Source organism: Novosphingobium sediminis (assembly GCF_007991615.1).
In the GTDB taxonomy this organism is placed as follows: Bacteria; Pseudomonadota; Alphaproteobacteria; order Sphingomonadales; family Sphingomonadaceae; genus Novosphingobium; species Novosphingobium sediminis.
This window is the reverse complement of the sequence record NZ_BJYR01000025.1, coordinates 1-57,671: the sequence shown is the minus strand read 5'-3', so window position 1 is coordinate 57,671 and position 57,671 is coordinate 1. Positions and strand designations below refer to the sequence as shown.

At 63.8% G+C, this 57,671-nt stretch carries 53 protein-coding genes and 1 pseudogene (1 of these 54 running past the window's edge); 30 read left to right on the top strand and 24 right to left on the bottom strand.

The features are described from left to right. Positions 1–650, top strand: partial view of an FkbM family methyltransferase gene (locus NSE01_RS17860; protein WP_170233899.1) — the 3' portion only. 475 nt of this gene lie to the left of the window's left edge; 650 of the gene's 1,125 nt are visible here — the last part of the coding sequence; its start codon lies beyond the left edge, outside the window; its stop codon occupies positions 648–650. 12 nt (positions 651–662) lie between these two features. Here NSE01_RS17860 and NSE01_RS17855 read toward each other — a convergent pair whose 3' ends face one another. The 15 genes from NSE01_RS17855 to NSE01_RS17785 form a co-directional block, all read right to left on the bottom strand. Then, positions 663–2,027, bottom strand: a complete 1,365-nt coding sequence (locus NSE01_RS17855) for a glycosyltransferase 87 family protein (protein ID WP_147161008.1) — start codon at positions 2,025–2,027, stop codon at positions 663–665. Continuing rightward, complete coding sequence (locus NSE01_RS17850; RefSeq protein ID WP_147161007.1) at positions 2,024–2,458, bottom strand: GtrA family protein; 435 nt, start codon at positions 2,456–2,458, stop codon at positions 2,024–2,026. Before NSE01_RS17850 ends, NSE01_RS17855 begins: the two co-directional genes overlap by 4 nt. Next, on the bottom strand, positions 2,458–3,420 hold the full coding sequence (locus NSE01_RS17845; RefSeq protein ID WP_147161005.1) for a glycosyltransferase family 2 protein: 963 nt from the start codon (positions 3,418–3,420) through the stop codon (positions 2,458–2,460). The genes NSE01_RS17850 and NSE01_RS17845 overlap by 1 nt, the downstream gene beginning before the upstream one ends. Positions 3,421–3,428: 8 nt before the next feature. After that, on the bottom strand, positions 3,429–4,520 hold the full coding sequence (locus NSE01_RS17840) for a GumC domain-containing protein (protein WP_147161004.1): 1,092 nt from the start codon (positions 4,518–4,520) through the stop codon (positions 3,429–3,431). After that, positions 4,517–6,484 (bottom strand): SLBB domain-containing protein, encoded by a 1,968-nt coding sequence (locus tag NSE01_RS17835; RefSeq protein ID WP_147161003.1) that lies wholly within the window; start codon positions 6,482–6,484, stop codon positions 4,517–4,519. Before NSE01_RS17835 ends, NSE01_RS17840 begins: the two co-directional genes overlap by 4 nt. 95 nt (positions 6,485–6,579) lie before the next feature. Beyond that, a complete protein-coding gene (locus NSE01_RS17830; RefSeq protein ID WP_147161002.1) occupies positions 6,580–7,263 on the bottom strand; it encodes an HAD family hydrolase in 684 nt (227 codons plus the stop codon). Then, positions 7,263–9,116, bottom strand: coding sequence for a thiamine pyrophosphate-binding protein (locus tag NSE01_RS17825; RefSeq protein WP_147161001.1), 1,854 nt, complete (start codon positions 9,114–9,116; stop codon positions 7,263–7,265). The genes NSE01_RS17830 and NSE01_RS17825 overlap by 1 nt, the downstream gene beginning before the upstream one ends. Positions 9,117–9,195: 79 nt before the next feature. Beyond that, positions 9,196–10,314, bottom strand: coding sequence for an N-acetylneuraminate synthase family protein (locus NSE01_RS17820; protein WP_147161000.1), 1,119 nt, complete (start codon positions 10,312–10,314; stop codon positions 9,196–9,198). Next, positions 10,311–11,354, bottom strand: coding sequence for an NAD-dependent epimerase/dehydratase family protein (locus tag NSE01_RS17815; RefSeq protein ID WP_147160999.1), 1,044 nt, complete (start codon positions 11,352–11,354; stop codon positions 10,311–10,313). Before NSE01_RS17815 ends, NSE01_RS17820 begins: the two co-directional genes overlap by 4 nt. Further along, positions 11,351–12,715 carry a lipopolysaccharide biosynthesis protein RfbH gene (rfbH, locus tag NSE01_RS17810; protein WP_147160998.1) on the bottom strand — a complete coding sequence of 455 codons (1,365 nt, stop codon included), beginning with the start codon at positions 12,713–12,715 and terminating at the stop codon, positions 11,351–11,353. Before rfbH ends, NSE01_RS17815 begins: the two co-directional genes overlap by 4 nt. 18 nt (positions 12,716–12,733) lie before the next feature. Next, positions 12,734–13,834: a CDP-glucose 4,6-dehydratase gene (gene rfbG / locus NSE01_RS17805; RefSeq protein WP_246135276.1), complete on the bottom strand. Its 1,101-nt coding sequence runs from the start codon at positions 13,832–13,834 to the stop codon at positions 12,734–12,736. Further along, positions 13,819–14,592 (bottom strand): glucose-1-phosphate cytidylyltransferase, encoded by a 774-nt coding sequence (gene rfbF, locus NSE01_RS17800; protein WP_147160997.1) that lies wholly within the window; start codon positions 14,590–14,592, stop codon positions 13,819–13,821. Before rfbF ends, rfbG begins: the two co-directional genes overlap by 16 nt. 148 nt (positions 14,593–14,740) lie before the next feature. Next, on the bottom strand, positions 14,741–16,396 hold the full coding sequence (locus NSE01_RS17795) for an ArnT family glycosyltransferase (RefSeq protein WP_170233898.1): 1,656 nt from the start codon (positions 16,394–16,396) through the stop codon (positions 14,741–14,743). Between the two features lie 222 nt (positions 16,397–16,618). Then, positions 16,619–17,929, bottom strand: a complete 1,311-nt coding sequence (locus NSE01_RS17790; protein WP_147160995.1) for an acetyl-CoA hydrolase/transferase family protein — start codon at positions 17,927–17,929, stop codon at positions 16,619–16,621. A 1-nt stretch (position 17,930) separates the two neighbouring features. Next, positions 17,931–19,313, bottom strand: a complete 1,383-nt coding sequence (locus NSE01_RS17785; RefSeq protein WP_246135275.1) for an amino acid permease — start codon at positions 19,311–19,313, stop codon at positions 17,931–17,933. A 130-nt stretch (positions 19,314–19,443) separates the two neighbouring features. Between NSE01_RS17785 and NSE01_RS17780 the strand changes: the two genes are divergently transcribed. Continuing rightward, entirely contained in the window at positions 19,444–20,982 is a 1,539-nt protein-coding gene (locus NSE01_RS17780) for a carboxylesterase/lipase family protein (RefSeq protein WP_147160994.1), read from the top strand. 91 nt (positions 20,983–21,073) lie between these two features. Here the strand turns inward: NSE01_RS17780 and NSE01_RS17775 are convergent, their stop codons facing one another. Continuing rightward, the gene (locus NSE01_RS17775; RefSeq protein WP_147160993.1) at positions 21,074–21,547 is read right to left on the bottom strand and encodes an Lrp/AsnC family transcriptional regulator; all 474 of its coding nucleotides are present in this window, start codon (positions 21,545–21,547) and stop codon (positions 21,074–21,076) included. 143 nt (positions 21,548–21,690) lie between these two features. Here NSE01_RS17775 and NSE01_RS17770 point away from each other — a divergent pair, with 143 nt between their 5' ends. After that, positions 21,691–22,710, top strand: coding sequence for a 1-aminocyclopropane-1-carboxylate deaminase (locus tag NSE01_RS17770; protein WP_147160992.1), 1,020 nt, complete (start codon positions 21,691–21,693; stop codon positions 22,708–22,710). Positions 22,711–22,794: 84 nt separating this feature from the next. Then, on the top strand, positions 22,795–23,496 hold the full coding sequence (locus NSE01_RS17765; RefSeq protein ID WP_147160991.1) for a GGDEF domain-containing protein: 702 nt from the start codon (positions 22,795–22,797) through the stop codon (positions 23,494–23,496). Here the strand turns inward: NSE01_RS17765 and NSE01_RS17760 are convergent. The 4 genes from NSE01_RS17760 to NSE01_RS17745 all read right to left on the bottom strand — a co-directional run bounded on the left by NSE01_RS17760 (position 23,493) and on the right by NSE01_RS17745 (position 29,573). Beyond that, positions 23,493–25,277, bottom strand: coding sequence for a tetratricopeptide repeat protein (locus tag NSE01_RS17760; RefSeq protein ID WP_147160990.1), 1,785 nt, complete (start codon positions 25,275–25,277; stop codon positions 23,493–23,495). The two genes, NSE01_RS17765 and NSE01_RS17760, sit on opposite strands and share 4 nt — an antisense overlap. 83 nt (positions 25,278–25,360) lie before the next feature. After that, positions 25,361–26,593, bottom strand: coding sequence for an aromatic ring-hydroxylating oxygenase subunit alpha (locus NSE01_RS17755; protein ID WP_147160989.1), 1,233 nt, complete (start codon positions 26,591–26,593; stop codon positions 25,361–25,363). A 166-nt stretch (positions 26,594–26,759) separates the two neighbouring features. Next, positions 26,760–28,298, bottom strand: a complete 1,539-nt coding sequence (locus NSE01_RS17750) for an aromatic ring-hydroxylating oxygenase subunit alpha (protein WP_147160988.1) — start codon at positions 28,296–28,298, stop codon at positions 26,760–26,762. Positions 28,299–28,319: 21 nt separating this feature from the next. Further along, positions 28,320–29,573 carry a cytochrome P450 gene (locus NSE01_RS17745; protein WP_170233897.1) on the bottom strand — a complete coding sequence of 418 codons (1,254 nt, stop codon included), beginning with the start codon at positions 29,571–29,573 and terminating at the stop codon, positions 28,320–28,322. 187 nt (positions 29,574–29,760) lie between these two features. Between NSE01_RS17745 and NSE01_RS17740 the strand changes: the two genes are divergently transcribed. Continuing rightward, positions 29,761–31,383 carry a carboxylesterase/lipase family protein gene (locus NSE01_RS17740; RefSeq protein ID WP_147160986.1) on the top strand — a complete coding sequence of 541 codons (1,623 nt, stop codon included), beginning with the start codon at positions 29,761–29,763 and terminating at the stop codon, positions 31,381–31,383. Further along, a complete protein-coding gene (locus tag NSE01_RS17735) occupies positions 31,380–32,141 on the top strand; it encodes an SDR family NAD(P)-dependent oxidoreductase (protein WP_147160985.1) in 762 nt (253 codons plus the stop codon). The genes NSE01_RS17740 and NSE01_RS17735 overlap by 4 nt, the downstream gene beginning before the upstream one ends. Before the next feature lie 101 nt (positions 32,142–32,242). Here the strand turns inward: NSE01_RS17735 and NSE01_RS17730 are convergent, their stop codons facing one another. Next, entirely contained in the window at positions 32,243–32,557 is a 315-nt protein-coding gene (locus NSE01_RS17730; protein ID WP_147160984.1) for a hypothetical protein, read from the bottom strand. Positions 32,558–32,650: 93 nt separating this feature from the next. After that, positions 32,651–33,472 carry an XRE family transcriptional regulator gene (locus NSE01_RS17725; protein WP_147160983.1) on the bottom strand — a complete coding sequence of 274 codons (822 nt, stop codon included), beginning with the start codon at positions 33,470–33,472 and terminating at the stop codon, positions 32,651–32,653. 468 nt (positions 33,473–33,940) lie between these two features. Between NSE01_RS17725 and NSE01_RS17720 the strand changes: the two genes are divergently transcribed. The 20 genes and pseudogenes from NSE01_RS17720 (at position 33,941) to NSE01_RS17635 (ending at position 49,177) form a co-directional block, all read left to right on the top strand. Further along, positions 33,941–34,468: a carboxymuconolactone decarboxylase family protein gene (locus NSE01_RS17720; RefSeq protein WP_147160982.1), complete on the top strand. Its 528-nt coding sequence runs from the start codon at positions 33,941–33,943 to the stop codon at positions 34,466–34,468. Beyond that, positions 34,468–34,989, top strand: a complete 522-nt coding sequence (locus tag NSE01_RS17715; protein ID WP_147160981.1) for a DUF3237 family protein — start codon at positions 34,468–34,470, stop codon at positions 34,987–34,989. Before NSE01_RS17720 ends, NSE01_RS17715 begins: the two co-directional genes overlap by 1 nt. Before the next feature lie 72 nt (positions 34,990–35,061). Next, positions 35,062–36,369, top strand: a complete 1,308-nt coding sequence (gene aptA / locus NSE01_RS17710; protein WP_147160980.1) for an omega-aminotransferase AptA — start codon at positions 35,062–35,064, stop codon at positions 36,367–36,369. Then, positions 36,366–37,703 carry a M24 family metallopeptidase gene (locus NSE01_RS17705; RefSeq protein WP_246135274.1) on the top strand — a complete coding sequence of 446 codons (1,338 nt, stop codon included), beginning with the start codon at positions 36,366–36,368 and terminating at the stop codon, positions 37,701–37,703. Before aptA ends, NSE01_RS17705 begins: the two co-directional genes overlap by 4 nt. Before the next feature lie 86 nt (positions 37,704–37,789). Then, a complete protein-coding gene (locus tag NSE01_RS17700) occupies positions 37,790–38,794 on the top strand; it encodes an SPFH domain-containing protein (protein ID WP_147160979.1) in 1,005 nt (334 codons plus the stop codon). A gap of 18 nt (positions 38,795–38,812) precedes the next feature. Next, a complete protein-coding gene (locus tag NSE01_RS17695) occupies positions 38,813–39,481 on the top strand; it encodes a DUF4178 domain-containing protein (RefSeq protein WP_147160978.1) in 669 nt (222 codons plus the stop codon). A 19-nt stretch (positions 39,482–39,500) separates the two neighbouring features. After that, positions 39,501–40,760 carry a DUF4178 domain-containing protein gene (locus NSE01_RS17690; protein ID WP_147160977.1) on the top strand — a complete coding sequence of 420 codons (1,260 nt, stop codon included), beginning with the start codon at positions 39,501–39,503 and terminating at the stop codon, positions 40,758–40,760. Between the two features lie 13 nt (positions 40,761–40,773). Continuing rightward, positions 40,774–40,914 carry a hypothetical protein gene (locus NSE01_RS21365; protein WP_170233896.1) on the top strand — a complete coding sequence of 47 codons (141 nt, stop codon included), beginning with the start codon at positions 40,774–40,776 and terminating at the stop codon, positions 40,912–40,914. Between the two features lie 31 nt (positions 40,915–40,945). Next, positions 40,946–41,155, top strand: a complete 210-nt coding sequence (locus tag NSE01_RS17685; protein ID WP_147160976.1) for a DUF350 domain-containing protein — start codon at positions 40,946–40,948, stop codon at positions 41,153–41,155. Next, positions 41,148–42,695, top strand: coding sequence for a polyamine aminopropyltransferase (locus NSE01_RS17680; protein ID WP_147160975.1), 1,548 nt, complete (start codon positions 41,148–41,150; stop codon positions 42,693–42,695). Before NSE01_RS17685 ends, NSE01_RS17680 begins: the two co-directional genes overlap by 8 nt. Next, on the top strand, positions 42,688–44,301 hold the full coding sequence (locus NSE01_RS17675) for an NAD(P)-binding protein (protein WP_147160974.1): 1,614 nt from the start codon (positions 42,688–42,690) through the stop codon (positions 44,299–44,301). Before NSE01_RS17680 ends, NSE01_RS17675 begins: the two co-directional genes overlap by 8 nt. Continuing rightward, complete coding sequence (gene speD / locus NSE01_RS17670; RefSeq protein ID WP_147160973.1) at positions 44,302–44,664, top strand: adenosylmethionine decarboxylase; 363 nt, start codon at positions 44,302–44,304, stop codon at positions 44,662–44,664. 243 nt (positions 44,665–44,907) lie between these two features. After that, positions 44,908–45,324, top strand: a pseudogene (locus NSE01_RS21915) (GAF domain-containing protein); the annotation flags it as partial. Positions 45,325–45,381: 57 nt separating this feature from the next. Continuing rightward, a complete protein-coding gene (locus tag NSE01_RS21910; protein ID WP_281289532.1) occupies positions 45,382–45,963 on the top strand; it encodes a PAS domain S-box protein in 582 nt (193 codons plus the stop codon). Positions 45,964–46,029: 66 nt separating this feature from the next. Then, entirely contained in the window at positions 46,030–46,440 is a 411-nt protein-coding gene (locus tag NSE01_RS17660; protein ID WP_170233895.1) for a sensor histidine kinase, read from the top strand. Positions 46,441–46,449: 9 nt separating this feature from the next. Further along, positions 46,450–47,115, top strand: a complete 666-nt coding sequence (locus NSE01_RS17655; protein ID WP_147160970.1) for a response regulator — start codon at positions 46,450–46,452, stop codon at positions 47,113–47,115. 153 nt (positions 47,116–47,268) lie between these two features. Further along, positions 47,269–47,559, top strand: a complete 291-nt coding sequence (locus NSE01_RS17650) for a PilZ domain-containing protein (RefSeq protein WP_147160969.1) — start codon at positions 47,269–47,271, stop codon at positions 47,557–47,559. A 45-nt stretch (positions 47,560–47,604) separates the two neighbouring features. After that, on the top strand, positions 47,605–47,844 hold the full coding sequence (locus tag NSE01_RS17645) for a hypothetical protein (protein WP_147160968.1): 240 nt from the start codon (positions 47,605–47,607) through the stop codon (positions 47,842–47,844). A 56-nt stretch (positions 47,845–47,900) separates the two neighbouring features. Then, entirely contained in the window at positions 47,901–48,206 is a 306-nt protein-coding gene (gene sciP, locus NSE01_RS17640) for a CtrA inhibitor SciP (protein ID WP_147161027.1), read from the top strand. Positions 48,207–48,385: 179 nt separating this feature from the next. After that, the gene (locus NSE01_RS17635) at positions 48,386–49,177 is read left to right on the top strand and encodes a winged helix-turn-helix domain-containing protein (RefSeq protein WP_170233894.1); all 792 of its coding nucleotides are present in this window, start codon (positions 48,386–48,388) and stop codon (positions 49,175–49,177) included. Between the two features lie 346 nt (positions 49,178–49,523). Here the strand turns inward: NSE01_RS17635 and NSE01_RS21905 are convergent, their stop codons facing one another. After that, the gene (locus NSE01_RS21905; RefSeq protein WP_147160966.1) at positions 49,524–49,805 is read right to left on the bottom strand and encodes a helix-turn-helix domain-containing protein; all 282 of its coding nucleotides are present in this window, start codon (positions 49,803–49,805) and stop codon (positions 49,524–49,526) included. After that, positions 49,802–50,110: a hypothetical protein gene (locus NSE01_RS17625; RefSeq protein ID WP_147160965.1), complete on the bottom strand. Its 309-nt coding sequence runs from the start codon at positions 50,108–50,110 to the stop codon at positions 49,802–49,804. Before NSE01_RS17625 ends, NSE01_RS21905 begins: the two co-directional genes overlap by 4 nt. A 773-nt stretch (positions 50,111–50,883) precedes the next feature. Between NSE01_RS17625 and NSE01_RS17620 the strand changes: the two genes are divergently transcribed. From NSE01_RS17620 to NSE01_RS17605, 4 genes are all read left to right on the top strand, one after another. After that, positions 50,884–52,215, top strand: a complete 1,332-nt coding sequence (locus NSE01_RS17620; protein ID WP_147160964.1) for a DNA cytosine methyltransferase — start codon at positions 50,884–50,886, stop codon at positions 52,213–52,215. A 28-nt stretch (positions 52,216–52,243) separates the two neighbouring features. Then, positions 52,244–54,049: a DUF262 domain-containing protein gene (locus NSE01_RS17615; protein ID WP_147160963.1), complete on the top strand. Its 1,806-nt coding sequence runs from the start codon at positions 52,244–52,246 to the stop codon at positions 54,047–54,049. Between the two features lie 265 nt (positions 54,050–54,314). Continuing rightward, on the top strand, positions 54,315–56,900 hold the full coding sequence (locus tag NSE01_RS17610; protein ID WP_170233893.1) for a Z1 domain-containing protein: 2,586 nt from the start codon (positions 54,315–54,317) through the stop codon (positions 56,898–56,900). Beyond that, the coding region (locus NSE01_RS17605) for a PD-(D/E)XK motif protein (protein WP_147160961.1) at positions 56,897–57,671 on the top strand (775 nt) is incomplete at its 3' end. The genes NSE01_RS17610 and NSE01_RS17605, both read left to right, overlap by 4 nt.

Genomic DNA, 57,671 nt, shown 5'->3' with positions numbered 1-57,671 from the left:
ATGGGCTGGTGGCCTATCGCATCAGCGGGCAGCCGGAAGATCACCCGGTGGTCGATCGCGATCGGCAGTATTTCCCCGCAGACCTGCCCATCGGCAAGGATGCGATTGCCGTCATCGATGGCGGTGCCTTCCCCGGCGATCTGCTGGAAACCGCCACCAAGGCCGCCGTGCGCCTCGAAAAGTGGTACGCGTTCGAGCCTGACCGCGCGAATTTCCGCCACCTCGGCGCCTTCGTGAAATCACGCGCCGGCGATCTGGGGGAGGCGGTGCTGTTTCCTTGCGGTGTCGGCGCGGAAACCGGCGTGATTACCTTCGCGGCCGGCAATGCCGATGCCTCGCGCGCGGTGGATCCTGCGGCGCACACCGATGTCGAGATCGTGCCGGTAGTGCGTGTGGACGATGTGCTGACGCTCGAACGGCTGGACATGGTCAAGCTCGATATCGAAGGCTTCGAGGCTGGTGCGCTCGATGGCATGGCGGGTCTGCTCTGCCAGCATCGTCCGCGCATCGCCATCGCGGTCTATCACAAGCCTAGCGACCTGTGGGAACTGCCGCTCAAGATCGACGGCATGATCCCCGGTGGCCGTTATGCCCTGCGCCAGCACGGCTACAATGGCTATGACACGGTGCTCTACGTCGATTGGAACTGAAGCGAGGCCGCTTCAGCCGCGCTTGTAGAATGAGGCTGGCAGCAGCCGCGCATCGCGCCGGAAACGCCGCCGCTCGCCAAGGCCGTCCTGCCGCATGTCTCGCCAGACTTCGCTGATGGTGCAGCACGACATCGCGATGGCGATGCCGATGAGGATGCCCGGCCGCAGGAACATGCCGAGGCCCACGCCCATATTGATCTCCACCGCGCGCCCGGCGAGGTAACTGTCGCGCACGAATGGAGGCACGGAGCCGATGATGATGTCTCCCGGCAGGCACAGGACGTAGCACAGGACAATCGCGATCGGCCGGGCAACCCCACGCCACGGCTCCATGAACACCAGCAGGATCACCAGGATCTGGGTATAGCCGCCCGCTTCTGAACTGATCAGCGCCATGGCCGTGCCGAGGAACACCGCGCGGCTGGATGAGACGGCTTCTGGGCGCAGCCATACGGCGATCGCGGCCAGCAGGATCGAGATCTGGCCAGCCGGCACCAGCACGCTGATGAGCCTCAGCCCGATCTCGGCCGTTTCGCTGCCGACGATGGTCGTCACCGGAAAGACGCTGCCCTTGAGCAGCGAGACCAGCGGCGCATAAGTGATCGAGTACCAGATATCGAGCACCTGACCCGCCTCGAAGCCGGACGAATAGCGCGTGATGTTCTGGATCACCTGCACCGGCGTGCCTGTGCCGAGCAGGAAATAAGAGGCGGTGTAGACCAGCACGGTCGCTATGAGGGCGCCTTCCACCCAGCGCCAGCGGCGTTTGAGCAGCAGGGCGAACACCGCTCCGAGCAGGTAGACCTTGAAGTTGATGGCAAGCCCGGCAGCCACCCAGCGCAGCCGTGCCGAATGCAGCAAGGGGCCGAAGGCAAGCAGAAAGCAGGTGAACGTCAGCAGCAGGATGTTTCCCCGCTCCAGCGCGAACAGCATCGGCATGCCCAGCGCAAGGGCCACCGTGCGGGGCAGCGCTGTCTTGCGGTCGATCTTGCGGAAGGTGCGCGCGATCAGCACGATGTTGATCGCGAAAATCACATGGATCGCCACGATGCCAAGCCAATCGCAATCGCGGATCGTCAGCATGTCGCTGGTCACTGCGCTGCGCCCGTAGCACGAATCGATGCCCAGCAGCCGGATGACGACAAACGACAGCGGCGGGTAGATCGTGCCCCACACGTCATATGTGCCCGGATCCCGGGCCCAGTAGGCCGTGTTGAACCAGTCCATCCAGGTGTCGGATGGTTCGTAGAAGAACGGTTGCGGCAGGTAGCCGTACTGGTGGAAATTCCACGCCGCCCGCGCGATCAGCGCCACGACCGCCAGCGCGAAGGCGATCTCCACCCGTTTGCCCCAAGCCGCAGCCGGGCGGGTGCTCATGCCGCGCGCGTCCTGAAGACCAACCGCTTCAGCACCACGAAATTGATCGTCGATACGAGCAGCGCGGTGCCGATCCCGGCAATGTAGGGCGATGCGATGAAGCGCGAGAGGCCGTAGAGCACGACGAGGTTGAGCAGATAGGCGCCGACGTAGGACATGGCGAAGCGCAGCTTGGCGGGCTTGGCCCCGGCGAAGACATGGCGCGAATAGGTCATGTAGTTGAATGTGCTGCCAAGCACGTGGGCCACCGCTTGCGCCGCGAAGAGGTTCATCCCCAGCCAGACGAGCAGCGAATAGAGCGAGATGCCGAACGCGGTGTTGATGATCGCGGCCTGATAGAAGCGCACGATCTGCCGCAGATGCTCCCAGCCGGGCACCCGCGCGGCGAGGCTATCGAGCGTTCGCGCCAGAAAGCCGCTGCCGCCCGCCATCAGGGGCGGCCGGCGTCGACGTAGGCATCGGCGAAGTTGATCCGCTCGCGTTCGATCACCAGTGGCGTGCGCCGGGTGCGTTCCGAAACGATGCGGACATTGTCGCCCAGCAGGCCGAGGAAGCCGAACAGCAGCGCAAACTGGAACTGGACCACCGACGCGATCAGCCACCCGGCGATCGGGCGCCCGCCAAAGAAGGCAATCAGCCCGCCCAGCAGCATCAGGAAGGTCATCACGATGCCGAAAGCGCCGATGTACATCGGCACGCGCAGCAGTTTCTTCGATGAACCCGCCAGCGCCGACATGGCAAAATCGAACAGGGCGAAGAAATTGTTCTTCGATGCCCCCGCCGCACGGGGTGGGCGGGCATAGGGGATCGTCTCCAGCTTGAAGCCGGTCTCGACCAGCATGCCGCGAAAGAATGGCTCGGGCTCGGCAAGGGTGCGCGTCGCGTCCACCACGCGCATGTCATAAAGCCCGAACCCGGTCGCCTGCGGAACGATCGGATAGTCGCCGAAATTCTTGGCCAGCGCGTACGACATCTTGCGCAGCGCGCCGTGGATGGCGCCGACTTTCTCCACCTCGCGCACGCCGAGGACGATGTCGGTTCCGGCCCGCCAGCGTTCGATGAACTGCGGGATCATCTGCGGCGGGTCCTGGAAATCGGCGCAAAGGCCGATCACCGCGCGCCCGGTGGCCTGATAGATCGCGTGGGTCGGCGATCGCATCTGGCCGAAATTGCGACTGTTGACGATCAGCTTGACGCGCGGGTCCGCCGCGCAGAGCCGCTTGATGATCGCCACCGTCGCATCGGCGGAATCATTGTCGATGAATATGATCTCGAAGCTGACGCCCACCGCCTCGAGTTCGCGCGTGGCGGCCCGGCAGATCGCCTCGGCGTTCTCTTCCTCGTTGTAGCACGGGATGATGACCGAAATGTCGGGCCTCACGGCAGGAGACATCGGGGCATTCACGCTTTCTTCTCCGGTTCGAGCGGAGGCCGCAGTTCATAGAACTCGATCGCCCCGGCAAGCAGCAGGATGAGCACCGCAAGGACCACGAAGGGCAGGTTATACTGCCGTTCGCTGTCGATGTAGGCCGGCTCGAGGATACGCACGTTGGCGGTCGAGGTGAGATCCTCGACCGAGGTGCCCTGCAGGTAGCGCTTGTAGTTATCATACAGCGCTTGCGCGAGATCGAGATCGCGGCGCAGGCGATCCACTTCTGTGGACTCGCGAACGACCCGGCCGACCGAGTTGTCGTCACCCGGCGCGATCGAACGGATCTTGGCAAGCTGCTGCTGCAGCGCGTCGATCTCGGCGAGGACTTGCCGCACGTTCATGTTGTCGTCGGTGTAGAACTGGCGAGCCGCCGCCAGCTGGATGCGCTTCGACTTGATCTCGTCCTCAAGCTTGGGGACGCGGTCGCCGACAGCCAAGATCGCGGCTTGCGGCGAGCTGTAGCGGGTGCGCAGGCGGAAGGTGTCGTACGCTTCCTGCGCCTTGCTCAGGCGCTTGCTGGACTGCTCGACAAGGTCGAGCAGAATGTCGCGCTTGTAGGCGGTCTGCGTACGCGAAATCGTGGCGAGCTGCTCGCGCACGGCCGAGGCGTAGGCATCGACCACCCGCCGTGCCAGCGCGCCATCGGGCAACGTCAGCTCGAACTCGATGATGCCGCCGCGCAAGGCGTGAACGTCCACCTTGCGATCAAGCCAGCGCAGCGTATCAACCCGCTGCTTGCCGAGATAGTCGTCGAGCTTCACTCGGTCGGCGACCTTCGAGCGCACATAGTCGCTCCGCGCGATGCGCAGGCTGACCTCGACCGCGGCCTGATTGCCGAACACGCTCTGCACCGCGCCAAGCTGGCCCAGCGTGCCGGAAAGGCCCAAGCTGGCCGGATCGGTCGGGGTCAGGGTGACGGCTGCCCGGTGCTTCTCCGGAAAGAGCGCGAGCAGCACGGCGATGATGAACGCGCCGCCGAGGATCGCACGGCGCAGCCCCGGCCGCGCGAACGGACCGAAACCGGCAACCACGCCGATCAGGCTGCGATGGCGGCGGCTCACCTGAGCGCCGCCACGGCTGCGGCGCCAAGGCCAAGCTGGAAGATCACCTGGCTGATCCCCGTCAGCTTCTCTAGCAGCGAGCTGGACTGTGTCTTGACCGGCACGAACACCACGTCGCCCGGCTGCATGCGAGCGTTCATCGCGCCGCGCCGGCGGGTCAGCACCTCACCGCTGGCGCGCACGAGGAACAGCGAACCCCTGTCACCCGCGCGCTGCACGCCGCCAGCCTTCTCGATGATATCCCTGACCCGAGGCGGATTGGCGCGGTCGAGCAGGAACGAGGCCGGGCGATAGACCGAGCCGAACACGCCGACCGTCGCCACCACCGGCGGGATGGTCAGCTGGTCGTTGTTTTCCAGCAGGAGATCGCCGGGCAGCGCTGTGGCGCCGTAGGGGATCGGCAGCACCAATCGCCCATCCGGCTCGCTCGCCCGCAAGCGTTCGAGGATCCGCCGGCCAGCTGCCAGCTGATCGGCGCGGTTGGCGGAGGTTGCGATTGCACTGTTGTTGAGGGGTGCCGTGGTCAGCGAGATCTCGAACTGGTCGATCGCTTCCTTGAGCGACACGCGCTGCTGCGCGGCAACGCTCGCGCGGGTCAGCTTGGTGCCATAGACATAGGCGCGCGGCGTCAGGCCGCCCGCCATTTCGACCACCGTCGCCAGCGGGGTATTGGGCGCGACGTAGTAGTTGCCCGGGCGGTTCACTTCGCCTTCGATACGCACGATCACCTGCTGGCGCTCGAGCGGCATGACCAGCGACCCCTGCGAAAGGACCTGCAACACGTCACCCGGGTCGACGGCAAAACCTGTCGTGTCCGACCGCGCAATTTCCCGGCTGCCCAGCGTCTGCTTGTCGGACAGGCGGTAGAGGATCACGCGCGAGGCATCGCCCAGCACGTTCGCGCCGCCCGCATAGCGCAAGGCATCGGCGATGCTCTCGCCCGGCTTTAGCTCGTAGATGGCCTCTTCGTTGACGCTGCCGATGACCGCGGCCTGCGTGCCGACCGGCGGGATGAACAGCACGTCTTCGTTCTGCAGGATCGGATCGCGTGAGCGGTCGCCGCTGCGGATCAGCGCATAGAGATCGTAATCAGCGACCACGCGGCCATTGCGGATGACCTGCACCGAACGGAAACTGCCCCCGGCATTGGGCCCACCCGCTGCGAGCACGGCATTGACCAGCGTCGAGAGACTGTTGAGCGAGTAGGCGCCGGGGTTGTTGGCAAATCCGGTGACATAGACCCGCAGGCCGCGCAGCTTGGAGATGGTCACGCTGACATCATAGCCGCGATACTGGCGGCCGATCGCTGCGGAAATCCGGTCGCGCACATCGCGGTAGCGCACGCCGGCCAGTTGCACGGGGCCGACCTTGGGAATGGTGATCCGGCCATCGGTATCGACCACAAAGTTCGCGCTGCCCTCGATCGATCCGGTCAGCGAGACGGAGATCGTGTCCCCGACATTGACAGGATAGTCGGGCGGAATGGTCGCCTGCGCGGGGACCGCGAAATCGCGGGCGGCCTCGGTCAGCAGATTGGCGCCGAAGCGCGGCACCTTGTGGCCAACAGCGGCCTCAATATAGCGCTCGTACTCGCCCGGCTTTGCGGGCTTGGCCATCACCTTGCCCTCGCTCTGGAGCGTGCGCTTGCTGTCGTCCCGGCTGGAGTTGCCGTTCTGCTCCTGATCCTGCTGGTTGCCGCTATTGATGCTGTCGGAGCGATAGGGCTCGTAGGATTGGCCCTGATTGCCGCCATTGTTGCTGTTGTTGCCGTTGTTGTTCTGGCGCGGATCCTCGGTCTGGCTCGGCTGGCTGTTGGCCAGCGGCGATCCGCTCGGGATGGAGTTCTGCGCAAGCGCGGGCTGCTGCACGGCGGCGATCCCGGCAAGGCACGCAAGCGCGAGCCGCTTCAGCAACGCCGGTCTTGCCGATGCGGCCATGGACATACCGATCCGCGCGGTCTTCATGGTCTTGTCCTGACGATCATTGGCTGGCTCGATTCAACAGATTGCGGCATTGCTACAGGACAGCCTGCAGCCTTGGAAGGGGTGGGCATGGCGTCTCAGCCTGCTCCAGCCATGCTCTTGGCGGTTAGTGCCGTCAGCACGGCATCAAATTGATCGAATGCGGAAAACCGCGCATCCACCGGATAGCAGTCCGCGCTGACCGGCCCGTACCCGCCCTCGAACAGCATGAACCGGCAGCCTGCGGCCTGCGCCGCTTCGCCGTCAACATCGCTGTCGCCGATCATGATCGCGCGCTCTGCCTCGCCATCGGGCGCAATCGCGGCAAGGGCGCGGTGCAGCGGTGCGGGCTGCGGCTTGCACACCGTGCAGGTATCGCCGCCGATCACCGCGCCGAAAAGGCCGTCCAGCCTCTGTTCGCGCAGCAGGATCCGCGCGAGGCCTTCTGGCTTGTTGGTAACGATGGCCATGGGATGACCGCGCGCCTGCAGCGCTGCGAGCGCCGCGGGCACGCCGGCGTAAAGATCGCCGGGTTCGGCCGGCAACGCGGCCAGCACGGAGCGGAATTCGGCGATGTCGGCTTGCGGATCGCCTGCGAATGCGCCCAGCGCGGAAGCCACCACCACGCCCACGCCGCGGCTCACCAGCGGGCGCACGGCCTCTGCCGTGATCCGGTGGCCGCCGCGCGCGATCGCCACGCTGCTCAGCGCGGCGGCAATTGTCCGCGCGCTGTCAACAAGCGTGCCGTCCAGATCGAACAGGAGTGGCGCGGGAGCAGCCATCAGTTCATCGGCGGAATGATCATGTTCGCCATGAACTCGTCGCGCGGCAGGAACGGTGCCAGGTCCTCCAGCGGCGCGGTGACCATGGTGCCATCGTCAAGCCGGCGCGAAGAGAGCTTCGGCGAGAAGTTCTGTTCCTTGTCGACCATGATCTCGCAGATTGCGGCGCCCGGTGCGGCCAGCGTCTCGGCAATCGCGGCGCGTATGTCGTCGTGTTCGCTGGTGCGGCGGAAGGCGAAGCCGAAGGCTACCGCGATCTTCTCGAAATCGGGGAAAGTCACGCCCGAATCCGGCCCGCAACCCACCGAGAAGCCCGCAAAGTGCGCCTGCTGCGACTGGCGGATCGAGTGGTAGCCCGAATTGTTGTAGAGGAAGATCTTGGCCGGAATGTTCTGCCCGACGATCGTCTGAAGCTCCTGCAGGTTCTGCATGATCGAACCGTCACCGGCCATGCAGATGATCCGCGGCGAGCCCGCGGGCATGGCGTACCACGCCCCGATCGTCGCGGGCAGGTCATAGCCCATCGATGCCGCGCCGGAGTTCGAATAGAGCCGCTGGCCCTTCTTCAGCCGCGCTGCCTGCACGGTGACGACGGCTGCGGTCGCATCCGCCATCACGATCACTTCGTTCTCGGCCAGCTGCTCGAACAGCGCCTCGGTGAAGCAATAGGGGTTCACCACGCCCTTGGTGTCCCAGTATTCCGGGAGGACGGGATGGTACTTGCGCCGCCGTTCCATCGCCCAATCGAGATAGGTGCGATGCGCAGCAGGCACATCATGACCCGCCAGCGCGCGCTCCAGCGCGGGGAGAAAATCGCGCAGGTCGGCGTGGACCGGCATGTCGATCGAGAGCGTCGGCTTGGCGAGTTCCGCCGCATCGACATCGACCATGATCTTCTTCGCCGCGCGCGCGAAGGAGGAGAAGTTGTAGCTGATCTGGCGGATGTTGAGCCGGCAGCCCAGCACCAGTACGCAATCGGAGTTCTGCACCGCGAAGTTGCCCGAACGGTCGCCCACCGTGCCCGGGCGGCCAACGTAGAGCGGGTGATCTTCCGCGACGAGGTCCTGCGCGTTCCACGCTGGCGCGACCGGGATGCCGAGCAGGTCGGCCACCCGCAGGAAGGTTTCGTACTGGCCGCTGATGCGGATGCCGGTGCCGGGCAGCAGTACCGGGCGCTCGGCTGCCTTGATCGCCTCGACAACCTGCCGGGCAGCCGCATCGAGTGCGTCTCCGCGCAGCCAGCCGTATTCGGCGGGCAGGGCAAACGGGCGGCCATAGCCTTCGCGCACCGGGTCGAACCCGTGCAGCACAGTCGGATCGATCGGCGCAGCCTGAACGTCGATCGGAATATCGAGCCACACCGGGCCGGGCCGGCCGGTCTCTGCCAGCCACAGCGCCTTTTCGACGAGGTAGCGGATGTCGAGCGGATCGGTGACCGTGGCGGCGAACTTGGTGATCGGAGTGACCATCGAGACGATGTCGACCTCCTGATCGCCGAGCTGGCGCAGGCGTACGGGGGCGCGGCTCGCCAGCGTCTCGCGTTTTACCTGACCAGACACAACGAACATCGGAATGGAATCGGTGAAGGCGCCGTGCACGCCGTTGAGCGCGTTGATGCCGCCCGGCCCGGTCGTCACGTTCACCGCCGCAAGGCGTCCGGACAACCGCGAGTAGCTTTCGGCCGCCATAGCCAGCGCCTGTTCGTGATGGCAGCAGACATACTTCAGCCCGTCGACGCGCCCCATCGCATCGTTGAGGTGCATCGCACCGCCGCCGGTAAGCATGAACACATGGCGTACGCCATGTTCATGCAGGCGCTGAGCAACATAATCGGACAAGCGAACCGTGGACATCTGCTCGTATTCCTGAAGCACCGCCCCGGACAACCCGGAGCGGTGCGAAAGCGGACAGTAGGAAATGCGTGAGGCGGTGTCAGCCCACCGCAGCCGCGGCCGGTGCCGAAATCTCGCGGGCGAGGCCGCGGGTCGGGATCAGGCTGCGCACTTCGATATCGGTGCTGTAAGGGGCGTCGATATCCTCGAGCAGGACCGGAGCATTGGCCGGGATCGGCGCCTTGGTGACTTCGCCCGCTTCGAACTCACGGGTCGAGATCTGGCCTTGCAGCAGCGGCACGGCAAGGAACACGTCGTCCTCGGTCAGCACGTGGCCTGCTGGCAGATCGCGCTTCACATAGACGCCGCGGACCAGCGCATCGAGGTAGACGCGCTCTTCGGTCGGCACGTCGCGGCGCGCCTCGGCCGAGCCGCCGCACATCTCCTTGGCCTTGAGGAACGCCTTGAACCACACGTCGGCCTGTTCGGGACGGGTGCAGTACGGGCTCACCGGCACGCCTTCGTAGTCGATGTCGATGTGGCGCTCGAACGTGCGGGCACCCTTGCCGTAGGCGATCAGGATCGAATCGTGCCAGTCACGCTGTTCGTGCGTCGAAAGGCCGATCGTCGTGCCCGGATAGCGCGCGCGCATGTAGTCGATCTGGTTGAGCTCGAGGTCGCTGTCTTCCGAAGGATAGAGCGACACGCAGTGGTTCAGCGCAAAGGGAATGCTCTGCGAGGTGAAGAACGACACCAGCTTGTCGATGTGATGCTCCGCCGCGCCGCCCGAGGAGGCGATCACCGGCTTGCCGGTCGAGGCGATCTTGCGCAGCAGGGTCTTGTCGCGGATGTCGGAGCTGGCGATCTTGAGGATGTCGACGCCGAATTCCACGCACTTGTCCACCGAGGCTTCGTCGAACGGCGTGACCATGGTCAGCATGCCGCACTTGCGCACTTCCTCGATCATCGCGCGCAGGCTTTCCCACGGCAGCTCGGTGGCCAGCGTCTTCTTGATGTAGCGGAAATCGGAAAGGCTCCGATAGTCGGGGTGGATGAAGCTGTCCACGTCGCGGAATTGCAGCTTGATCGACGCCTTGACGCCGTTCCGCTGGACCACTTCGGCGAAGTCGCGAATGATCTTCAGGCCGCGTTCGAGCTTGCCCCAATGGTTGTTGGCAAGTTCGAGAACGAACAGGTCTTCAAAGATTTCGTGGGTCATGATTTCACCGAACTTTCTTCAAGTATTGCGCGAACCTGCGATCCGCGTTTGGTAGCTTGTTGTGTGGATTGCAGGACCGGACCCGTCCGCGCGGCGGACGAGTGATCCAACAGCCAGTTGATTGTGTCCCGGATGCATGACGGCAGCGGGCTGAGCTTGAGCCCCAACTGCATCGCCAATGCCTTTGTCTGCGAAAAGTTGCCGAGATATGCGCTTGTCTTGGCGGTATCGACCGGGTCGCGCAGAATGCGGACGTTATTACCAAGTGCCCCACTGACGGCAAGTGCAAGATCGTCCATTTCGACAACTTCGGCGCCGCACATGTCGACAGGGCCTGCGCGGACGACGCCGGCGAGCCCCGCCTCGAGCGCCAGGGCGCACAGATCGTCGACGTGCAGGAACGAACGGAACACCGGCACGCGCGCCGCGATCGTGATCGCCTGCGCCGTCATCGCCTGATTGATCATGTTGGAAATCGCGTAGGATTCCACCTTGTTGATATAGGGGCCGGCGATGTTGAAGATGCGCCCCGCGATCACCGGCACGCCGCTGCGCTGCCCCCATTCGAGGAAGCGCGCTTCCTGCCGCAGCTTGGCCACGCCGTAGGGGTGGAGGTCCGCACCCGCAGCCGCCAGTGCCGCCGCGCCCGACGAGGCGACGAACAGACTGGCCGGACGCGCACCCTCGATCGCGCCCATCAGCGCGTCGTCGATGGCAAGGTTCGTGTCCATGAACCGGCGCTCGCCGAGCTGGTCGGCCTTTTCCTTGGTCAGGTAGGCGAGATGGATGACATGCGCCCCGGCAACGTCGTCCGGCCCTATCGTGTCGAGCGCACGCACCGGCAGCGTTTCGCCCCAGGGCAGGTCCATCACCCGCGCGGAAGAGGCAAACGCGCTCACTTGTCCGCCCAGCGCCAGACCCGCCGTTCCGGCCGCCGCCGTGCGGCCCGCGACATGCGCAAGCATGGCCTGGCCGATCCAGCCCGAAGGGCCAGTCAGCACAATGCGCGTCCGGGAGTCGAGGCGGGGGAGGGCGGTCAACGCGTGCGGTGCCCTGCCACGTACTGGCTCAGCACTTCGGCCATGTAGGAAAGATGGTCTTCGGTAAGCCCCGGATAGACGCCGATCCAGAACGTGTTGGTGGTGACGAGATCGGCATTGGCGAGATCGCCCACCACGCGCACATTGCGGCCCTTCATGTAGGGCTGGTGCAGCAGGTTGCCGCCAAACAGCAGGCGCGTGCCGATCTTCATCTCGTTGAGGTACTGGACGAGGTGCTCGCGGTTGATCCCGGCGCCGGGGCGGATCGTGATCGGGAAGCCGAACCAGCTCGGTACGCTGCGCGGGGTTGCCTCGGGCAGGATGAACACGTCTTCCAGCGGGCGGAGCAGCGCCTTCAGCGCGGCAAAATTGCGCCCGCGCGCTTCGATGAAGCCGTCCAGCCGGTCAAGCTGGGCAAGGCCGACCGCAGCCTGCATGTCGGTGATCTTCAGATTGTAGCCGACATGGCCGTACGTGTACTTGTGGTCATAGCCCACCGGGAGCGTGCCCAGCCGGCGGCCGAAGCGCTTGCCGCAGGTGTTGTCCTGCCCCGGCGCGCACCAGCAATCGCGGCCCCAATCGCGGATCGATTCGACCACGCGCTTCAGGCGCGGCTTGTCGGTGAACACGGCGCCGCCTTCGCCCATCGTGATGTGGTGCGCAGGGTAGAAGGAAAGCGTGCCGAGGTCGCCGAAGGTGCCCACCGGCTTGCCGTCGTAAGTCGCGCCCAGCGCGTCGCAGGTGTCTTCCACCACCCACAGCTTGTACTTTTCCGCCACCCGCATCACTTCGGCGAGGTCGAAGGGATTGCCGAGCGTGTGGGCGATCATGATCGCGCGCGTCCGGTCGGAAACCGCGGCTTCGATCATCTCCGGCTTGATGTTGTAGGTCGGGATGTCGACATCGACGAACACCGGCACCAGCCCGTACTGCAGCGAAGGGTTCACCGTGGTCGGGAACCCGGTCGCCACGGTGATAACCTCGTCGCCCGGCTTGAGCGCCTCGGACCGGTGATAGTGCGAGGTCAGCGTCGCCAGCGCCAGCAGGTTGGCCGAGGAGCCCGAATTGGTCGTCAGCGCATGGGCAACGCCCAGCCGCGCCGCCAGCTTTTCCTCGAACGCCGTGTTGAAGCGGCCCGTGGTGAGCCACATGTCGAGGCTCGCGTCGACAAGATTGCGCAGTTCGCCTTCGCCCACGACCTTGCCCGAAACCGGCACGATGGTTTCGCCCGGAATGAACGTGCGCGGGGCATGGAAGCGGCGCGCATATTCGCCCGACAGCGAAAGGATCAGCTCGCGAAGCTGTCCTTCGTCCGCGGTTGCGGCGATATCGGCGAGGGAAACATGGAGGTCGGTGGTCATTGCGACTAGGCTACCTGATCAAACTTGAATGAACGCGGAACGGTAATCGGCCAGCTGGGCGCGCGTCACGGCGCGGGCGTCCGCACCGCCGGCCACGTCCTTGTGCCATGTAACAATGCGCGAAAGCGCCTCATCGAGCCGCCACGCCGGGCGCCAGCCGAGCTGGGTGCGCGCCTTGGCGCAATCGAGCCGCAACACGTTGGCTTCGTGCGGTCCGCTGCTGCCTTCCGGATGGATCCAGCCCGGAGCGCCCCACTGCCGCGTCATGTGGTCGGCGATCCATGAAACGGGCTGCGTATCGTCGTCAGCCGGGCCGAAGTTCCAGCCGTCCGCAGCCGAGCGCTCACCCCGGGCGAGCGCCTCGGCGATCAGCAGATAGCCGCCCAGCGCCTCAAGCACGTGCTGCCACGGGCGGATTGCGCGCGGATTGCGCACGATCGGCGGCTCGCCCACGATCAGCGCCCGCACGATGTCGGGAATCAGCCGGTCGCCGGCCCAGTCGCCGCCGCCGATCACGTTGCCGGCACGCACCGATGCGATCAGCGCCGAACCTTCGCTGCTGAAGAAGCTGCGCCGATAGGCCGCGATGATGAGTTCGGCCGCGCCCTTGCTGGCCGAATAGGGATCGTATCCGCCCATCGGATCGCTCTCGCGATAGGGCCACACCCATTCGCGGTTCTCGTAGGCTTTGTCTGAAGTGATGCAGACCACCGCGCGCAAGGAAGGCGCGCTCCGGCAGGCGTCGAGAACGTGGACCGTACCCTGAACATTGGTGGCGAAAGTTTCCACCGGCATCTCGTAGGAGAGGCGCACCAGCGGCTGCGCGGCGAGGTGGAACACGATCTCGGGATCCGCCGCGCGCACGGCATCGCGCACGGTCTCGATATCCCGGATATCGCCTTCGCGGTGGTCGACCAGTTCATCGATCCGGGCTTGCCGGAACAGGCTGACAGGTTCGGCAGGCAAGGAGAGGCCGAAGACCTTGGCGCCCATCTCGTGCAGCCACAGCGCCAGCCAGCTTCCCTTGAAGCCGGTATGGCCGGTCAGCAGGACTCGGCGTCCTGCCCAGAAGGAAGGATCATGCGCGTGCGCCATGGCCCGGATTACCAGACCTTCCACGGCGCGGTGCCTTCGGACCACAGCCGTTCCAGCAACTGGCGATCGCGCAATGTGTCCATCGGTTGCCAGAACCCCTCGTGACGGAAAGCGGCCAGTTCGCCGCTGCGCGCCAGCGCTTCCATGGGGCTGCTTTCCCAGATCGTGCCGGGCGTGGGAATAAGGTCGATCACCGAGGGATCGAGCACGAAGAAGCCGCCGTTGATGAGGCCGCCGTCACCGGCCGGCTTTTCCATGAAATCGACCACCTTGTCGCCATCGAACTCCAGCGCGCCAAACCGTCCGGGCGGCGCGACGGCGGCAATGGTCGCCTTGAGGCCGTGCGCCTTGTGGAAGGCGATCTCGGCGGTGATGTCGATATCAGCAACGCCGTCACCATAGGTGAAGCAGAACGGCTCGTCGGGGGCGAGGTGATCGCGCACCGCCTTGAGCCGGCCACCGGTCTGCGTGTCGGCGCCGGTTTCCACCAGCGTGACCTTCCAGGGTTCGCTCTTGGCGCGGTGGATCTCGATCGAGTTGCTGGCAAGGTCGATCGTCACGTCGGCCGCGTGCAGGAAGTAGTTCGCGAAGAACTCCTTGATCACATAGCCCTTGTACCCGAGGCAGATCACGAACTCGGTCACGCCGTGCGCAGCGTAGATCTTCATGATGTGCCAGATGATCGGCATGCCGCCGATTTCAACCATGGGCTTGGGGCGAAGCGATGTTTCCTCACCAAGACGAGTGCCAAGCCCGCCCGCCAGTATCACCGCCTTTGTCAAACTACCCTCACAAAGCCAATACGGAGACTGAACTGGTCAGTTGCGGCTGGCATACCGGCGTTCACCTATTTTGCAAGCCTGCACGTAGGTATTAATCGTCAGGCAATTTCCACCAAATTGGAGGTAGTCCAGTATGGTTAATAGGCGGTTAATACTGTGACATTTTGTTGACGCCGCCAAACCGCACGATCCGCACGACTGGTCCATTTTGGAGGTATTGTGCAGGCCGGATCACCGCCACAGTCCTGCCTGCCTGGATCAGTTCCCGATAGGCCTTGGCCTGCACCGGAAAGTCCGCCGCCTCGGCCGCATAGCGATCCGCCTGGCTCAGGATGGCGTAATCGGCGCGGCAGCTTTCGAGGCGAGCCGTTGCCACGGTGCCATAGTCGATGTTGGAGCGTCCCGCCCGCGCGCGTTCGATCACGGCATTGTCGAACTTGCCCGCCAGCAGCGCCCGCGCGTCGACACAGCCTGCCTCGCCCATCGGGAACAGCACGCGCCAGGGCTGGGAATAGAGATCGAAACCGAAGTGCTCGATGAACACGGTCGAGCCGGCCGGAATGTTAACGGCTGCCCAGGCCGAAGCGATCTGCCGCGTATCGTTGGCGCGGGCCTGCGCCTCGCGAAACGCGGTAACCCCCAGCGGCAGCGCGATCAGTCCGGCGGCGATCGTGCAGGCCAGCGCACCGCGCCATGCCGTGCCGCGTTCCAACTTGCGCGAAGCCTCGGCCAGCGCGGCGCCCGCCAGCATGGCCACGAGCGGCAGCAGCGGAATGATCCAGCGCTCCCACACGATATGTTGCGAGCCGATCAGCAGCGCAAAGGTGATGGTGACCGGCACGATCATCGCCGCGGCCTGTGGCCGCCGCGCGGCGAACACCACCCCGGCTGCCGCCAGCGCGATGCCGGCCACGCCCAGCGCATCGACCATCGGGCCTTGCAGATACCACGCCAGGTTTTCCGCCAGCGTCCCGCCGGTTGCCCCAAGGTGCCGCGTCTGCGCCTCACCCTGCAGGTTGCGGGCCACGGTATCGCGCGCGATCACCAGATAGGGCGAGATCACCAGCAGCGCGCACAGCATCGTGGCGATGAAGGCCGCCAGCCGCACCGCCGCATCGCGCACCCGGCTCGATCCATCCGCCAGTTGCCAGCCAATCACCGCGATCATCGCCACGCCGCCCACCGCAAACGGCCATTTCGTGGCAATCGCGGTGCCCAGCCACACGGCTGCGACGATCAGGTCGCGCCAGCCGCCGCCGCGCGCATGGCGCAAGGTGGCGAGCAGGCACGCCAGCATGAAGGTGGTCGCCATCACATCCGAACGGATGATCTGCGACCAATGCACCGCGACCGGACTGACCGCGAGGATCAGCGCGGCCACCAGCCCGGCGCGCCGGTCGAACAATGCCGTGGCAAGGCGCCCGGTCAGCCACACAGAGGCCGCGCCGAAGGCGGCCATCGCGATCCGCCCGGGCAGGATCAGCAGCGAAGGGGAAACGAACACCGCATCGACGAATTCGCGCTGCGAATGAAACCAGCCCAGCGCGCGCCCGGTGCCGTAGACGGCGATGTTGCACAGCGCGAGGAGGTACATGGTTGTCGTCGCGGGGTGGCCGAACCAGCCGGGGTTGAGCGTCCCCGTGCGCAGCATGTGCACCGCGCCCAACTCGAACATGAGCTCATCGGGATCGTTGATCGCCGGCAGGCCGAAGCCGATGTGAAACAGCCGCAGCGCCAGCGCCAGCGCCACGATGGCGCCCAGCGCAGCCCGCTGCATCAACGGCTTGCGAAACAGGTTCAGCACCCGGGCACAAACCTTCCTGCGGTGCACCGCGGGCGGGTATGGCATGGCGTGGCAGGTGCGCTGAGGGTTGATTCTGCGGCGTTACGGCCGCCGGATCTGGTGATGGTCATGCTCGCAGCACCAAGAGCCTCTCGCCGGCGGATCAATCGGCTCCGGCATAGGAGTTTTGCTCCGGGCTGCCAATGCCGCGAAAGCTCCATAACCGTGAGAGGTCGCGATGTCTCAAAAATAATGTTTCGGAATCAATCCATTGGCATAAGCGTCGCGCTCCAGTTCCTCGCGGAAGTCGGGATGCGCGATGGAAATCATCGCCTTCGCGCGCTCGGCCACGCTCAGACCTTTGAGGCAGACCATGCCGTATTCGGTCGCCACATGCATCACATCGGTGCGCGGCACGGTGACCACGGTCCCCGGCGCGAGGCCCGCCACCACCCGGCTCTTGCGCACCCCATGTTTCTCATACGTCGAAGGCATGCACAGGAACGCGCGGCCACCTTCCGATTCATACGCCGCCCGCACGAAACCAAGCTGCCCGCCAGTGCCGCTGAAGTGGCGATAGCCATCCGCTTCCGATGCCGCCTGCCCCTGCAGGTCCATCTGCCCGGTGCTGTTCACGGCAACCACATTGCGGTTCTGCGCCACGAACTGCGGCAGATTGGTATAGTCCACCTGCCGCGCCACGAAGGCGGGGTTGCGGTCCAGCGTGTTGTAGATGTCCGCCGTGCCAATGGCGAAGGCATAGACCGCCTTGCCCACATCGACCTGCTTGCGCGCGCCGGTGGCAACGCCCGCCTTGACCAGTTCGACCAGCCCCTCGACCATCATCTCGGTATGGACGCCAAGGTCCTTAACCCCCGCACCCGCAATCGCGCGCCCGACTGCATTGGGCAGGCCGCCGATGCCCAGTTGCAGGCAGTCCCCGTCGCGGATTTCCGCCGCCACCAGCCGCGCAATCGCAAGGTCCACATCGCTCGAAACTGCGCTCGGCAGTTCGGGAGCGGGGAGGGCGGGCACCTCGATCACGAAGTCCACTTCGCTCTCGTGCACCGCGTTATCCGGCCCGTAGCAATAAGGCAGAGCCGGATTGACCTCGACGATCACCACGTCCGCCTTCTCCACCAGCGAGCGCAGGTAGGAGGCCGAGATCGAGAAGTTGTAGAACCCGTCCGCATCCTTCGGGCAGACTTGGAACACCGCAATGTCCACGCGCTCGCAGAAGCGCTTGTAGAGATCGGGCCACTCGCCAAGGTTGAGCGGCACATAGACGCAGCGCCCTGCGTCGAACTGCTTGCGGTCGTATCCGCTGAAGTGCCAGCTCGCCGAAAGCATATGCGCGCCTTCGGGATCGGCTTCCTGAAACGCGCGCGGCCTTGTCGTCAGGCAGCTGCGCACCTTCACGCCCGAAAGCTCATGCACCCGCGCGGCCAGCGCCTTGTCGAACGCTTCCGTCTGCGTCGCACCGAACCCGTAATCGAGCCACATGCCCGGCTTGACCAGCGCGGCGGCTTCCTCTGCCGTTATGATCTGAGGCATGTCAGGCGCGCTTTCCCGTGCGCAGCAGCCAGAACGCCGCCGCAAACAGCGCCGCCACCAGCAGGCTCATCCACAGCTGGCTCGCAAGGTCAGGCTGCAGCCCCATGAACACCAGCACCGCCAGCATCGCCGCCAGCGCGGTCAGGGTGCCGAAGGGGTGGAACCACATCTTCAGCGTCAGCTTCTCCGGCGCCTCGCGCTCCATCCGCGTGCGCTCCTTCAACTGCGCGATGCCGACCAGCCCATAAAGCAGGATCATCGTCACGCCCGATGAATTGACGAGGAAGCTGAACACCGTGCCCGGCGAAAGCCACTGCGCCGCCAGCGCGCCATAGGCAAACAGGCTTGCGGCAATGATCGCCCGCGCCGGCACCCCGCGCGCGTTCACATGCACCAGCCAGTCCGGCGCATCGCCAAAGCGGGCCAAGCCGAACAGCGCGCGGCTCGTCACATAAAGCCCGCTGTTGAGGCACGAGAGCACCGCCACCAGCACCACCGCGCTCATGATCGTCTCGCCGCCCGGAATGTGCATTGCGGCCAGCGTCGTCGCGAAGGGCGAATGCCCCGGCACGATCTGCGTCCACGGCACCACCGCCACGATCAGCCCGATGGCGAGCACGTAGAAGATCACGATGCGCAGGGCGACCGAGACGGTCATCCGCGCGATCACCTTGGCCGGATCAGGCGATTCCGCTGCCGCAATCGTCGCGATTTCAGCGCCGCAGAGCGAGAAGATGGTCGATGCGACCCCCGCTAGCACCGGCCCCCAGCCATGCGGCGCAAAGCCGCCATGTGCGGTCAGGTTGCCGATGGAAAAACCCTGCGGCGCGGTGATGCCAAACACCCACAGCGCGCAGATCAGGCTGAACACGAGGATCGCCGCCACCTTGATCGAGGAAAACCAGAACTCGAACTCGCCGTAGCTGCGGGTGGACATCAGGTTCACGCCCGTCATCAGCGCGGTCAGCCCCGCGCCGATGGCCCATTCCGGCACGCCCGGCAGCCAGCCGCCGATGATCTTGGCCCCGGCAATCGCCTCCACCGCGACGACCACGACCCAGAAATACCAGTAGAGCCAGCCCGAGAGGAACCCCGCCAGATGGCCAAGCCCGGCGCGCGCAAAGTCGGGAAAGGTCCGCACGCCTTCCAGCACGATGGCCATCTCGGCGATCATCCGCATCACCAGCAGGATCAGCAGCCCCGCGATCAGGTAGGAAATCACCGCCGCCGGCCCGGTCAGCGAAATCGTGGTGGAAGAACCGACGAACAGACCCGCACCGATGATCCCGCCAATCGCGATCATCGAAACGTGCCGCGGCAGCAGCGTCCGGCTCAGCTCCACGCCGCTTCCTTGCCCTGCCTCTGCGATCCCCACTGCGCCCACGCAAATCCCCCTGATTGAAGTGCGCATAGGGATAAGCGGCAGCGCCATCCTGTCAAATCCCGCGTTGCCTGTTGCTAAATAGAATATATCGTCTAGTTTGGCCGTAAAACGTCCGGGAGAGCCTGTCGCCATGTCCATCCGCCTCGCGCTTGCCGTCGCGCTCTCGCTCCCTGCTGCCGCTCAGGCGCAAGGCATCGTCTCCACCACGCTCGGCGATGTTCGCGGCACGGCGCAGGCTGGCGCAGAGGCCTACCTCGGCATCCCCTATGCCGCCCCGCCGGTCGCCGCGAACCGCTGGCGCGAACCGCAGCCCGCCGCGCTGTGGCAAGGCGTGCGCGATGCATCGCACTATGGCCCCGCCTGCCAGCAGGGCGTGCCGGCTGCTTGGGGGCCCTATACGGACGAATTCCTCGCCGCAGGCCCGATGAGCGAGGACTGCCTCACCCTCAACGTGTGGAAACCCCGCAAGGCGGCAGGCAAGCGCCCCGTCCTCGTGTTCATCCACGGCGGCGGCTTTGGCGGCGGCAGCGGCAGCCTGCCGATCTACAGCGGTGCAAAGCTCGCGGCGCAGGGCGCTGTCGTCATCACGCTGAACTACCGCGTCGGCGTGTTCGGTTTCATGGCCCACCCCGCGCTCACTGCCGAAAGCCCGCTGGGCTCCTCGGGCAACTATGGCCTGCTCGATCAGATTGCCGCGCTCCAGTGGATCAAGGCCAATGCCGCGCGTTTTGGCGGCGATCCCTCCAACGTCACCGTCTCGGGCGAAAGCGCGGGCGCGGCCTCGGTCGCCGATCTCCTGATCTCGCCGCTCGCCAAGGGCCTCTTCACCAAGGCCATCGCCTTCAGCGGCGCAAGCATGGCGATCGATGTCCCCCCGCTCGCCACGAACGAGCAGATTGGCGCCGATCTCGCCGCCAAGCTTGGCGCGGCAACCCTTGCAGGCCTGCGCGCCGTGCCTGCCGAAACCTTGATCGAGGCCACCCGCTACGTCCCCGGCAGCGGCCCGCCGCGCCTGCTCTTCGTCCCCAACGTCGATGGCAAGGTCGTCCCCTTCGATCCCGCCCGCGCCAGCGGCCCGGTCGTCAGCCCCGTGCCGCTGATCTCCGGCTACAACAGCGCCGAGATGATCGACCCCACGGTGCGCACCCCGGCCCAACTCGAAACCGCTCTGCGCGCCCGCTACGGCACTTTCGCGGACCGCCTCCTCGCACTCTACCCCCACGCCACCGACGCGGAAGCCGCCGCCAGCAATGCCCTCATCGCGCGAGATCGCTACATGGCCGGCCTGCTCCTCTGGTCAAAGGAGCGCACTCGCAGCGCCCGCCAGCCGGTCTTCGCTTACCTCTACGATCACGCCTATCCGGCAGCGAAAGGCGGCAAGGCATGGGGCGCCTTCCACTCCTCGCAGCTCCCCTACGTCTTCGGCAATCTGGGCTTCGGCCCGCGCACCTTCACCGCCAAGGACACCGCCATCAGCCGCCAATGGCAACGCCGCCTCCTCGCTTTCCTGCGCACCGGCGCGCCTGGCTGGCCCGCCGTCGGCAAGGCCACCACCACGGTCATGGGCCTCGGCGACAAGGAAGCCCCGCGCCCCGCCGTCTCGTCCGCCGCCCGCCTCGAAGCCTTCAAGGCCTACGCCGAAACCGGCGGCAAACTCGGCCTGATGTAGCGCCAAAAAAGCCCCTTTCTTCGCTCATCCTGAGCTTGTCGAAGGACAGAGGAGGGGGTTGGGGGTGGTGAGGTTCAGCAAAGCGCAAACCTCAAAACCCCAGCGGCGCATTCTCCTTCACTTCCTTCATTACGAAAAACGTCCGCGTCTGCCGCACCCCCGGCAGGGTCAGCAGCCGCTGGCCATGCAGCGCATTGAAATCGGCGATGTCGCGCACGCGGATCTTCAGCAGGTAATCGAAGTCCCCCGCCACCAGATTGCAATCGAGCACTTCCTTCATCCCCAGCACCGCCCCCTCGAACGCGGCGAAGCTCTCCGGCGTCGAGCGATCGAGCACCACGCCCACCATCACCAGCGTGCCGAGCCCCACCACGCCCGGATCGACAAATCCCCGAAACCCGGTGATCGCCCCCGCCTCCACCAGCCGCGCCACACGCCGGTGGCAGGTTGCCGGGCTGATGTTGGCGAGGTCCGCCAGCTCCTGATTGGACCGCCGCCCGTCCGCCTGCAGCATGCGCAGCAGGTTGCGGTCGATCCGGTCAAACTCAATGGAAGTTTCTTTCATAGAAATGATATTTAGCGGAAGGTAATATAAATAAAAGCGCCATTATGACTGAATTACGCTTTCAGAGTCGCCAACTTTGCAAGCACCTTCCAAGCACTTTCGATTAGCTTCAGCGCCGAATCAAACGCCAAGCCGGAGCCACCATGTCCCTGCTCTCGAAATTCGAACGCTACCCGCTCACCTACGGCCCCACCCCCATCGAGCGCCTGCCCCGTCTCAGCGAAGCCCTCGGCGGCAAGGTCGAGATCTGGGCCAAGCGCGATGATTGCAACTCCGGCCTCGCCTTCGGCGGTAACAAGCTGCGCAAGCTCGAATACATCGTCCCCGATGCCATCGCCTCGGGCGCGGACACGCTGGTTTCCATCGGCGGCGTGCAATCGAACCACACCCGCATGGTCGCCGCCACCGCCGCCAAGCTCGGCATGAAGTGCGTCGTCGTGCAGGAAAAGTGGGTGCCGCATTACGACGCCGTCTACGACCGCGTCGGCAATATCCTGCTCACCCGCCTGATGGGTGCAGACAGCCGCCTGGTGGAAGATGGCTTCGACATCGGCATCCGCCAGAGCTGGGAAGACGCCATCGAGAGCGTCAAGGCCGCCGGCGGCAAGCCCTATCCGATCCCCGCCGGCGCCTCGGTCCACAAGTACGGCGCGCTCGGCTATGTCGGCTTTGCGGAAGAAGTCGAGCGCCAAGAGGCCGAGCTCGGTTTCAAGTTCGATTACATCGTCGTCTGCGTCGTCACCGGCTCGACGCAAGGCGGCATGATCGTCGGCTTCGCCGCGCAGGACCGCGCGGACCGCGTGATCGGCATCGACGCTTCCGGCACGCTCGAGCAGACCCGTGCGCAGGTCCGCATGATCGTCGACAACACCGCAGAACTCGTCGGCCTCGGCCGCCCCATCCGCGAGGACGAGATCGTCATCAACCCGGACTACGCCTATCCGGCCTACGGCGTCCCGTCGGACGAAACCAACGACGCCATCCGCCTCGCCGCCCGCACCGAAGCGATGATCACCGATCCGGTCTACGAGGGCAAATCGATGCAGGGCATGATCGACCTGACGCGCAAGGGCTTCTTCCCCGAAGGCAGCCGCGTCCTCTACGCGCACCTCGGCGGCGCCCCCGCGATCAACGGCTACAGCTACTACTACAAGGATGGCTGAGGGGCCGGGCGCGGTACCGATCGTTAAGGGTTCGTCCGCTATTCTCGGGCCGTGGTCTGGAACATCACTTCTAGCCCGGTCCGGATGCTGCTTGCCGGCATTCTTGTCGTGGGCCTCTCCATCGGCTGCTCGCTGGCGGCAACGCACGCCTCGTTCCAGACACATGGCGAAGTCACCTATGGCGATGCGATGCTGGTCGCCTTCTGCATCCCCGCGCTCGTCGCGCCGCCCTCGTTCATCTACTTCGTGTGGATCACGCGCCGGATGGAGGCGCTAAACCGGCAGCTCAGTCTGCTCGCCCGGCAGGATCTGCTGACCAGGCTCGACAACCGCCGCGCCTTTGTCGAACAAGCCGGCGCCCGGCTGGAAGGCAGCAAGTCGCAGATGCTGGTCATGGTCGATATCGATCATTTCAAGCACATCAACGACAGTCTCGGCCATGCCGGGGGTGATCTCGCGCTCCAGCACGCCGCCGCCGTCATATCCGCTGCCGCCCCGCCAGATGCGCTGGTGGCGCGCCTCGGCGGTGAAGAATTTGGCCTGCTGTTTGCGCTTGAGGCGGGCGAACGCGCCCGCGCAGCCGGTGAACTGGTGGTCGATGCAATCCGCCTGCGCCTCGAAGCCCTCCCGCTGATCACGCCCGCAGGACTCACCCGCATGACCGCCAGCTTCGGCATCGCCATCTCGCGCGCCGACGAAAGCCTCGATCACCTGCTCTGCCGCGCCGACAACGCGCTCTATGCCGCCAAGAATGCCGGTCGCAACCGGCTCGCCGTCGCGTCCTAAAGCCGGTCGAGCGTCAAGAGCCGCCGATCCCCCAGCCACGCCCGCTCCAGCGCCGCATCCGCTGCCCGCGCTTCAAGCTCATGCCCCAGCGCTCGCTCGGCCTTGGCGAGGCCCCACAGCGCCCAGCCATTCCCCGGCGCAACCAGCAGCGCCTGATGGAACGCATCGCGCGCCTCTGAAGGCTTTCCGCCCGCCAGCAAGGCCGCGCCCAGCGATTGGCCCACCGGGTAGTACCAGTACGGCGGCTCCTGATAGGGGATCGTCCCCTCGATCGCCTGCGCCTTGCGGAAGTGCTCCGCCGCGCCCGCATAATCGCCGGTCGCATAGGCCAGCCGCCCGCGCATCACGTGCTGCGCCAGATGGATGAGGTCGGTGCCCGGCACCCCGGTGCCCTCCAGCACCTTGATCCCCGGATCGGCAGTCAGCCGCTCCATCGCCGCCAGTTCCGCATCGAGCGCCCGTGGCTGCTTGAGCCGGGCAAAGGCCACCCCGCGGGCATAGTGCCACATCGCCAGCACGTAGGGCAGGCGCGCCGTCGGCTTGGGCAGGCCAAGGATCTGCGCCGGCGTCCCCCCTTGCGCAAAGGCGAATGAAGGCGCGGCCACCACCGCCTGGATCCAGCCCAGCTCGACTGCCTTGTCCTCGGGAATGATCCGCATCAGCTTGCGCGCCTGCGATACCGCGAGCCCGAGATCGCCCGCCTGCTGCGCCGATGTCACGATGAAGTGGATGTTGTGCGGATAGTACCCGTAGCGATACATCCCGTCGTCCGGCACTTTGGCCAGATAGGCCTCGTCCGATTTCGCCGCCGCGATATTGGCGCGGATCGAATCCTTGTAGCGCCCGATCCGGTAATAGATGTGCCCAGGCATGTGGACGAGGTGCCCCGCCTCGGGCATCGCGCTCAGCGCCAGCGCATCCGCCGCCTTCTCGCCGCGTTTCGGATCGACGTAGTTCTCCATCAGGTGGATGGTGAGGTGCGCCGCTTCCTGATGGCCGGGATGCCGCGCCAGCACGCCTTCGACCAGCGCCACCGCCTTGTCGATCCGCGCCCTTGGCTCGGCGCGGCCCGGTTGCCAGTAGTTCCACGGGCTGGTGTCCATCGCCGCTTCGGCCGCCAGCACGGCCATGTCGTCATTCGCCGGATGCGCCGCCGCCAGCGCCAGCATGGCATCGGCATAGGCCGCGTCCATTGCCGCCCGGTCCGCCTTGGGATCGGCGGAATAGCGCGCCGCCAAGGCCCCCACCAGCGCCCGGTCCAGCGCCGGCATCCCCGGCGCCAAGGACTGCGCTCTCGCCAGTGCATTCAGCGTCGGCGCGAGCGCCTTGGCTTCCATTGGCGCGTTGATATTCGGCCCCTGCACCAGCGCCTCGCCCCAGAAGCACAGCGCGCAACCGGGCGCCAGCGCCTGCGCCTTGCGGAACGAGGCGACTGCCGCCGCATGGTTGAAATTGTAGGCCATCTCGAGGCCCTGATCGAACCACGGCCGCGCCGCGGGCGTCATCCCGCCCGGCTCCAGCGCCGAACGCGGCACGCCGCCATAAAGCGGGAATTTGCCCGGAACGACCGGGCCCATGAGCGCGGCCGCCTGCTGCAAGCGCCGCAGCAGCACCGGCTCGCTCGCCCGCGCGCGCTCGGCACAGGCCGCCGCCGCCAGTCGCGAAGGATCGAGCATGGCGAGCGCTGCGGCGTCGCTGTGCGGCGCGCGGTGGAGGGTGGTCGCCGCGGTCGCAGCTCCGCCAGCCAGCAAGGCTAGCCCCAGCATCCGATACAAGCGCATGATTTTCCCTCCCTTGCCCCCGGGAGGATCAGCCTATGCCTGCGGCGGCTGCGGCGCAATCATCGCCGCAGCCCATGCCGATCTTACTCGGCTGCTTCGCGCTGTGCCTCGCGCGCGAACATCTCGACCAGATCGTCGTCGCTCGCTTCGAGCAGCTTTGCCGCCCACGTGTGGAACACCTGACCGCCGCGCTCGTTGCGGCCAAACAGCACGTCCTTCATCAGGCCGCTCTGCAGCGCTTCGTGTTGGCGCTTGCCGGTCTTGTAGTCCTCGTCGCGCACCACGATTTCAAGGAAATCGAACTGCTCGTGCGCGGCCTTGATCGCCACTTCGTCGCTCGGCTTCTTTTCCATGACGTAGAACTGCGTGGTGAAGCTTTCGCCCACCTTGTCGCCCGGAAACAGCTGGCTGATCATCGCGCCGCGCAGGCCGCCGCCGTAGAAGCTGGCGATCGAGATGTGCGGGAAGATCGTCCAAACGCCCTGCACCAGTACTTCGTCCGGGATTTCCTCGTCGGAAAGCTTGGTAAGGTCGATCTGGCCATCGTCGTCGGACTGCACCTTGATCGCGAACTTGGACGGGGTCGAAAGGCGCTGGTGCGGGCCATATTCGTAGTAGTTGGCGCGGTTGTAGAAGTCCGCACCGAAGGTGTTCGCGTGGAGCACGGGCAGGTGGTAGAAATCGAGGTAGCCGTCGTAGGCCGTCTTCCAGTTCGGGCCCGAAAGCGTGCGCTGGCTGAACAGATACCAGTCCTTGAAGCCGAAGGCCTCCAGCAGCCCATCATAGCCGCACAGGTAATCGGCAATCGAAAGCTTCGAATTGGGATCGAGCGTCGCCCAGATCAGCCCTGCGCTTTCATAGACGGGGAACTTGGTCAGGCAGAGCGCGGCCTTGTCCACCGCGCCGAAGTCCTGCGGGCTGGCGACGCCGATCAGCGCGCCGTCGTTCTTGAAGGTCCAGCCGTGATAGCCGCAGGTAAAGCGCGTGGCATTGCCGCTGCCCGAAGCAACCGGGTTGCCGCGGTGGGTGCACATGTTGAGGTACGCGCCGACGCTGCCATCGCGCTGGCGGGTAAGCAGCAGTGGCACGCCCGCAATGTCCATCGCCTTGTAGTCGCCGGGATTGGGCAGTTCGCACGAAGGCGCGACCATCAGCGGCAGGCGGCGGAAGATCTGCTTCTTCTCGCGCTCGAACAGCGCCTCGTCGGTATAGGTCGAGGCGGGAATGCGCACGACTTCGTCTGCCAGTTCCATCGTGCCCGCATCGCCGTGGGCGATAAGCGAACGGGTCATTTCGATCAGCTGTTCACGTGACATGTCGTTATCCTCGAATCCCGGGGCAGAGCTTTTCCGGCTCACAGTGATCTCCGGCAGCCCTGCCTGCAATTGTCATTTTTGCTTGGCGTATTGTTAAGTTGAGGCGGCACCGGCCCGGTGCCGCCCTGTTTCGGCCCACCCTGTTTCGATTGGGCCGAAACAGCAATCAACGCGAAAGCTGCTCGTTCAGCAGTTGGTGGAAATGCCGGATCTTCGTCTCGCCATAGTTGGCAAACACGATCTCCTTGGACTTGATCGATTTCATGCCCCGCTGCACGTGCGGCAGATTGACCACGTCCTGGTTGAACACCTTGGCCAGCATGCCCAGCTCCGCCGCGTCGCAATAGTCGTCGTCGAAGTCCAGCCAGTGCACCTTGGCGGGGGCAGGGCGCTTCTCGCCCTTCTTCACGGGCATCATGAACATCGTCTCGTGGATGCATTCCTCCGGATTGTCGCCCAGCGGACGGAACCGGTAGAAAATCGGATTCAGGCACCCCCACGGGCTGATGTTGGGGAAGAGGTTGTAGTAGATCGTGTCGACGAACTCGGCGTCGGACATCTCGTCGACTTCATCCCCCAGCAGACCCCGCCACCGCTCGCGCGATTCGTTCGCCATCGCCTTGCGCCGGTCGGGCACCGGGCCGGTCGAGGTATGGTCCTCTTCCAGCTCCCAGCCGTCGGGCAGACGGCCACCGACCCAATCGCACAGCTGCACGTCGGCGTGGTCAAGCTCGCCTTCGATGTGGTGCGCCTGATGGTCGAAAATACCCGTGCGCCCATCGCGCGCGGTCACCTTCACGCGGTCCTCGCTAAGCCGTTCATAGACATTGCCGGAAAGCGCGTGGCGCACCTTGGCATAAGTCTTCGCGCCCTCCAGCGGCTCCGCCACGAACGCCGGGTTCACATGCGGGCTGAGGAGGCCATTGGGCGAGATCGCGCGCGACATGTTGCCGAACACGTCATACTTGGAATTGGCATCGCCCATCACATCGAGCAGCGTCGGGTGCGTCGCCACCACGTGATAGGCCTCCATGAAGGCCTCCTGCGCCACCTTCCAGTTGCAGCGCAGCTTCTTCGCCACGTGCACCGCTTTGTAGCGCCGCTCGAACGGGATCGGCTGGAAGTGCCGATCGATGTCGCCAAGAAACTGCTCGAAGGGCTCTGCGTTGTCATCGGGATTGATGAACACCCAGCCGCCCCAGCGGCCCACCCGTAGCGGCGGCAGGCTGTGCGTCTTCGCGCTGACCGAGGGGAAGTCCCACTGGCACGGCACTTCCTTCAGCGCGCCGTCGATGCCCCAGTTCCAGCCGTGGAACGGGCAGCGGAAATCGCGCACGCCCTTGCTGTCCTCGGTCAGCAGCGCGCGGCCCCTGTGAAGGCAGGCATTGGGAAACGCCTTGATCTCGTCCGGCCCGGTCCGCACCACGATGTAGGAAAGGTGGGCAATGTCATAGACATGGCTGTCGCCCACGTTCGGAATATCGTCCTCGTGGCAGGCCATCTGCCACACCCGCTTCCACAGCCGTTCGACCTCGAGATCGAAGAAATCGCGCGAATAGTAGATGCTCGGATCGACGATCGTCGGCCCCGGCGCGATCGGGCAATCCTCGCGCAGCCGCTCGGGCACCGCATGGGTGTCCATGTCCAGCAGCGCATCGTAGGTGATGCCCTTGGAACGGTTGGTGCCGGTAAGTGTCTCGACCATGGATGCTCTCCCTATTACGGTTCAGGCGGGATCGAAGCGCAGCGGCAAGGACTGCATGCCCCGCAGAATGTGGCTGGCGGCGAACTGGAACGGGTTGTCCGGATTGGCGAAGCGCAGATTCTTCAGCCGTTGCAGCAGGATCGGCAGCGCCGTGCCCATCTCCACCCGCGCCAGATGCATGCCGAGGCAGGTGTGCACGCCCGCCCCAAACGCCACGTGCTTCTGGACATTGTCCCGCTTCACATCGAACTTGTCTGGCGCATCGAACACCGCCGGATCGCGGTTGGCCGAACCATAGCGCAGCAGCATGGCCTCCCCGGCCTTCAGCGCCACACCGCCCAGCACGGTATCCTCCTTCACCACCCGCCACATGTTGTGCGAGGGCGAGAGGTGCCGCGCGGTCTCCTCGACCCAGCCCGGCACAAGGCTATCGTCGGCCATGATCGCGGCCATCTGCTCCGGATTGGCGAGCAGCTGCGCCAGCGCATAGGCGAGCGCATGCGCGGTTGCTTCCTGCCCCGCCGTGAAGATCTGCTGCACGATCGAATAGATCTCGGCATCGTCGAGCGGGCGTTCAGACCCGTCATCCTCCGGCAACCGCGCCGCCAGCAGGTCGGAGATCACGTCCGTCCCCGGCTCCGCCCGCCGCTCCGCCATGATCCCCCGGAAATAGGCCTGCATCGCGATTTCGCTGCGGGCAAGATCAGCGCGCTGCTCGGGCTTGGCATTGCCATTCAGCCTCAGGATCGCCGCGCGGACCCAGTTCTGGAACATCGGGATGTCATCGCGCGGCACGCCCAGCACATCCGCGATCACGATCCCCGGCAGCATCTCGGCAAACTGCGATTTGAACTCGACTTCGCCTTCCTTGATGAACCTGTCGATCAGCGCATTGGTCACTTCGGCCACATAGGGCGCCATCGCGTTGACCCGGCTCAGCGGCAGTGCATGCATCGCGATCCGCTTGTAGCGCGAATGCTGCGGCGGATCGGCGGTCAGCATCGTGTTCCGGCGCGGCATCCCCTGATTCAGGATCGCCGTCTCCTCCGCATCGAACGTTCCCGAACCACCCGAACTCAGCAGCGCTGAAAAGTCGCTGGAGAAAACCTTGGGCTTCTTGTTGACCTCAAGCACCAGATCATACGTCGAAACCGAAACGATCCCCGTCTTGGGATCGCGGAACACCGGCGCCTCACGCCGCAGCCGGTCGTAATAGGGGTAGGGGTTCTGGAGATTCTCCGGGCTCGTTGCGTCAATCCGTTCCAGCGCTTCCATTGCGGGGTCTCCCGGCATCATCCTCGTCCAGCGTGAAAGATGACGCAGCAGGCCGGTTGCAGGCTTTGACCTGCCTCAAATTCGCGGCCCTCAAAAATGAGAGCGCTCCGTCACGCGGAATCCACAAGGCTTGCAACGCGCGCGCCCATGCGTACCAACAGGCGCACACCACAACGGACCTTCGCCGATGATCCTGAAAAGCTGGCGCGCCCTTGTCGCTCTCGCGGCGCTTCTCCTCGCCGCGCCGCTTGCCGCGCAATCCGCCCCGCAAGGTGAGGTTGTCACCACCGCTTCGGGCAAGGTCGAAGGCTTCGTCCGGAACGGCGTCCTCGAATTCCGCGGCATTCCCTATGCCGCCCCCGTCTCGGGCGATGCCCGCTGGTCCATGCCGCAGCCCGCGCAGCCATGGACCGGCGTTCTCCCCGCGATGCACTTCGGCGGCGCCTGCCCGCAGGCCGCACGCTACGGCCTCACCGAACGCAGCGACGAGGAAAACTGCCTCACCCTGAACGTCAGCCTGCCCACCACCAAGGCCGCCAAGCGCCCCGTCCTCCTGTGGATCCACGGCGGGGCGTTCGTCGGCGGCTCCGCCTCGCTCTACCGGCTGGACCGCCTCGCGAAGGAAATGGACGCGGTCGTCGTCAGCATCAATTACCGCCTCGGCGTGTTCGGCTTCATGGCCCCGCCCGCCGGCACTTCGGGCGCGGGCCATGTCCTCGGCCTCGAAGACCAGCGCCTCGCCATGCGTTGGATCAAGGCCAACGTCGCAGCCTTCGGCGGCGATCCGGAAAACATCACCCTCGCAGGCGAATCCGCCGGTGCCGCCTCGGTCTGCATGCATCTTCAGGCGCCCGAACAAACCAAGGGCCTGTTCCACCGCGCCATCATCCAGAGCGGCGCCTGCGGCACGCCCCTGCGCACCCTTACTCAGGCCGAAGACTTCGCCGCCAAAGTCGCGAAGGAAGCCGGCTGCACCGATCCCGCCAAGAGCCTCACCTGCCTCAAGGCCGTCGAACCGCAGGCCCTGATCGCCGCCGGCACCCGCGCCGCCAAGGGCGAACTCCTCGCCTTCGCGCCGTTCACCGGCAATCCGACGCAGCCGCGCGCCACGCTCGATGCCCTGCAATCGGGCAAGTTCCTCCGCGTCCCCGTGCTCAACGGCTACACGCGTGACGAGATGCGCGTCTACGTGGGCTACGATGTGCAGAACGGCGCAAGGATCACGCCGGAAACCTACCCGCCCGCCGTGCGCGCCCTCTATGGCGAAAAGGCGGAAAAGGTTCTCGCGCTCTACCCGCTCAAGCCCGGCGAACGTCCCGCTGAAACGCTCGGCTCCTTGATGACCGACTTCATGCCCGGCCTTGGCATCACCCACTGCCTTGAGATCGAAAGCGGCCGTCTCCTTGCGGCCTATACGCCGGTCGACCAATGGGAATTCGCTGATCGCACCGCCCCCGTGCGCGGCGTCGGCATCCCCATTCTGCCCGACCCCGGCTTCGATATGGGCGCGGTCCATTCGGCAGAACTCAACTCCTTCTTCCCCGGATTTTCCAACACCTCCGCAATGAACGCGCCCGATCTTTCGCCCGCCTCGCAGGCGATGGCAGACCAGCTCGTCGCAACGTGGGCCAGCTTCATGCGCGGCAAGGTTTCCGCCGCCAATTGGCCCGCCAACAAGGTCATGCGCTTCGAACCCGGCGCCGTCCGCCCGGTCGATGCCTGGGCCGAATACAATTGCGATTTCTGGAGGTCGGAATACCCCGCCTTCTTCGGCGCAACCGCCGCCCAGCCCAAAAAGGACAGCAAATGAACACCGCCATCGTCACCGGCGCCGCGCAGGGCCTCGGCCTCGTCACCGCCCGCCGCCTCGCCGCCGCCGGCTACCGCGTCGTCCTCACCGATGTGCAGGATTGCGCCGCGCAGGCCGCCGCCATCGGCTCACACGCAGTCGCCATCAGCGGAGACATTGCCGATGAAGCTTTCGTCGAAGACATGGCCGCGCGCATTGCGGCAGACTTCGGCGGCGCGCAGGTCCTCGTCAACAACGCCGGCATCAGCATGATCCAGCCCGCCGAGGATACCACGCTCGACCAGTGGCAGCGCATGATGGCGGTGAACCTGCAAGGGCCGTTCCTGCTCTGCCGCGCCTTCGGCAAGCAGATGCTGAGCGCGGGCAAGGGCGCCATTGTCAACGTTGCTTCGGTTGCGGGCCTCGGCGGGGTGATCCACCGTTCGGCCTACAACACCTCCAAGCACGGCCTCGTCGGCCTCACCCGCACCCTCGCGGGCGAGTGGGGCGGCCGCGGCGTGCGCGTGAACGCGGTCTGCCCCGGCTGGATCAAGACCGAGATGGACGTGAAGGACATGGGCTCGGGCGCCTACGACAACGCCGATATCGAAAACCGCGTGCCGATGGCCCGCTTCGCCATGCCCGAAGACGTCGCCGAAGCGATCACCTTCCTCGCCTCCGACGCCGCCGGCTTCATCAACGGCGTCGCGCTCCCGGTTGACGGAGGCTGGACCGGCGACATCAGCTGGGACAGCCTGCGCCTCAAGACCCGCGCCTGATCCCAATCCTCCTTGGGGGGGCGGCGGAAATGGAGCTCTCCATCCAAACCAAGCCTCCCCGGAGGAGGGCCTCAGGCAGGAAAGGGCCGCAGGCCTTACACTCAGGGCGAAGCCGCTAACGACTTCCTGCAAATCGCAAGTTTCTCCTCAAACTGGCGAACGTAGCCGCGGCGGATGGCGATCGGCATCGCCGGGCCGAACCAACCAGCGACCTGACCTGCCCGCATGGCTTCGCGACAGGTCGGTGTGAGATCGTCAATAGGGTCATAGCTGGAAGCGTCAGCCGCATCTGCTCCTTGTCTCAGGGTTCCGAAGGGCACCCGGCAGGCTATTGCCGCAGACGGCAGGTCGGTGCGGACCGCTGACTCGCACGCATTTAGGGAGGATGCCGCGGCAGCAAGGAGCAGGAACAGCATTTGCTTGCGCCTTTAGCTAGCGGCCGAAAAGCCGCCCGATTGGTTGCGCTTCGCCTCGAACTGCCGACGCTGGCATGAGTGGCACGTTACGCGTCACATTTTCCGCATGTAGGCGACCACGCGCCCGAGCAGCTGCACCGAGTTCTCGGAGTCGATTACATCTGGCACGGCGGGATTGTCCGAAAGCAGATGGAGGAGGCCATGCTCGGCCGGACGTAGTCGCTTCACCATGCCGTGATTGTAGTAAGTGAATACCCAGATCTGGTCACCTAGGCCGAGTTCCCGGTCCGAACAGTCGATCAGCAATGTGTCGTCGTCCAGCAGCGTGGGCGCCATCGCGTCGCCTATGCCGTGGGCAAACACGAGCTCGTCTGAGTGCGCGTCTGTGTATTGCCGTATCCATTCCGTCGGGAAAAAGCGGACGTGTGAGGTTATACGCGGGCTGGTGATCCCATCGCCAACGCCGTGTGCAAGATCAAGTTCGCGAATTGGAACAATCCCCAATTCACCGGAAGAGTGGTTCGGTGCAGTCGCATTGTCATCTGCGGATGATTTGGAGTTCAGTAAAATATCTGCGAAATCATTTTCAAAATTTTTGCAATCTATTTGATCTGATAATTCAATTTTCTGGCTTTCTTTAATATTATTATCGAAAAAATTTCTATTAGTGGGATTTAAATTATATTCATTTTCATCAATTTTATTATCAGTTATTCCAATAAGCCAATATAAATTTAACGAAAGTTCATTCGCAATCAGGGGAAGAAGTCGTGATTTTTGCGAGTTACCGGTCAATATCTTGCTGATGGCGCTCTGCGTGCAGCCAATCGCGGCTGCAAGCGCTTCCTGCGAGATGCCGAGCTCTTCCATCCGCTCTTGAAGGCGAACCGCTGTTTTCGACCGTACTCTTTTCATGCTCAGAGTTTTCTAACGTATGTTTGCTTAAAAGTAGGCATGATTTTGAGATTTTTAACCTATTATTTTGGGAATACCGAGACTTGTAACCAAAGCAGAGGCTCCGCCGCGCGGGGCATGGGCAACGGATCGGAGCACTCGATCTACCGGATTATAAATAACAGACGCGTCTGTTATTTATAATCCGCTGTCCTACAGCCACCCCCATGCGGCATGGTTGCAGCGTGTTCCTTGCATCCCCTCAAACTCGCGGTTTCTTGCCGCATTCGGGCAGTCCGGGGGCGCCCGTGCCGGGCTCGCTGTTTTGCCTCAGGACTGTGTCAACCGTGTCAACTTGCAGCGCTTCAGGCCTTGGCTCAGACCTCTTTCCAGAGGCCTCGGTGCCTGTCAGATTGGGGAGTGGAGAACGCGGGCTGGCGGGCGTCTGATCCGCTGCAGGACCGCAAACGGATAAAAAAGGAGGATGCCATGCGTGTTGCTCTGCCCGAAGCCCATCACATGAACCCGCTCGGCCATTTGTCCGAGCACTATGCGCCCGAGATCGTGAACGCCGCTTTCGGGTTTTCCGATGTCACCTACCGCATGTCGAAGCTGCCCACCCGCCTGTTCGAAGGCGCGCGGATGCGCACCGCGCTTATAAACGGGTGCCAGCTTTGCCAAAACTTCCGCGTGCTGCGCGATCGGCCGGATCTCGAACGCACCAACGGCCCCGCGCCGGATGAAGCCTTCTATGCCGCCGTCAATGAATGGCGCACTTCGTCCGTCCTTTCGGAGCGTGAGAAGCTGGCGATCGAATATGCCGAGAAGGTCGGCCTCGATCCCAAGGCTCTCGCCACCGACGAGGATTTCTGGACTCGCTACAAGGCAGCGCTGACGGACGATGAGATCGTCGACCTCGCCTTCTGCGTTGCGGTGTGGATGGGCATTGGCCGCGTCGCCCACGTGCTCGGGCTCGATGCGGTCTGCGCGCTGCCGGCGCTGCGCGAGGTTGCCTGATGGATCGGCGCGGGCTGCTTGGCGGATTGGCTGCAGGCGGTGCCGCGCTGGCTTCCGGCGCCGGCACAGCGGCTGCGGCCGAGCCGCCCGCCGGCCCGCGCCCGGTTCTCGTCTACACCGCCGTCGCGCTGCTGGAGGAGCGCGTCTCCCACGGCAAAACACCCTACGGCGAGCGGTTCCGCATTCCGATCATCGGCGGCACGTTCGAGGGGCCGGAAATCCGCGGCCGCATCGTGCCGGGCGGTGCGGACTGGCAGTTGCTGCGCGCCGACGGCTACCTCGAACTCCTCGCCGATTACTTCATGGAGACCGATGACAAGGTCCAGATCAAGGTTTTCAACCGCGGCCTGATCCAGACCGTGCCCGGCCCGGACGGCCAGCGCTATGCGATGACGACACCGCGCTTCGAGGCGCCGCTCGGCAAGTACGGCTGGCTCAACCAGTTCATCTTCGCCGGGACCGTGGCACCAGGTGAGGGCAAGGTGCCTTCGGTCAGGCTCTCGATCTACAAGCTGGTCTGAGGCTTCCAGAACCGAGCGGAACATGCCACGCTGCACATCTCCGTTTTACCGCGTCCGGAAAGTGCCCGCCCGATGAACACGCCCGATCTTGCCGCTTGGTGGATGCCCTTCACCGCCAACCGCCAGTTCAAATCGCAGCCCCGCCTCCTCGCCGAAGCGCGCGGCATGTTCTACCGCTCTGCGGACGACCGCGAGATCCTTGATGGGACGGCGGGCCTGTGGTGCGTCAACGCCGGGCACGGGCGTGAAGAAATCGCCGATGCGGTCTCCCACCAGATCCGCACGATGGATTTTGCGCCCGCCTTCCAGATGGGCCACCCCATCGGCTTCGATTTCGCGACCCGCCTTGCCGAGATCGCACCCGCCGGGCTCGACCGCGTGTTCTTCACCGGCTCGGGCTCCGAGTCCGTCGACACCGCGCTCAAGATCGCGCTCGCCTACCAGCGCGCCATCGGTCAGGGCACGCGCACCCGCTTCATCGGGCGCGAGCGGGGCTATCACGGCGTCGGCTTTGGCGGCGTTTCGGTGGGCGGCATCCTCAACAACCGCCGCGTGTTCACGAGCCTGCCCGGCACCGACCACATGCGCCACACCCACGATCCCGCGCGCAACCGCTTCACCCGTGACATGCCCGATCACGGCGCGGAACTCGCCGACGATCTCGAACGGCTGGTCCAGCTTCACGGCGCGGAGACCATCGCGGCGGTGATCGTCGAGCCGGTCGCAGGCTCCACCGGCGTGCTCCCGCCGCCCAAGGGCTATCTCGAGCGGCTGCGCGAAATCGCGACGCGGCACGGCATCCTGCTGATCTTCGACGAGGTCATCACCGGCTTCGGCCGCCTCGGCACCCCGTTCGGCGCAGACTACTTCGGCGTGACGCCCGATCTCATCACCACCGCCAAGGGCATCACCAACGGCACCCTGCCGATGGGCGCCGTGTTCGCCAGCCGCGCGGTGCATGATGGCATCGTGAAGGGCCCGGAGAACCTCATCGAACTGTTCCACGGCTATACCTACTCCGGCCACCCCGTCGCCTGCGCCGCCGGCCTCGCCACGCTCGACATCTATGCGCGTGAGGGACTGCTGACGCGCGGTGCGGCGCTGGCGGGCTTGTGGGCCGATACGCTCCACGCCTTGCGCGATGCACCCCACGTTACCGACGTGCGCACCATCGGCCTCGTCGGCGCCATCGAGCTTGCCTCGCGCGATGGCGCGCCGGGCGCGCGGGCTTATGACGTGTTCACCGATTGCTTCCGCGCCGGCCTCCTCATCCGCGTGACGGGCGACATCATCGCGCTTTCCCCGCCGCTGATTATCGAACCCGATCACATGGGCCGCATTGCAGAAACGATCCGCGCTGCGCTGGAACGCGCCGAATGAGGCACGTTCTGGCTGCCGCGGCGGCGCTGGTTGCAACTCCGGCTTTTGCCGCGCCCATCGGCATGAGCGAGACGGAGCAGGCCGCGCCCGCCGTCCCGCCGATCCTCTCCGCGCGCGAGCGGGCCGAGACCGAGAACCGCATCCTTGCCGAGCGGCTCGACACGGTGATCCCGGCGATCATGCGCGCCGAAGGCATCGACCTCTGGCTGCTGGTCGCGCGCGAATACTTCGAGGAGCCGGTGGTCGCCTCGATGCTCGACGGCGAGAACATGCACGCGCGGCGGCGGACGATCCTGATCTTCCACGATCCGGGTGAGGGCAAGCCGGTCGAGCGGCTCACCGTCAGCCGCTACGGGCTTGGCGGGCTGTTCATGCCGGCGTGGGATCCCGCAAAGCAGCCGGACCAGTGGCAGGCGGCGGCTGACATCATCGCCCTGCGCAACCCGGCGAAGATCGCGGTCAACGTGTCCGATCTCCACCAGTTCGCCGATGGCATGACGGTCAGCCAGTATGACAAGTTCACTGCTGTGCTGCCGAGCGCGCTCCGCTCCCGCATTGTCAGCGGCGAAGGCCTCGCCATCCGCTGGCTGGAGACGCGCACACCGTCTGAAATGGCGCTCTATCCCACGATCGAACGTACCGCCCATGCCGTCATCGCCGAAGCCTTCTCGCGCAAGGTCATCACGCCAGGCGTTACGACCGCAGAGCAGGTGCAGTGGTGGTATCGCGACCGGCTGCTGCAGCTTGGTCTCGACGCGTGGTTCCACCCCTCGATCGGCATCCAGCGGCAAGGAGTGAAGGGGATGCTCGAAGGGCCGGAAGTGATCCAGCCCGGCGACCTCCTGTGGACCGATTTCGGGATCACGTATCTGCGGCTCAACACCGATACGCAGCACCTTGCCTATGTGCTGAAGCCGGGTGAGACGGACGCGCCGACGGGGCTGCGGCAGGGCCTTGCGAACAGCAACAAGGTGCAGGACGCACTCCTGCGCCAGTTTGCGGTGGGGCGCAGCGGCAACGAGGCACTGGCACGCGCACGGGCGGAAGCGCAGGCGGCAGGGCTCGATCCCTCGATCTATTCGCACCCCATCGGCCTCCACGGCCACGGTGCGGGGCCTTCCATCGGCTTCTGGGACAACCAGAACGCCGATCCGCGCGGCGAGGCTGCGATCCATGCCAACACGGCCTGGTCGATCGAGCTGACATCCTATGCCGCTGTGCCCGAGTGGGGCGGGCAGCGGGTGGATTTCCGGGCCGAGGAGAACGCATTCTTCGACGGCAAGTCCGTGCGCTTCATCGATGGCCGGCAGACCAGCCTTACCTTGATTCCTTAGCTCCATCCTGACCGGATCGGCCGCAAATCGTTGTTGCCGGCGGCGATTGTTGTAGTGTGCGCGCCAGCATGTGGAGGCCGACCGCAATGTTCGATTTTCTCAGGAAGCAGTTCGTCGATGTCATCGAATGGCTGGAACAGCCGGGCGACATTGCGTGGCGCGTGCCGTTCGCCGATCACGAAATCCAGCATGGCGCACAACTGACGGTGCGCGAAGGGCAGATCGCGGCATTCCTCAACGAAGGCGCGATGGCGGACTATTTCGGGCCGGGGCTTCACACGATCGAGACGGCCAACCTGCCGCTGCTGACCAGCCTGATGAACTGGGACAAGGGCTTCAGATCGCCGTTCAAGTCCGATGTCGTGTTCTTCTCGCTCAAGGAGCAGCCCGCGCTGAAATGGGGCACCGCGCAGCCGGTGACGGTGCGCGATGCCGAATTCGGCGCGCTGCGGCTGCGGGCGTTCGGTTCGTGCTCCTACCGCCTCGGTGAAGTGGCGCCGTTCGCCTCGCGCGTGCTTGGCACTTTGCCGGGGGTGACCGCCGCCTCGCTGGAGCCGCAGCTGCGCGCCGCGATCCAGACCGCGATGGCGACCGCGCTGGGCAGCAGCGGGATCGCCTTCCTCGATCTCGCTGCCAATCAGCAGACGCTGTCTGATCGGATCAAGCTGGAGGTCGACAAGGCCTTCGCGCAGTGGGGGCTTTCGTGCCTTTCGTTCTATGTCGAAAGCATTTCGCTGCCCGATGAAGTGCAGGCCCACCTCGACAAGGCCAGTTCGATGCGGGTGCTGGGTGATCTAGGCACCTACGCGCGGTTTCAGGCAGCCGAGGCGATCGAGGAGGCGGCAGGGAACGACGGTGGCATGGCCGGAATTGGCGCCGGGATGGCGGCCGCGACCGCGCTAGGCGGTGCGATGTCGCAAAGCTTAGGGGCTCAGGGTTTAGGAACGCAGGGGCCGGGGGCCGCGCCCGCCGCACCAGTCGAAGACCCGGTGGCGATGATCGAAAAGCTGCACAAGCTGGTGACGATCGGTGCGCTTAGTCAGGAAGAGTTCGACGCCAAGAAAGCCGAATTGCTCGGCCGCATTCGCTGATCCTTGCAGGACGGGGGCATGGAAAATCTGACTTGTCCTTCCTGCGGGGCCGCGCTGCCCGTGCGCGATCCGGGCCTGCCTTATTCGACCTGCGCCTACTGCCAGACGTTGGTGCGGCGCGGCGCAGGGAAGGTGGAGGCCATCGGCACCGTGGCAACGCTGCCCGCCGATGTCTCGCCCATCCAGATCGGCACCACAGTGGACCGCGACGGCATCGCCGCCACGGTTGTCGGCCGCGTGCGCTGGGGCTGGTCTGACGGATCGTGGAACGAATGGTTCCTGCGCGCCGCGGATGGGCGCGCGTTCTGGCTGGGCGAAGCAATGGGCATGTACATGCTCACCAGCGAATATCCGGCGGTCACCACTGTCCCGGCGATCCAGAACTTTGCCCAAGGCAATCCGATGGCGCGGGACTGCACCGTCAAGGCCGGGGGCAAGTGGCTGACCGCCAGCGACATCAAGGAAGCGGAGTGCCTCGGCAGCGAGGGTGACCTGCCGTTTCCGGCCCTACCCGGCCGGACGATGACCAACGCCGATTTCCGCAATGCTGCAGGCGATGCGCTGTCAGTGCAGCGCGATGCGGACGGCACTACGGCTTGGCTCGGCGTGTGGAGCGATCTTGCCGGGCTCAAGCCGGGCAATCTGAGGCAGATCGAAGGCTGGACCATGCCGAAGGCGCTGGCGTGACAGGGACAGGTGTCCTCGCATGACAGGTGCGCGCGCCGTGACCTGCCCGTCCTGCGGCGGATCGATCGAGATCCGGGCGGTGGGCTATACGGTCACGCTGGCCTGCCGCTACTGCGGCTCGCTGCTCGATGTCGCGAACGAGGACGTACGGCTCATCACCGCCTATCGCCGCGCAGCGAAGAACTTCGCGATCATGCCGGGTGCTCGCGGCACACTGTTCGATGTCGAATGGGAAGTCATCGGCGCGCTGCGGCGGCGGAGTGGGGATGCGGTGTGGCAGGAGTTCCTGCTGTTCAATCCCTATTCCGGCTATCGCTGGCTGGTGGCGGCCGATGGCGAATGGCAGTTCGGCACGATGCTGCTCGACCGGCCGGAGGAGGACGGGCGTTCGGTCAGTTGGCGCGGCCAGCACTATGTTCTGGACGACAATGCCGAGATCGAGACCGTGATGGTGATCGGCGAGTTCTATTGGCGCGCCGCGCGGGGCGACAAGGTGCAGGGCGCCACGTTCGCCAATGGCCGCGAACAGCTCTCGCGCGAGACCTCCGCTGATGAAGTGACGTGGACCCAGCTGATCCCGATCACTGCCGAATGGGTCAGCGAAGCCTTCACGGTCGAGCAGCGCCACATGCCGCGCCCGCCCCGGCCTGACCTGACCGAAGGCTTCCGCAAGGCGCCGGGCGTGGCTGAGGGCGACCTCGGCAATATGTTTCTCGTCGCCCTCGCCGCGCTGCTCCTGATCCTTGCAGTGCAGGTGCTGCTGAGCGGCCCGCAAGTCTGCGCCGATGGCCGGGCGACGGTTGATGTCGGCGGCGCTACCACGATCCACCGCATCGGTACGGTCGAAGTGCGGCGGCCCTGGCAGTTCGTCACCATTACGGTGGACAGCGACAGTTTCACCAACCGCTGGGTCGATCTCGACTACAGCCTCGTCAATCGCCAGACGCAGCAATCCGTCGATGCCTATGGCCTCGTCGAGTTCTATACCGGCACCGACAGCGACGGGCCGTGGAGCGAAGGCAGCCATCAGGCCGAAACGCTGTTCTCCCGGGTCCCGCGCGGCACTTACGATGTCTTCGTCGATGTCGGCGCGCATGGCTGGCCCAGCGACCCGGTTCCCGGAACCGTCGATCCGCAGAACCCCTGGGGCCATACTGACACGGTCGCGCTGTGGTTCCGTTCCTGCACCGGCGGCTTTTCGTGGGGCATGTTCTGGCTGATGGCGGCGCTACTGTTCAGCGTGCCTGGCCTGATCTTCTGGTGGAGGCATCAGGACTGACATGAGCAAGCGCATGACCCTGTTCACCGCGTGGTGCGCGCTGCTCGTGGTGCTGTCCGCCGTGAGCAGCTGGTTTGCATGGACCCCGTTTTCCGACGAGGAGCGCCCAAGTTCCTCCTCATCCGGTTACTACCGTGGGCCCACCCACAAATGATCGCCCCCTCTCTCCCGCAGGAGCTTTGCCGATGATCAGCCTCGATGTCTTCCTCGCCACGGTGATTTATGCCGGCCTTGGCATCGTCATCTTCATCGTGAGCTTCGTGCTGGTCGACAAGCTGACCCCGGGCGAGCTCTGGCGCGAGATCATCGAGCGCAAGAACATGGCCGTGGCGCTGCTGGCAGGTGCCGTTGCCATCGGCATTTCCAATATCATCGCCGCCGCCGTGCATGGCTGAACAGGAAGCCCCGGCGGGAGGGTCTGACGAGAGCGCGCCTGCCTCGCTGGCGGTGATCCTGCTCGTTTCGGTGCTCGTCGTCGCCACCTGCGGGCTGGTCTACGAATTGCTGGCCGGCACGCTCGCCAGCTACCTCCTCGGCGATAGCGTCACCCAGTTCTCGACCGTCATCGGCACCTACCTCTTCGCGATGGGGGTGGGCAGCTATCTCTCGCGCCATGTGCGTTCGAACGAGATCGGCGTGTTCGTGCGGGTGGAGATCCTCATCGCGGCGCTGGGCGGCTGGTCTGCCGCCGGGCTGTTCCTGCTGTTTCCGGTGGTCGAGGATTTCCGCGTTGCGCTCTATGGCCTTGTCGTCGCCATCGGCGTGCTCGTCGGGCTGGAAATCCCGCTCCTGATCCGCATCCTGCGCTATCGTTTCGCCTTCCGCGATCTCGTCTCCAACGTCCTGACATACGATTACATCGGTGCGCTGATCGCCTCGCTGCTGTTCCCGCTCGTGCTGGTGCCGCGCCTTGGTATGATCCGCACCGGGCTTGTCTTCGGCCTCGCCAATGTCGCGGTCGCCATCGCACTGCTGGTGGCGCTGCGCGGGCGGCAGAAGCTGACGGGTGATCTGATCGCCGCGCTGGCCGTGCTGCTCTCGCTGCTCGCGGGGCTTGCGGGGGCGGACCGTATCCAGCGCTGGTCCGAGGTCGCCTTCTACGGCGAGCCGGTGATCTATGCGCGCTCCACGCCCTACCAGCGCATTGTCTTTACCCGGCGCGGGGAAGACCTCAGGCTCTACCTCAATGGCAACCTCCAGTTCTCCACGCGCGACGAGTACCGCTATCACGAGGCGCTGGTCTGGCCGGTGCTGGGCCGGGTGGCGAACCCGCGCGAAGTGCTGATACTCGGCGGCGGCGATGGCCTTGCCGCGCGCGAAGTGCTGAAGGATCCGCGCGTCGCGCACGTCACCCTCGTCGATCTTGACCCCGAGATGACGCACCTGTTCCGTGACGAGCCTTCGCTGGCAAAGCTCAACGGCGGCTCGCTCGGTTCGCCGCGGATGCACGTGATCAACGGCGATGCATTCCGCTGGGTGCGGCAGGCGCGCGGGCGCTATGACGCGATCCTGATCGACTTTCCTGACCCCACCGAATTCTCGCTCGGCAAGCTCTATACCGAAAGCTTCTATCGCGAAGTCGCGCGGCTGCTGGATCCTGCGGGCGTGCTGACCGTGCAAAGCACCTCGCCGCTGGTCGCCCCGCGCTCCTACTGGACCGTCGCGAGCACGCTGGAGGCGGCGGGGCTCAGCGCGCGCGGCTATCATGCTTATGTGCCAAGCTTTGGCGAATGGGGCTTCACCATGGCCGCGCACCAGCCCCCCGGCGATGCGGTGCGCCTGCCCTCGGGCCTGCGTTTCCTGACACAGGCGAGCGAGCGCGCGATGTTCGATTTCCCGCCCGACATGGCACGGAGGCCAACCCCGGTGAACCGGCTCGACAACCAGGCGCTGGTGCGCAGCTTTGCCGAGGAGTGGGGCCACTACGATGGCTGAACCGACCCGGCGCGAGGTGCTGAAAGGTGCGGCTGCCGGGGCGGGCGCGCTGGCGCTGCCTGGCTGCGCGGCGCAGTCCTTTCCCGGCTCGCTCGGCGGCGCAGACTGGCAGCGCGGGCACCGCGTGCGGGACGGCGGATTTCCCGCGGCGCAGGGCAAGGCCGAGGAAGCGGCCATCGTGATTGCGGGCGGCGGCGCGGCGGGCCTCGCGGCGGCATGGCGGCTCAAGGAAGCCGGTTTTGCCGATTTCGTCCTGCTCGAACTGGAAGATACCGTCGGCGGCAACGCTCGGTCGGGCCGCAATGCCGTCAGCGCCTATCCGCTCGGCGCGCATTACCTGCCGGTGCCAAACCGTGAGGCACGCGCGCTGCGCCACATGCTGCAAGGCTTCGACATGATCGTGGGCGAGGAACAAGGTGCGCCGGTCTACGATCCCTATCAGCTCTGCGCCGATCTCGAGGAGCGCCTGCTCTGGCGTGGTAGCTGGCAGGAAGGGCTCTATCCGGCGAGCGGCCTAACGGCAGACGATGCGGCCCAGCGCGACCGCTTCTTCCGCGAAATGGCGGAGTTCCGGCAGGCGGTCGGAGCGGACGGCAAGCCTGCCTTCGCCATCCCGCGCGCCGGTTCGAGCAGCGATCCGCGTTTCATGGCGCTCGACGAACTGACCTTCGCGCGCTGGCTTGAAGGGCGCGGCTTCACTTCACCGGTGCTGCGAGCCTACCTGCGCTATTGCTGCCGCGATGATTATGGGACCGAGCCAGAACGCATTTCGGCGTGGGCCGGGGTTCACTATTTCGCCGGGCGGCGCGGCTGGGCGGCAGGGGGTGATGGAGACCGCGAGCTGACCTGGCCGGAAGGCAATGGCCGCCTCGTCACGCTGATGGGCAAGGCCGTCGCCCCGCATGTCCGGTCCGGGCATAGCGTGTTTTCGGTCGTGCGCGAGGGTGATGCCGGCGCGCGCGTCGCCGCGTTCGACCATGCCGCCGGGATCAGCCGCCAATGGCGGGCGCGCACCGTCATCATGGCGATGCCGCACTTCGTGGCGGCGCGCGTGGCGCCCGCCGAAACCATCAAGGGCGCGCTGCGCTATGCTCCGTGGGTCGTTGCCAACGTCACTGTCAGCCGCCCGCCGCGCGGACGCGGATCGGCGCTTGCGTGGGACAATGTCTCCACCGGCAGCGAGAGCCTCGGCTATGTCATCGCCACGCATCAGAGCGGGAGTGCAGGGGAGGGTCCAACGGTCCTCACGTGGTACATGGCGCTCTCACGCGAGGAGCCTGCGGCGGCGCGCAAGCTGCTGGCGACGCGCTCTCTCGCGGAATGGCAGCAGATCGTGGCAGACGATCTGCTCGCGATGAACCCCGATCTTGGCGGTGCGATCGAGCGGATCGACGTCTGGCGCTGGGGTCATGCGATGGTGAGCCCCGCGCCCGGGTTCCTCGGCGATCCGGCGCGGCTCGCCGCCATCGCCGCCAAGCCGCCGGTGCTCTTCGCGCACTCCGATCTGTCTGGCCTGTCGCTGTTCGAGGAAGCGCATTATCGCGGCGTCGTCGCGGCAGAAGCTGCGCTTGCCCACCTTGGTCACCGTTTCGAAAGCCTTGCTTGAATGGCGCACCTTCCCGGCACCAGCATCCACCTGATCGCCGATCTGCGCGGCGGGACCGGGCTGGACGATGTGGCGCGGGTCGAAGCGGCGCTGCGGCAGGCTGCTGCAGCGGCAGGCGCGCGCCTGATCGGCCTACACGTCCACGGCTTCGGCGAAGGGCTGGGCGTGACCGGCGTGGCGCTCCTCGCCGAATCGCACATCTCGATCCACACATGGCCCGAATCCGGCCTTGCGGCAGTCGACCTTTTCGTCTGCGGACATGACGTCGACGCTGAGGCCGGGCTTTCGGCAATCCTCACAGCGTTCGCTGCGGAGGTGACCAACCTTCACCGCATTACACGGCTTGCTGAGGGAGAGGTTTGATTTAAGCCTCGCTAGCGCAAGGTGGCAGGATTTGTCCGCTCATGATAAATCGATCATTACGAAAGCGGATCATCGGGTCAAAACATGCCACAGCAACTCCGGCCGATAAGCATCTATACCGATAGTATTAATCAGGATCTCGATTCAAATCGGACCGATCAAGAAATTGGCGTGGTCGGACTCAATTGGGCAATGGAGGCTTATGCCCGTTCCACTTAAGTTCTCCTCACGGCGACATCCGTAACGGAACTTGCCGATCATGTCTGCGAGGAGATTGTTCGGCATGATGGCTATGCTTTGGCGCTGGTTGGCCTGCTTGATCCATCGTCGGAAGAGATCAACATCATCAGGGCTGCCGGCGCTGCCAAAGGATATGCCGATGGCCTCGTGCTCAGCATCAACGAAAATGCCCCGGGCGGGCAGGGGCCGACTGGCACCGCGATGCGGAATGGGGGGATTCAGGTCGTCGAAGATGCATTGACCGACACGCTCTATGCCCAATGGCGTGAACGTGCGCAGAAATACGGCATTCGATCTTCAATCTCCGTGCCGATCATGGCCGATGGAGACGTATCGGGCATTCTGATCGTTTACGCCGTAAAGCCGCGGGCGTTCTCGGAATTGGATATCAATATATTTATCGATCTTGCGCGAAAGATAAAAATATCGATTGATATATTAAAAAAGAACGAAACTATTCGAAATAAATTAAATACGATGGCGCGGCAATATCGACAGTTTGAAAGCATCATGTCTTCCACCTCGGAAGGTTTTATAACTGCCGATCTTGAAGGAAAAATCGTCAATGTAAACAATGCATATTGTAACGATCTTGGTTACGAAAAATCTGAGCTGATCGGGAAAAGTATATTGTTTTTGAGCGAATCGTTCAGCAAAAATGAAATTCTGAAGGATATACGATACATAAAGAAGTTCGGCTCGCTCTCGTTCACGACTGTCCACCGGCACAAGAACGGTACGCTGGTTCCGTTTCGCGTCAACGCTACATACGACGACAGCCTTGAAGAGCGTATTTTCGCGTTCTTTCACAACATCTCGGATATCGCCGAGGTAAGCGAGGAACTGGAAGATCTGCGAAAATCCCATCGCGAGCAGGAGCGTCAGGTCAGCGAAACGCGGCAATTGCTCATCAGTGTCAGCGAAGAAACGCTGCGGCAGATCGGGCACGATCTCCATGATGATATCGGGCAGATTCTGACCGGTGGCGCGATGCTCGCGGCAGACCTGAGCAAGTCGATTTCCGCCTGCTGCCAGGGCGCTGTCGGCAATCGCGCGTAAGTTCTCACCGGAATGCTCAGCCAGGCGACGCATCGCCTGCGGGCAATCACGCATGGACTCTACCCTGTGGCGATCGATGCGGCGGGCTTGTTCGGGTCGATCCAGTCACTCACCAACGGCATGCGGACGCTCACCGGATGCGAGATCAGTCTCGATTGCGGCGGCCCGGAGCCAGTGCTGGATGAGGAGACGCTCCTGCACATCTACCGGATCGTTCAGGAGGCAACGGCAAACGCCATCAAGCACAGCCAGGGCTCGGCGATCGACATCTCCCTGCTTTGCGACAGGGCGAACCTTCGTTTGACCATTTCAGACAATGGCCGCGGGATTGTCCGCTCCAACCGCAGAAGGGTGCGGCAGGGCATCGGCATGGCAACCATGAAGGCGCGTGCCAGCGCCATCGGCGCAAAGTTGAGCGTGACATCCCCGCGATCCGGCGGCGTGCGGGTCAGACTACAACTGCCACTGAAGGCGTAGGAGCAGCAGGTGAAGAACTCCATCCGTCGCGACGTCCTGCTTGTCGACGACCATGCCGTTGTCCGCGCCGGCCTCAAGGCCATCATCGATGGCACGCCCGACCTGTCTGTATGCGGCGAAGCTGAAGACGAGGCGCAAGCCCTCGCTTTACTGCGAGACCAGCCGGTTGAGGTCGCTGTTGTCGACCTGATGCTGGGCAAGAACTCTGCTTTGGCCTCGATCAAGCGCTTCTTGCAGTACAAGCCCGATTTGCGCATCCTCATGTTCTCGATGCATGACGAAGAGGTCTATGCGACGCGGGCCCTGCAAGCCGGCGCGCATGGCTACCTCATGAAGGGGGCCGATAGCGAAAGCTTGATCGTAGCCATCAGGACCGTCGCCTCCGGGCGCATCTACCTCAGTCCCCGCGTGCAGAGCGAGATCTTGTTCAACATGGCGGCCGGCCACCCGGCTTCCGCGGCTGGCAACGTCAATGTGCTCACGCAGGCCGAACTCGCCATTCTGCAGATGCTCGGCTCCGGACAGAGTGTGAAAGAAATCAGTAAGACACTCGGGCGTAGTCTCAAGACAATCGCAACCCATCGAAACAATATCCGCCTCAAGCTTGAATTACCATCGAGTGCTGCCTTGGTGCATTTTGCAACCCGCTGGGTGCAGGCCAACGAAGTCGCTTGATGTGTATGCGGAAGGTGATTAGGTAATTCGCGTAGTGAACGTTCGCTTTGTCGAATCTAAGTCAATGACTTAGGTTTCAATAAGCCAAATGCCTAACCTCGAATGAGATGTAGGCGGAGTGCTGATAGGCGGTCGGGGAGGTAAATCCCTGACATGAACATCGCTATCACCACCTCTGGACGTGCTGCTTTCGCAGATGCCTCGCAGCGCTTTGCCCCACGCGCGAAGACCGCGCAGGTCGGATGCCTCGCGGATGCGAGGAGCGAGGCACGCACAAGTGCTGCGCTGGCGGCGAAGGTGCGGACGGAGCACGGCGAACAACCCGGTTGCATCCGCAACCTGTCTGCGCGCGGCGTCATGCTGTCGATGGAAAACCCGCCAAAGCGCGGCGATATCGTGGAGATCGTTGCCGGTCGCGAGTCGCTCATCGGGCAGGTCCGGTAGGCCAACGACAATCGCGCGGGTATTCGCCTGAGCGAAGCCGTGGATGTGGGTTCCGTGCTGTTGGGGAGCGCCGGTTCGATCACGGCAAAGCCCAGGCCCGTTCGCAAGGCGATATCCTTGCCCGCCGTTGTTCACAGCCCGCGGGACAGCCACATCATCGCCCGCCAACTGCAGTTTGCGGCGATCATCGTCTTCGGTGCGTTTGCCGCCCTTGCGATCGCCATTTGCGTCAACGACCTGCTCACCGATGTGATCGGCCTGGTCAGGACAGGACTGCCGGGATGAACGCCTGTTTCAAAGCCAACGAGATGGTCTCGGCGAACTCTGATCTGGAATTCACCATGCCTGAAGGATTTCCGTGCCGCAGGGCCGCAATCGGTCCGCTTGGCGAAAAGTTGACGCTGGAATCGCTCCCGCCCCCGCAGTGCAATCGCTGGACTCCCCGGCGCAAGGCGGAAGTGGTTGCTGCGCTGACGGGCGGGCTGCTCATGGAGGATGAGGCCCGGGCGCGATACAGCCTCAGCCTTGAGGAACTTGCCGGATGGCGGCGTGCGGTCGATCGGTCGGGCATACCGGGACTGCGCGCAACGCAGGCGCAATTCTACAAGAAGCTGCACGGACGCGTTCAGGCCAGCGACCGCGCCTGACCGCGCGGCGAGCCCGAACCATCGCGTTGAAACCCACAAGCAGCTCATGATCCCACCGGCCTGCAACAGGCCGGGTTCGGTTCGATATCCAGGCAAGGCGTAGCCGCGTTATGTCAATCCTATCCGATAGCCCTGTAGCGTTGCCGTGCCGCGCTTGCTCAGAGTCCCCGATCGCCTTGGTGGATGGCGCTTCTTCGATCCCCACACGTTACCTCAAGGTGCGTGATGAAGCGTCGGATAACCGTGAGGCGTTTGTCCGTTCGGTTTTCAGTGATCTGACATGCTTACCCTTTTTCGATGAGGGTACTTTCGCGCTGTCTCGTGCTGACACCGACTATGACATCCTGATCCTTGATTCGTCAGATCCCGTGCGCATGGCCCGCTATCTGAGGATCAATCGCGCGCTGCTCCGCAACGTCGCGAAGTTTGCGATCATGCAGGAAAGTTCGCCGTCACGCCGTGCGCGGATGCTGATGGCCGGGTGCGACGATGTGTTCGATTGCGCGCGGACCAGCCCGGAGGAAGCCGCGGTGCGGGTCAATGCAGTGATGCGTCGGTACAAGGCCCGAGAGACCATCCGGCAAGAAGGCATGCGCACGGCGGCAGATATGGCGCAATTCGCGGCCCCTCATACGCTGACACCGCGCGAATGTACCTTGCTTAAGGCACTCGCGGGGCAGCCGGGCAAGGCCATGTCCGCAAGCCAATTGTGCCGGTTCGTGGCACCGCAAGATTCAGCGCAGTTCAAACGCTCGCTCAAGTTTGCGATCTCCCGGCTTCGCGGTAAGCTCTATCCGCATTGGCGCATCAGGACCGCCGCGGACACCGGCTACACTCTGGTTCGCGTCGATGCGGGGATCCCCGAGGTCGGGGTGACTGGCGAAGCCGTTCGCCGGAGGCAACCCAGGATAAGGCTACCCCAGCAGGAATTACCGGCGTCGGCATTCGACCAGACCAGATCTGCCGCCTGAGAAAGCCAGATGCCCGGCGCAGCCGTTATGCATCGGCTTGCCGCGGCCTGCGACAAGATCAGCCCGCTCCATGTGACTTGCCTGCATCGGATGGCCTGGAACGGCTTGAAGCACGAAGCATCAACGCCTGCCTGAAAATAGCAGATCGCTGCACTTCTACATGCTCTTGATGCCACTCCCGCAGGAGTTTTGGTGCCAGAAGAGGGACCGTGACGTGCAGACAAGGCGTTACATCACAACGCTTTATCGCCCTGATTAGCTGATTCGATACCGTCAAAAGTACCGTATCGCGCTCCGGCTTGGTCCTCGGAGAGGACTCAAACCGCTGCGGGCAGTGTTTCGACGCTCAGCGACCTCCCTTGCAGGTGTCGGCCCTTGCTTTGGCCAGAAGGGCTTTGAGCGCATCGACCGTCACCAAGGTGCACCTGCCGATCTTGATCGTTTCCAGGTCGCCCGATGCGATCAACTCGTAGAGCTTCGACCGGCCTATTCCGGTCATCCGCACGGCATCGGGAATCCGGACGGCGAGCGGCTCTGCGCCGTTGCTCCTGGTTGCGTTGGGGCGACGATCGAACGGGAGTGCCAGCTGTTCGTCGCTGGCAGGCGGCTTGGCTTCCCGGCGCTTCATTCTCCCTGCTCCTGTGCGAGCTTGTCCAGCTGCCGCTTGTGCGCTTCATGCACTTTTGCTCGGAGTGTCGCATCGGGGTGGGCCAGCAACAGACCGTCGAGAGCGCACATGATGAAGATCAGCCGACGCTTGATGAACTCGGCGTTCTGCCTCGCCTCCTCGCGCAGCTCCTGCCCCTGGAACAGGTCCGTGACGATGGCGCCGATCCACTGGCTGCGGCTTTGTTTGGCGCGGGTGGCTTCGTCCTGAACCCAAGCTGCGACATGCTTGGGCAGGTAAGTCTGGATGGAAACATTGCGTGTCATGCTGGACTCCATGTGGGCGGAGCCTGGAACACACTGCGAAAGGCAAGTTTGTTCTACTTATGTTCATTCTCGCCGTCAAGCTAGTTGGAGCTGGCGAATTTCCTCGCCTTTTCGCCAGGTGTGATTTGCGGGAATGCCAAAGGCTGATCGCAAGTCAGATTTGACGGAGAAGCTGCCAATTTCTCAGATCCTGGTCATAGCATTGATATATTGATGTTTCTATCCGGGTTTCACCTGCGATTTGTCGCGTAGGGTGTGCTCTGCACTGTACCCAACTGCGGGGATCGGGCCGGCCTTATTCGCATAATTGGAAGGCATGTGTTTTTCGTCATACCCTCGGACGACTGAAGCCTCGGCGGCGGTTGAGCCGAGGAGGCACCCACACATTCATTAGCGAACCGGCAAGGGGGGCAAACGGATGTTCGCTCGTCCATGCAGCGCGCCTGCTTTCGGAGCAGGGCGCGCGGTCGACGGGGGCTCGACGAGAGGCCAATCGTTCGATCCCGTTTATGCATTCTTCCGTGACCAAAATCGTCGTGCATGCTAGTGCAAATTGGTGCATTCTGGTGCGGGAGAAGTTTCATCATGTCATTGTTGGCGAAACAGAAGCGATTTACCGTATCAGTCGATCAGGCCGACTATGAAGCTCTCGTCGCGCTGGGCCAGTCGGTAAGCCCTCCGCTGAATCTGCAATACCTTGTCCGCCTATCGGTAAGAAACTTGCTAGAACAGCATGCCGCCCAGCAACTGTCTTTCCCGCTGGAGCGTAGGCCATGAGGTTCATAGATCTGTTCGCTGGTCTCGGCGGCTTTCATCAAGCACTGCAAAGCTTGGGGCACGAATGCGTATTCGCGTCTGAACTCAATAGCGATCTTGCCGACCTTTATAACCGCAACTTCGGCGTCAGGCCGCACGGGGACATTCGTCAGGCGATCAACGAAGTGCCCTCGCATGACATCCTATGCGCAGGCTTCCCTTGTCAGCCTTTTTCAAAGGCAGGCGAGCAGAGGGGGTTTGACTGCCCTCAATGGGGTGACTTGTTCGACTATATGATCCTGATTCTAGAGCGCCATAAGCCGAGTTACCTCATCATCGAGAATGTCCCAAACATTATGCGGCACGATAGCGGCAACACCTGGCAAAAGGTGAAGAAACGCCTGCGAGAGGTCGGCTACGACATCGAGTCAACGCTGCTTTCGCCGCACATGTTCGGCGTGCCCCAACTTCGCGAGCGTGCCATTATCGTTGGGGCTCGCAATGGGCTGGGCCACTTCGTATGGCCAAAGGCAACACATGATGGAAGCGAGGTTGATATTCGGTCAATCTTGGACAAGTCGCCGAACGACGCTAAGCCGCTGCCACCCTCTTTCATCGGCTATCTTGATGCATGGCAGGCGCTCCTCGACGCGCTGCCCACGACCACGGAGCTCCCCTCCTTCCCGATCTGGGCAATGGAGTTCGGTGCAACCTATCCTGCCCGGACAGGCTCACCTTTCGGGCATGGTCTCTCGGAGATCCGCTCATTCCGAGGCGCATTTGGACGAACGCTTTCCGGTTTGTCAGAGGCTGAAGTCCTTGATGCACTGCCTCCGTATGCGCGCGACACGAACGTATCCTTCCCAGATTGGAAGATCAGGTTCATCGAACAAAATCGCCAGTTCTATCGGGAGCACAAGGCAGTAATTGACAGGTGGTTGCCAACCATCCTGAACTTTGCCCCCAGTTTCCAGAAGCTTGAGTGGAACTGGAAGGGCGGCCCACGCGACCTGAACCAATGCATAATCCAGTTCCGTGCTTCGGGCATCCGAGCAAAGCGCCCGACTGCAGCGCCATCGCTGGTCGCGCTAACGACCAGTCAAGTGCCCGTCATCCCTTGGGAACGGCGCTACATGACCATGCGTGAGTGCGCTCGCCTTCAAAGCATGGGTGAACTGCAATTTCTTCCTGAAACACAGACCGGGGCATTCAAGGCGCTCGGAAATGCTGTCAACGTCGACGTCATCAGGGCGGTTGCGGGGGCGCTACTCGGAAGGGACGATTCGAAGGTTGGATACCTCCAGCTATCAGTAGATAACCGCCCATCATCGCTTGAGGCAGCTGCCTGAGCCATAGCGGCCGAAAGGGGAAGATGCCTTGGAAGACTTGGATTTTGACCAAATTGCGACGCTGCTTTCGGAGTTGTCGCAGCCGAGCTTGTTGCCCAAGCTGGAAGGGGGCCGCAAGGGTCCGCGCTCGTTCGATGGCTCGGACATTGACTTCACCTCAAGCGCTTGGCTTGCCCGCGTCCTAGAAGTCGCGATTTGGCTCAACCTGGACTCTACCTTCGATGACCAAGAGTCGCCCAAGGCCGCAGCCCTGCGGCTGTTCGATGAACTCTCCCCAGGAAAGGCTGAAGCAAGCTTTGAGGTGAGTGATGGACATGTCCTCCTGACCGAGATGGGCGCTCAAACCCTGGAAGAGAGGCTCAGCCGCGCAGTCAGCAATCGTTCTGCCTTCGTTCAGATGCTAGAAGATGAACTGTCGGTGCCAGCCGCCACCGAAGCATGGATCGACGCTTGGAACGAGGCTCCAGCAACCGAGCCACTATCAATCAATGCGACGGTAGACAAATGGCGCATCTACGACCTGGCTGGTAGGGCGCAGCAGGGACAGCTTGAGCTAAATCCGACTTACCAGCGCGACTTCGTCTGGTCGAACGCAGACTCGCAGATGCTGATCGAATCGATCCTGCGAGGCATCCCACTACCTTCAATTATTCTAGCTCGGGTTTCGAGCAGCCAGCGCTTCCAGATTGTAGACGGCAAGCAGCGTCTGACGGCGATTCTCCGCTTCATGGGCGCACATCCGGAAGGCCGTGAAAATGCTAAGGGAATGAAAGAATATCAGCTCTTTGATACGAACTTCAGCCAGTTTGCTCGACGCAACAACCTGAGAGCAACTGACATCCGGGAGAAGTACCTACCCTTTAAAACTAAAAAGTATACCGATGACAATGACCCGCTTAAGCCGCTTGGCGGTCGATACTATTGCGAGATCAAAGATAAGCAAGTTAGGATCGCCGGTGAGTCCATCACCGTAGCCGACCTGTTTGAGCGCGCCTGCGACTACTTTATCCCTGTGCTCATTTACCGCGATACTCAGGTTCGCGACATCCACAAGGTCTTTCGCCTCTACAACCAACAGGGGATGAAGCTGAACGCAGAGGAGATCCGCAACGCGGTCTTCAACCATCTGATGATCTCACGGCTGATGCTTTTCGTAGGCGGCGACCGTCCCGAACCCGAGATCGCCCCGGAACTCGTGAAGGCAGGGATTGACCCGACCGAAGCGCACGAGAACATCAAGGCGCTGGGATTTGGCATCACTCGGTTCAAGCGCACCAAGGTTCTGTTGTGGACCGTGGCAACGCTGATCCTTAAGCCCGCCCAAGGTCCCGATAAAGCTTATCGCACACCGTCCACAGCCAGCCATATCGACGAATTCCTGCGCTCCATCGACAGCGATCGCCTCGCGCAATTCCGGTCGAAAACTACGCTCGAAAACTTGGCTCGTGATCTTATCGCCGCCTTGGACCTTCACCAGCAGACCTCCGATGCTTGGCACCCAAAGTTCCGGCGCAAAGGCAAGAGTGAGATGGCCTCTCGGTGGGAGGAGTTGCCGGTCGTGGCCAGCGTGCTGGCCTGCCTCGTGCTCGTCATCACCGGCGAGAATCAGAAGCTGGAGGATGGCATTGACGCCGTCCGAGACCTGACCTCGAAGATGGTTGGTCCCCAGAGCACGCAAAACAAGACCCAGTGGGCGCACATCGCGAACGCCTCGACCAGCATCCTGGAGACACTCGGAGTTAACATCGCTGACGCGAATGCGGCAGTGCGCGACCGATACGGAGATAGTGCAATCGAGGCACTTCTTGAGATCCGCAAGATCCCGATGATCTGATATGACTGTAGGTGAGCCCAGCGTCGGCCCAGTGACGATTGTCCCAGTAGGTGGGCTTGTTGAGGCACATGACGTAAGCACAGAAACTTCGCGCGACGAAGCCTCTTGGTGGGCGCGCTATCGTGCCAATGTTTCAGGCCGGCTGTCTGGAACAGCCTTGGCTGCGCTGGAAGCTGACGCGCGCTACGTGGTCGAGAGAGCGCTGCCTAGCGTTGACGGGGCGCTTGACGAAGCAGCTTGGCCGACCTCACGGGTTCGGACAGGCATGGTCGTCGGCTCGGTGCAGTCCGGCAAGACCGCAAGCATGCTCGGTGTTGCTGCGCTCGCGCTCGATGCAGGAGTTGACCTACTGATCCTCCTCGCTGGCACCAGGGTAAGCCTTTGGTTGCAGACCTACGAGCGTTTGCTCGCGCAACTCGACGGTTCTACGCCGGAGAATGCCTACCGTCGGCGCAACCAGCGCCTGATTCTTCCCCAACCCGCCGACATCCTGCATGAGCAACGAGCGGACCCGGCCCGCTATCTGCAACGACCAATGGCTCGACAAGCGTTGAAGGCGGGCCGGCCAATCGTTTGCGTCGTGCCCAAGGAGGACGATCACCTCATCATGCTTCGACGATTCCTCGCCGACGTCGTGACGCAGGACGTCCTCGATGCACGAGACAGGCCCTACGCAATGGTGCTGCTCGACGATGAAGCGGACGACGCAAGCGTGCTGGATAGTGATCGGTCACAGAAGCTGACGCCTCGGCTCATCGCCTCATTGTGGAGCGGTGACCCGGACGAGGCTACGACGCGACACCCCAACCTGCTTGCGACCTATGTCGCCTACACCGCGACACCGCAGGCGAACTTCCTGCAAGCTACGCACAACCCGCTTAGTCCGCGTGATTTTAATGCGGCCTTGCGGACGCCCGGCGCTATCGGGTCGCTTGAGCCAAGATCACTGTCTTATGCAGAGTTGGCCGGGGTTCGCTCCTATTATTGCGGCGGTGAGATCTTCTACGAGAAGTTGCGGCACGCAGGAACCGGGGCGCTCTGCCAAACCTCGCTGTTCCCGGACCTGCGCCCCGGCGAGAGCGAAGCGGAACTTTCTGCCCGCCGCGATACGCTACGCTGGAACATGCTCTCCGATGCCATGCGCTGCTTCCTTGTGGGCGCTGCAGTGCGGAGTCTTCAGCCAGGTTGGGACGCGGCATATGATCACGATCGCCGCTACATCACGGAGGCGGACGCGCGCCAAGCTGCCCCTGGTCCCCACACCATGCTGATCCACCCCTCGGCCCGAAAAGAAGATCACTTCAGCACCGCGCAGGATATCGTTCGATGGGCCTTAGCCGAGCCGGGAAAGGAGGCGGACATCGAACTCGACGATGAGGTTTCCGAACTGCTGGTTGTGCCGCGCGACGCGCTTGCTCGGCGGCTCAGCTTAGAGGAGGATCAGTGGTCAGCGTGGCTCGCTCGCTTTGAGGCAACTCGTATCGGTTTGGCCAGCCTTCCGCACACGCCGTATCAGCCAATCTCTCCAGCAAGCTGGCCACAGGTCAGAGCAGCGCTCGTCGATCATGTCTTTCCCAACCTGCGGGTCCGTGTGCTCAACAGCGATCCTGCTTCCGATGACCGGCCTCGGTTCGAGGTCGGCGAGGATGAGGCGGGATTCCACGTGCCGCCGGATAGCCTCTCGATCTTCGTCGCCGGCAACGTCCTGTCACGCGGACTTACGCTTGAGGGGCTCACGACCAGCCTTTTCTTGCGCGGCGCAGCTGAGCCTGCCGCTGACACTCAGATGCAGATGCAGCGATGGTTTGGCTATCGCGGTGACTTCCTGCCGTTCTGCCGCGTCTTCACCTATGAGGACCAGTTGCAGTTGTTCCGCCGTTATCATGTCAATGATAATGCACTGAAGTCCGAGATCATCTCCGTCATGGATGGCGATGACGAAGTTAGTGGCCCCGCCCTCGTGCTGCAGGGCGCAAGCTTCGTCGCCACCAGCAAGGTGGAGGCGCGCAAGGTTCCCCTGTCACCTGGGCCGCGCCCTTCGATCCGCCTCGTCGAATCGGAGGACGACGACCTGGCACGTCACAATATCCAACTCGCGGTGGACCTGCTGGGGGACGGTGAATGGGTGCCGTTAAAGGACGATAATGGGTTGGAGCGTGGTATCATCCGCTCCGAGCCCGTAAGCGCTAGGGCCCTTGCCGACCTACTAGATGGGCTTCGCTACTCGCATCATGACCCCGACCTAGGTAACGAACTCAGCCAGCGCTGGGACCATTACGCTCGCTTGTTGGGGATCGATGACCCTCTTTTTTCGCCGCCCATGCGCAATTCTCAAGGTTATGGCACTGAGCCGCAATCCTGCCCATATTCGATCGCGGCGTATCTGCGTTTATGGGCCTCGCTGACCGGCGACCACTCGGCTCCCGGCTTCTATCCTACCGACCGGCCGGAGGTTCCATGGAACTATTCCGACACGATGCACGCAAGCATGCCTGACTTCTACCTCGCCTTTCGCCACGGCCAAGCACAGGCGCGTGATCCGCGACTTGCGGCTCTTGGCATCCGGGCGGTGACTAGAGATCGCAACGCAAGCGGCGCAGCATTGCAAACCTTATGGGGCACGCGAGGCTATGGCGGCTCATATCATGGCGACGAGTTGGTGGACTATTACTACCACCGCACGACGCCAGTCCCTAGCATCCAGGGTGGGGCTAGTTGGCGGCCTAGGGGGCATCCAGGTTTGGCTCTGCTTCATGTCGTCAGCGCGCCTGAGTTGCCGACCGATCTCTTGGCGATCGGCTTGGGGTTACCGCATGGTGGCCCAGACCATATCGCGGCGCTTCGAACATGAGTGACCTTCACTTCGAGGCGCTGCGAGCCGAATTGGAGGCACTGGACGTTCCTCAAGGGCAGGCCCGCAAGATGCGATGGCTCGCCGTACCCTTGGGCATCGGTCGTACGCCATCTGGGGACTTTGAGATTTTCATTCGCGGGGCTGAGGTGCACGCTTCGTCACCTCTCGTTCGCCGTCAACTCCAACACGGCGATTGGCGTCCAGAGGAAGGAGGTGAACCCTTTTCCGCTAGTCGGATCGTCTTGCCCGCCGCGCCGCACTTTGCCTCAGTGGCTGCATTAATCGCGATCGAGTTGTTGCGTGCAGGGATTGCAGCTCCGCACGGTCCGCAACCCGCATTCAGCGACGTCGAGCCGATCATCGAGATGGCGATCCGCAGGGGCGCATTGCCGGAAAATGTGGTCATCGGCCTGATCGGCGAGTTGACCGTGCTTAGGCAATTGCTGCTGACGCGCACAAATCGTCCCACTGAGATGATGCGAGCGCTCGAATATTGGCAGGGCTGGCAAGACGGCGGTCGTGACTTTCGTTTCGGTGACCATGCTATCGAGGTGAAGACGACGCAGTCGAGCATCTCTGCCCACGAGTTCAGTGGATTGCACCAGCTAGAGCCCACGATCCTACCTTCAGGGGGACGGGAGCAACTTCATCTACTCAGCATCGGTCTTGTCGCGTCGACTTCGGTTGGAGAAACACTTCCGGCGATCGTCGACAGCATTATTGGATTGTTGAGCCTAACGGCGGCTCCTGAGATCGTCGATGAGATGT

Bases quoted from the DNA above. Each gene is read 5' to 3' on its own strand.
- NSE01_RS17855 (WP_147161008.1), bottom strand. From the start codon at position 2,027: ATGAGCACCCGCCCGGCTGCGGCTTGGGGCAAACGGGTGGAGATCGCC.
- NSE01_RS17850 (WP_147161007.1), bottom strand. From the start codon at position 2,458: ATGGCGGGCGGCAGCGGCTTTCTGGCGCGAACGCTCGATAGCCTCGCC.
- NSE01_RS17845 (WP_147161005.1), bottom strand. From the start codon at position 3,420: ATGTCTCCTGCCGTGAGGCCCGACATTTCGGTCATCATCCCGTGCTAC.
- NSE01_RS17835 (WP_147161003.1), bottom strand. From the start codon at position 6,484: ATGAAGACCGCGCGGATCGGTATGTCCATGGCCGCATCGGCAAGACCG.
- NSE01_RS17830 (WP_147161002.1), bottom strand. From the start codon at position 7,263: ATGGCTGCTCCCGCGCCACTCCTGTTCGATCTGGACGGCACGCTTGTT.
- NSE01_RS17825 (WP_147161001.1), bottom strand. From the start codon at position 9,116: ATGTCCACGGTTCGCTTGTCCGATTATGTTGCTCAGCGCCTGCATGAA.
- NSE01_RS17820 (WP_147161000.1), bottom strand. From the start codon at position 10,314: ATGACCCACGAAATCTTTGAAGACCTGTTCGTTCTCGAACTTGCCAAC.
- rfbH (WP_147160998.1), bottom strand. From the start codon at position 12,715: ATGACCACCGACCTCCATGTTTCCCTCGCCGATATCGCCGCAACCGCG.
- NSE01_RS17790 (WP_147160995.1), bottom strand. From the start codon at position 17,929: ATGCCTCAGATCATAACGGCAGAGGAAGCCGCCGCGCTGGTCAAGCCG.
- NSE01_RS17780 (WP_147160994.1), top strand. From the start codon at position 19,444: ATGTCCATCCGCCTCGCGCTTGCCGTCGCGCTCTCGCTCCCTGCTGCC.
- NSE01_RS17775 (WP_147160993.1), bottom strand. From the start codon at position 21,547: ATGAAAGAAACTTCCATTGAGTTTGACCGGATCGACCGCAACCTGCTG.
- NSE01_RS17770 (WP_147160992.1), top strand. From the start codon at position 21,691: ATGTCCCTGCTCTCGAAATTCGAACGCTACCCGCTCACCTACGGCCCC.
- NSE01_RS17765 (WP_147160991.1), top strand. From the start codon at position 22,795: ATGCTGCTTGCCGGCATTCTTGTCGTGGGCCTCTCCATCGGCTGCTCG.
- NSE01_RS17760 (WP_147160990.1), bottom strand. From the start codon at position 25,277: ATGCGCTTGTATCGGATGCTGGGGCTAGCCTTGCTGGCTGGCGGAGCT.
- NSE01_RS17755 (WP_147160989.1), bottom strand. From the start codon at position 26,593: ATGTCACGTGAACAGCTGATCGAAATGACCCGTTCGCTTATCGCCCAC.
- NSE01_RS17750 (WP_147160988.1), bottom strand. From the start codon at position 28,298: ATGGTCGAGACACTTACCGGCACCAACCGTTCCAAGGGCATCACCTAC.
- NSE01_RS17745 (WP_170233897.1), bottom strand. From the start codon at position 29,573: ATGGAAGCGCTGGAACGGATTGACGCAACGAGCCCGGAGAATCTCCAG.
- NSE01_RS17740 (WP_147160986.1), top strand. From the start codon at position 29,761: ATGATCCTGAAAAGCTGGCGCGCCCTTGTCGCTCTCGCGGCGCTTCTC.
- NSE01_RS17735 (WP_147160985.1), top strand. From the start codon at position 31,380: ATGAACACCGCCATCGTCACCGGCGCCGCGCAGGGCCTCGGCCTCGTC.
- NSE01_RS17730 (WP_147160984.1), bottom strand. From the start codon at position 32,557: ATGCTGTTCCTGCTCCTTGCTGCCGCGGCATCCTCCCTAAATGCGTGC.
- NSE01_RS17725 (WP_147160983.1), bottom strand. From the start codon at position 33,472: ATGAAAAGAGTACGGTCGAAAACAGCGGTTCGCCTTCAAGAGCGGATG.
- NSE01_RS17720 (WP_147160982.1), top strand. From the start codon at position 33,941: ATGCGTGTTGCTCTGCCCGAAGCCCATCACATGAACCCGCTCGGCCAT.
- NSE01_RS17715 (WP_147160981.1), top strand. From the start codon at position 34,468: ATGGATCGGCGCGGGCTGCTTGGCGGATTGGCTGCAGGCGGTGCCGCG.
- aptA (WP_147160980.1), top strand. From the start codon at position 35,062: ATGAACACGCCCGATCTTGCCGCTTGGTGGATGCCCTTCACCGCCAAC.
- NSE01_RS17705 (WP_246135274.1), top strand. From the start codon at position 36,366: ATGAGGCACGTTCTGGCTGCCGCGGCGGCGCTGGTTGCAACTCCGGCT.
- NSE01_RS17700 (WP_147160979.1), top strand. From the start codon at position 37,790: ATGTTCGATTTTCTCAGGAAGCAGTTCGTCGATGTCATCGAATGGCTG.
- NSE01_RS17695 (WP_147160978.1), top strand. From the start codon at position 38,813: ATGGAAAATCTGACTTGTCCTTCCTGCGGGGCCGCGCTGCCCGTGCGC.
- NSE01_RS17690 (WP_147160977.1), top strand. From the start codon at position 39,501: ATGACAGGTGCGCGCGCCGTGACCTGCCCGTCCTGCGGCGGATCGATC.
- NSE01_RS21365 (WP_170233896.1), top strand. From the start codon at position 40,774: ATGACCCTGTTCACCGCGTGGTGCGCGCTGCTCGTGGTGCTGTCCGCC.
- NSE01_RS17685 (WP_147160976.1), top strand. From the start codon at position 40,946: ATGATCAGCCTCGATGTCTTCCTCGCCACGGTGATTTATGCCGGCCTT.
- NSE01_RS17680 (WP_147160975.1), top strand. From the start codon at position 41,148: ATGGCTGAACAGGAAGCCCCGGCGGGAGGGTCTGACGAGAGCGCGCCT.
- NSE01_RS17675 (WP_147160974.1), top strand. From the start codon at position 42,688: ATGGCTGAACCGACCCGGCGCGAGGTGCTGAAAGGTGCGGCTGCCGGG.
- speD (WP_147160973.1), top strand. From the start codon at position 44,302: ATGGCGCACCTTCCCGGCACCAGCATCCACCTGATCGCCGATCTGCGC.
- NSE01_RS21910 (WP_281289532.1), top strand. From the start codon at position 45,382: ATGGCGCGGCAATATCGACAGTTTGAAAGCATCATGTCTTCCACCTCG.
- NSE01_RS17650 (WP_147160969.1), top strand. From the start codon at position 47,269: ATGAACATCGCTATCACCACCTCTGGACGTGCTGCTTTCGCAGATGCC.
- sciP (WP_147161027.1), top strand. From the start codon at position 47,901: ATGCCTGAAGGATTTCCGTGCCGCAGGGCCGCAATCGGTCCGCTTGGC.
- NSE01_RS21905 (WP_147160966.1), bottom strand. From the start codon at position 49,805: ATGAAGCGCCGGGAAGCCAAGCCGCCTGCCAGCGACGAACAGCTGGCA.
- NSE01_RS17625 (WP_147160965.1), bottom strand. From the start codon at position 50,110: ATGACACGCAATGTTTCCATCCAGACTTACCTGCCCAAGCATGTCGCA.
- NSE01_RS17620 (WP_147160964.1), top strand. From the start codon at position 50,884: ATGAGGTTCATAGATCTGTTCGCTGGTCTCGGCGGCTTTCATCAAGCA.
- NSE01_RS17610 (WP_170233893.1), top strand. From the start codon at position 54,315: ATGGTCGTCGGCTCGGTGCAGTCCGGCAAGACCGCAAGCATGCTCGGT.